Raw genomic sequence first — 41,691 nt, 5'->3', positions numbered from 1 at the left:
GCTGGGCCTTGTCCTGCGCTGGGAAGGTCGCGGCGTGGACGAGATCGGCATCGTGGTCAGCGATCGCGGCGGCCGGCTCGCGCCGGGGCAGGTGGTGGTGCGGGTGGACCCGCGCTATTTCCGTCCGACCGAGGTCGAGACCCTGCTCGGCGATCCGTCCAAGGCGCACGCCAAGCTCGGCTGGAAACCGGCGACGCCGTTTGCGCAGCTGGTGGCCGAGATGGTGCGTCACGACTACGACCTCGCACGCCGCGACAGCCTGATCAAGGAACATGGCTTCAAGGCCATGGATTACAACGAGTAAGCAGGAACGAGAACAAGGGGCCGCAGCAGTGGCCCCTTGTCAGGATCAGTCGTAACAGTCCGCCTCTGCAAACGAAACCCCAGCCGCATCTTTGGGCGAAACGAGCGGCTCTCCCTGCAAAGGCCAGGTGATCTCAAGACTCGGATCATCCCACCGGATGCAGCGCTCATGCTCGGGTAGCCAGACGTCATTGGTTTTGTACACGAACTCTGCAACATCGCTCAGAACAAGAAACCCGTGGGCAAAACCGGGCGGGATCCATAGCTGACGCTTGTTCTCGGCACTAAGAAGAGCGGAAACCCATTGCCCGAAATGGGGAGAATGCCGACGCAGATCCACCGCGACATCGAACACCTCCCCCACTACCGCCCGCACCAGCTTTCCCTGCGCATGCTCGATCTGATAGTGCAAACCTCGCAGCACGCCACCGGAAGAACGCGAGTGATTGTCCTGAACAAAATCAGTGTGTCCACCGATGGCCGCATCAAACAAATCCTGGCGGAAACTTTCGAAAAAGAACCCGCGCTCATCGCCAAACACCAGCGGCTCGATCAACTTGACGTCGGGAATGCGTGTATCGGTAATCTTCATTGCGCGATCATTCCTTCAACAGGTCAAGCAGGTAGCGACCATAGGCATTCTTGCGCATGGGAGCAGCCAGCCTTTCCAGTTGCGCCGCACCGATCCATCCCTGACGGAAACAGACCTCCTCCGGGCAACTCACTTTGACCCCCTGGCGCGCTTCGAGTGTATGAATGAACTGGCTGGCATCCAGCATCGATTCATGCGTCCCTGTATCCAGCCAGGCATATCCTCGACCCATGGTCTGTACATCCAGTCCGCCGGCCTCCAGATACAGGCGGTTGATATCGGTGATTTCCAGCTCGCCACGAGCAGACGGTTTGAGCGAACGGGCAAAATCGACAACCTGGGAATCGTAGAAATACAAACCGGTCACGGCATAATTTGACTTGGGATGTTCGGGTTTCTCTTCCAGGCTGAGAGCCTGGCCCTCGGAATCGAATTCAACCACGCCATAACGTTCCGGGTCTGTCACCCTATAAGCAAAGACTGTTGCCCCGTGTTCTCGGGCCGCAGCCAGTTGCAACAGACGCGAGAATTCATGCCCGAAGAAAATATTGTCCCCCAGAACCAGTGCCGACGGTCCCCCTTGCAGAAACTGCTCGCCCAAAATAAATGCTTGAGCCAAGCCATCCGGACTGGGCTGCACCTCATACTGCAACGATATTCCCCACTGGCTGCCATCGCCAAGCAATTGCTCGAAACGAGGAGTATCCTGCGGGGTCGAAATGATCAGAATATCCCGGATCCCCGCCAGCAATAAAGTACACAAGGGATAGTAAATCATCGGCTTGTCGTAGATCGGTAGCAGTTGCTTGGACACGGCCAAGGTTGCCGGGTACAGTCGGGTGCCTGCACCGCCGGCCAGAATGATGCCCCTGCGTTGTGTCATACGGTTCTCCTGAGTGCATCCATCGAAATCAACATCTGGCGTACGCCGTCTTGCCATGGCGGCAGTGTCAATCCGAAATCATAGCGAACTCGCGAGGTGTCGAGCCGGGAGTTGGCAGGCCGTGCCGCCGGCAGCGGATAGCCGGATGCGGGAATAGGAAGGATGGCATCAGGACTCAGGGACAGCGGCCAACCCAGTTCAAGCGCGGTCTGGACGACGAAACGGGCAAGGCCATGCCAACTGGTCTCGCCTGCAGCGGTCAAATGATACGTTCCACCAGCGAAGCGGCCCGGTTCTCGCAAATAATGCGCCACCATATGCGCTGTCGCATCGGCAATCAAGGCCGATGATGTCGGCGCACCAATCTGATCCGCCACCATGGAGAGCGACTCGCGCTCGGCCGCCAGACGCAACACCGTCTTGACGAAGTTGGCCCCATGAGTGCCATATACCCAGCTCGTTCGCAGGATAAGGTGGCGTGCCTCACTGGCGCGCACAGCCTCTTCGCCCTTGCACTTGCTTAGCCCATACACCGATAGCGGGTGCGTAGGGTCATCCTCGCGGTAGGGTCGATCAAGAGATCCGTCGAAGACATAATCCGTAGAATAATGCACGAGCAGGACACCACGGCGGCTAGCCTCCTCAGCCAGCCGCGCCGGCAGCTCCGCATTGACCATGAATGTCGTCGCGGGATCGGATTCAGCCCTGTCCACCGCGGTCCAGGCCGCGGGATTGACGATGACATCCGGCCTGACCTCGTCGAGACAGCGCCGCAGAGCCACTTCATCTGTCAATTCGCAGTCGCGCCGGGTCAAGGAAACCACATCCCCCAGCGGAGCCAGCGCCCTCGCTAGTTCGAATCCTACCTGTCCATTGGCCCCGGTAACCATCAAGCGCGGCATGGTTCAGCTCCCATAGTGGCGTTGAACCCATTGACGATACGCCCCGCTCGTGACGTTCTCCACCCATTGAGAATGGTCGAGATACCAACGAACCGTTTTCTCCAATCCACTATCGAACGTTTCGACCGGTCGCCATCCCAGCTCACGGTACAACTTGCCGGCATCGATGGCATAGCGCCGGTCATGGCCAGGCCGGTCAGTGACATAACGAATCTGGGCCTCGTACAGCTTTCCGTCTGTACGCGGACGGAAACGGTCGAGGTGATGGCACAGTGTTCGAACCACTTCGATATTGGGCTTCTCGTTCCACCCCCCGATATTATAGGCCTCCCCAGGCGTTCCAGCTTCCAGCACTCGCCGTATCGCCGCGCAGTGATCTTTGACGTATAGCCAGTCGCGTACTTGGAGCCCGTCCCCGTAAATCGGCAGGCCCTTTCCGGCCAAGGCATTGAGAATGACCAACGGAATCAGCTTCTCGGGGAAATGGTATGGTCCGTAATTATTCGAACAATGCGTTATTAGCGTCGGCACGCCATAGCTGAAATGCCAGGCTCGCACAAGATGGTCGCTGGCCGCCTTGGACGCCGAATAGGGACTGTTCGGTTCGTAGGTGCTAGTCTCGGTAAAAGGCGCAGCGCCAGGCGCCAGACTTCCGAATACTTCATCGGTTGAGACATGCAGGAAACGGAACAGGCTACGCTCGCCATCAGACAAACCCCCGAAATAGCGGCGCACACTTTCCAGCAGCCGGAAAGTCCCCGTCACATTGGTGTGAATGAAATCCTCTGGACCATGCAGGGATCGGTCGACGTGGGACTCGGCAGCGAAATGGACTATCGCACGCGGTCGGTGAGTGGCGAGAAGGGCATCGACCAGCGGGCCGTCTCCGATGTCGCCATGCACGAATATATGGCGCGAATCACCATCTAGGCTCTGCAAAGTCTCAAGGTTTCCTGCATAGGTCAGCCTATCCAGGTTTACGATTGGCTCATCATACTGAGCGAGCCAATCGAGAACGAAGTTTCCACCGATAAAACCAGCACCTCCGGTAACTAAAATCATGGAACATCCGTCGCTATAAGAATGGTATGGATAGAATCTGGACAGCATTCGTCATGGTTGAGAATGGTACCCGATATGGCTTCATCTGTGGAACTTCAACGCTTCCCACCGTTTATTGAGCGGCATCCGGATGACCTTGCCTCAGCACCCTGCTCCTGTCTCGAATATCGCTCGAGACAGGAGCATCGAAATTGACAGCTGCGACAGACTGCAGGCTGTTACTATACTAACAACTATTGAAACCGAAAGTTTCGGCCAGATGGGCTCTCATTCTATACTGGCGGGTGCCCCCGGGAGTCGTTCGCACCCGCGGTCACGCCCGCGGACTCCCATGCATTTCCAGCTTCGCAACAGTCGGATCGCGGTCGCGGAGCAGAGCCAGGCCCTGCGGCCCAAAATCGCAGAGCAGCCCGCTTGCATGAGAAGTCGGCTGGAGCGGATTGAGGGGTATCTGGCGCCAGGTAGGCGAGGGCGGTATCGTTCGCATGGAAAGCCGATACGAACACAGCTGAATTCTGCGACTGACAGTAAAGCATGGACTCACGATGACTGATCAAAAAACCTATATTCCAACTCAATTCGAGAGTGAAGATCCGATTCTGCTTCTGGATCTGATTCTCGCTATTGCCCGGCATAAACGACTTATCATTGCCCTGCCTCTGCTTTGCCTTGCCCTATCCCTCGCCTACACGATGACCGTAGCAAAGCACTACGAAGCCAGCTCCATCCTGCTCTCCCCACCGACCAGCGACACAGATAGGAGCCGATTGCTTCCGTTCACCCAGAGCGTTGAACGAGTCACCGCATCGCTGCCAGGCTGCGCCGGCAACCGGTGCCATTTCGAAATATTCCCGGACCCGAAAAACGGACAGACTGTAATCCTGTTTCGCGCAGGCTCACCGGAACTTGCACTACAAGGGGCCAACGCGTCGGCTCGGGCCATTCTGGCCGATAGCCTGAGTCAGGGAACAACCCCGAGCGCGGTCCAGCAGAAATTGATGGCGACTCTGGCAGAAAGGACCCACAAGCAAATTGCCGCCCTCGCCCAGACGCTCCCGCGAAAACTGACTCTGAATGCAGCGATCATGCAGTGGCCGCAAGCATGGCGGCTTGCCGAAATCCGGGCTGATCTGTCCTTGATCATGTTCTACAAAACCTTAGGCTTGACTGATGCCAGCAACTATTCGACCAGCCTGGATAAATTCATCACTCAGCAATCTCTTTATCCGGATCGCGATTCTATACCCGGCCCAGTTCAGGAATGGCTTGAGCTCAACGCGCAGGAAAAGAAGATGCAGGCCATCAGGGCCAACCTGCAGGACATCGCCAAAACCGAGCTGGTCGTCATTCCGGGGATTCTCCCGACAGCTCCGGCTCCGCAGCCACATCGTATGAACCCGGCGATGGCAACCCTGGGCGGGCTGGTACTGGCCATTGTGCTCGCCATCCTGCAAGAGGGATGGAAGCGTATGATGCTGAGCGAGCAAAACCGCAGCAAAATTGATCAGATAAAAACGGCGCTCCGATCTTGACCAATTCGTAACCGGATCGCCCCAGGAAAGACGGCACTGATGGCGATCCTGGCACTCTCATTTCGCAGCCCCGTAAGGCGGGCTTGTCTTGGTCAACAAGGCATAGCCCTGCCCCAGATCCTTGACCGTGAAATCAATGTGTTTGCGCCGCAGTGCATTCTCGATATCCTGCCTTGCACTGCCCTTGCAGAAAGCGGACGCGTAAATATAGTATTTTATCTTGTATTGAAGCACGGCTCCGACATCGCAGCCGCAAGGGGTAAAGCGCCGCTCGAAGGTCGGAAGGTTAAGCGGCATTTGCCAATCGGAGCCCATCATCCAGTGCGACTCGTTTTTCATTGTGTCGTACAACAACTGATTGAAGCCCATATTATTGCTTTGAATACGCAGCCGGGTATTCAAATCCAGCAAACGTCCGTCAGGCACCAGCAATGGCGCGAGCAGTAAAACCAGGACGCCGGCAAGCGCACCTCTGCGCCCTAAGCGCAGAGGTGCGCGTCGGGACAACATCCGCCAGCCAACGAGTACCAAAGCAGTTAACAATAACGTCTTGCCCTTATGCTTGGTCACATCCACATAACGCAGAGCAAATACAGCCAGATAAATCAGAAGTCCCCAAACCGGCAGCCTGAACAACCAGTGCCGCCGCGAAGCATCCAGCAGCACAACCAGCCCGCTCGCCGCACCCATGGCCACCCACGGCAGGAAGGTATAGCCGGATCTCAGGTCATAAGAGACTAGTACGGCCCAGAACAGATATTGCGGAAGCAGGAAAAAAACGAACAGGCGGCGTATATCCGACCGCCCGGCCAACGCGACTCCCAATAACAGCGCCCAGAGGGCGCTGAGCCGGATATCGGAAAACTCCCGCAAGGCCGTCAGTGGCCTGAGCCAGTACGGCGAAGGAATCAGCATATTTCCTGCGTACAGGAAACTATCCAGATGATGCAGACTCCGCTCCCAGGTAAACGCGTACCAGTGCAAACCGATCAGGGCCAGAACGCTGGACAGGCCAAGGCACAACCAGATGCGCTGCCGAAACAGCGGCCAATGCGAACACAGCAAGGCCAGGCAGAACAATCCTGTCGCGACCAACCCTGGCTGCTTGATCACAGAAGCGGCAGACACCGACAACACAATGGTGATCAAGGTTGCCCAATGAACCGGTTCGCGCGCCTGAGTACGGGCAGGAACGGCGATTTCACCTATAAGGAGAAAGGCGTATATCGCGAAAACACCCATGGAGGCAGAAAATGGATCCGCATAACCGGAGAAGATGAAGGCAATACTGTAATACCACTGCATCTGGAACAGCGCAAAGAGCACACCCGAAATACAGGCGATACGCCGATAGTCCGGTCGGATCTGCCCGATGCGCCACAGACACAGCAGACCGAAATAGGGCATGACCTGAGTTACGACCTTGCTAACCAACTGCAAGTTCGTCGAACCGGCCAGCACATAGATGCTGGCATAGGCCGCCGGAACCGCCTGCGGATAGCCCCAATAGGAAATGACCCGCTGCTCGGCCCAAGCCATCGCCCAACGGTTCCATGAGGCAACAGTATCCCAGGCCTCAAACACATGTCCCACATCCTGGGCCAGAGCACAGTTCAGGAAAATAAGGGCAAGAACCAGTGCGGCACTGGCAAGCCTGTCGTTCTGAACGGGCTTGCTGACCGACGACGTAAAGTCACTTCCTCGGAAGGCGAACAGGCACACGAACTCGGACATGACGATGCAGAGCATCACTGATTGCGTATACCAGCCAGCGTTTACCAGCACAAACATCGTCAAGTAGTTGAGCAGCAGGCTCAGTGGTACCGAGATCAGCACCTTGTCAGCACATTCAAGACGAGTGAACTGCCTGGCACAGAGATAGCCGGGTAAGAACAGGACCTGCAGAAGCCCCAGTATCGCAAATGAAATCATATCCAACCGCAATGCCCGTTTTAGTTTGTCAGTTTAATCGTGACACAGTTTACGCACACCACCGTGATCGAGCAAAGCGGCGCAATACCGGCATACCGCGTAAAAATTTAAAATGGGATTTATAGCGCAGAAAGAAAGCGGGCAATTCTGCCCGCCGCACCAACGGGAAGTACGTCGAGTTCGGAATACTCCCGCCAGGAATGGGAAGCGGAGGAGCCGGACAAGAGGTCCCCCAGTTGTTCGCGAGTCTGCGCAACCGGCGTCAGACCGGATTTCAGGGTCGCCAGCCACTCGCGCTCACATTCGCGGGGCAGGACGGACAACGCAGGACATCCGAGCAAGTATGCCTCAAGCAGTAGCATGGTCGTCATACCGATCACCCTGTCCGAGGCGCAAAGCAAAGGCAAAGGATCACCTCCGGTGCGAAACTCGTCGATCCCTGCCGCGCAGACGTCAAAATCCGACAAATCGCTCTTCGGGTGGGGCCGCAGCACGATCCACGGCCTCGGAGTCATGCCGGCCGCCACATCGATCACTTCTTCCAGAACGATGGCAGCCCGGAAATCCGTGTCCCCCCGACCATGCAGGGTGTAAGCTTCGGACCGGTAAGAACAGGCAGGATCCAGCCGGTCGACGCCTTCCGCAAGGAACATCCAGATCTGCCGCCCCGACGGGGCGTCTGGAAAATGCTCCCTGCGCAGAGCCGCACGCCCCTGTTCGTCGAACCCCCTTTTTCGGGCACGGATATGATCATAATGGGGGTGCCCGTAAACCAGCATCCTGTCAGATGGAAAACCCAGCTTGAAAAAGGCGTCACGACAGTAAACATCGGGAAGAACCAGCCAATCGGGAACATGCTTCAAGGCGTCACGACTCCCGCCACGAAAGCGGTTTTCAGCGTTGACACACATGTCGACAACCCCCAATGTCGGAATCTGCCGTCTCCTCGCCAGTGACGTCAACCTGTGACCAAAGCAATCCGCATCCTCCGAACTGCCAAGTACGGCGGCCATTTTTCCGACAAGCATGTCTTCTGCCGATTCGTTGCTGCCACGTATCCGGGCCACAATTCCCCTGTCGGCACAATACGAACCGAGAGCGGGATCAATCCAAAACTCTGACTGCAGCCCCTGCGCTTGCAATGCTGCAGGAAGAGGCGACAGATAATTGGCCGCACCGGGATCGTCCGCATAGAGGAGAATCATGCGCACCGTTCTCTCACAGAATTCCGGCCCGAGCCCGAATCGACTCGACGACCGCCATGGTCACCAGCGCCTCAGCCCCGCTGCATGCGAGCGCAATGCCAGCGTTCAGCGTGGCGGCCAGATTATCGTACGCGTGGTACAAGGCGTCAGAGAGCCCCATCACTTCGCGCACCGTTTGCTCGTGGGCGATTTCGCTCGCCCCGCTCAATTGACGGTTGCCGGCCACTGGAGCGGCCTGACAGAACAACGTCTCGTTCAGCAATTGCACCCGGCCGCGTTCCGCCCAGATATCCAGACTCACTTCGCGATAGTTAGCGAACACCACTGGCTGCACCATCACATTCAAACCGCTGGCCATGCTCAAAGCAAAAGGAATATTGCAATCGCCACTGATCGGCCCCTCAACGAACCGTCTCCCGCCACCGGCCATGTCGACATCGGCAACCTCTCCAAAAAGCATCCGTATCAAGTCGATCAGATGGGTGCCATTGTTCAGCAAGCCGTTTCCGTACACTCCGAATACCGCCGTCGCGGCGCCCCACTCCTTTTCCAGCCCTCCCGCCGCCAATGCCTGCAATTTCTGGTCATAACGTCGTGGCAAATTTACAGCGACATGAATACCACGCCGCCCGCAGGCATCCAGAAAGCGCCTGGCGGCAAGCAAGTCGGTGCCGAGCGGTTTTTCGACCAGAACGGCACGCAGCGAAGGCATACGTTCAATCATTCCGAGGCGAGACTCGGGCGGTGTCGCGATCACGGCCACTTCAATCTCATCGGCGCATTCCAGCTCCTCGATCGAAGGAGCCGTAGCGCAAACGGACCAACGCTCGCGGGCATGCTCTCGTGCGGCAGCGGAAGGATCGACAACAGCCTTCCAGTCGAAGCAAGGGTGCTCTGCCAACACCTGGGCATGTGTACCATAACGAAACCAGGCCCCCTGGCGCGGGTCTTCCGCATACCCCGAGGCAATTTTTCCGAAGCCAAGCAAGGCCGTACGCCAACGGTGTGTCACCGTGCAGCCCTTTCCTCGCAATGGCGGTTGATCTCGACAATGTGCGGCTCGGCACGCAGCAAAGCCATCACCGGCTCGATACCGAAACAGGAGCCATGCACCGGCTCCAGCCGACGCACGACCTCGTTCTGAAAAACGAGGTCCTCCGGGTAATCAAGCTGCATGCGCCAGGCTGGTTCGCGCCATCGCTCAGGGGCGAGTATCTCGATCAAACGATAGCGCTCGGGGTGTTCGTAAAAATAGAGCGACACATGTTCGTGTACGGCGGCATCGCTGACCGTATCGCATACTTCTTCGAGCAGGGCTAGCGGAAAGACCTGGACATATTGCCCCATAGGCCAGGTCAACGTATTACCACAGTTGCTGACCACATCGACACGGTCGCGATGAGACAGGAACGTCAGCACACCCAGATCGACAATTTCGGGATCCGTCAACGGGCAGTCTCCCGTGATCTCGACAACCACATCGGAGTGCATGGAGCGTTGCGCCGCCACAACCCTCTCCAGCACATCGTCTTCGCTACCGCGAAAGCAGGCCACCCCATTCTGCCCGCACCACTCGGCAAGTACGTCATCGCTGGCTGAAGTCGACGTCGCGACAACAATGTCGTCAAGTTCACGACACTGCCGCAGCCTCTCCACCAAACGCCACAGCACCGGCTTGCCGTTGACATCGGCAAGCACCTTGCCCGGAAGACGGGAGGAGCCCATGCGCGCTTCAATACTTGCTACTACCCTTGGGCGGTTCATGCGTTTGACTTCCTTCTTTCGCTATGACTTGCGCAGAGAATCGAGGTTGGCGAAGACTTTCTGAAATCCATCGACATAGGCCTGCTGCTCTTGCTCGGTGAACAGGTGGGAGCAGACGTGCACTTCGATCAACTCCTTCTCATGCAGGCGTTCGACCACGGGGCACAGGCCGCGTTCGTAGGCGCGATCTGTCAGGGTAAACGGCCACCCATCACGCCCGATCGCCTTGCGCTGCTGGAACACGGGCAACCAGTACAGGGGTTCCACATAACCTTGAGAAACCGGGAGGCCTTCCGCCGCCAGCGCCGCCACGACCTTCTCGCGTGCAACGCCAGTCTGTTCCTCGTCGTAACTTGCACTCCATACGTAGTACACATGGCGACAATCAGGACGCACACGCGGCGGCGTCAGCCCTGGCAGCCCTCGGGTCGCTTCGGTGAGACGGTTTGCAATCGCTTCGCGGGCATCGACAAGGCGATCCACTTTTTTCAGTTGTTCAATACCGATAGCCGCACTCAGTTCGGTCATCCGTAAATTGAACCCAATAATGTTGGTAATGTCTGCTATCTTCAGCGGCTCGACGATGTTCTCGCCATGATTACGGATCGCCCGCAGTCGCAATGCCAGCTCGTCGTCATCGGTACAGCACATACCCCCTTCACCGGTATGGATATGCTTGTGATAATTCAGGCTGAAAACACCGATATGCCCGACAGTGCCGGCATAACGGCCAAATTCGGTGGCCAGCGGCGCCTGTGCCGCATCTTCGATCAGATAGATCCCTTTTTCATCGGCCAACTGCCGCAATTCGCGCAATGCTCCCGGGTGGCCAAACAGATCGACAACGACGATGGCTCGGGTCTTCGATGTGATGGCCGCTCTGACCTTGGCCGGGTCGAGACAAAAAGTCTGAGGCTCGAGATCGACAAATACCGGGATGCCACCATAGAACAAGGGGGCAACGACCGTCGCCGACATGGAATACGGAGGAACAATGACCTCATCGCCGGGGCCGACGCCTACGGCTCCCAATGCGGCGATCAAACCCGATGTATTGGAGTTGACGGAAATGGCGTGACGACAACCAAAGCGAGCCGCCCAACTCGCTTCGAAGCCTTTGACCTCCGATCCGCCATCGAAGTCGTCACACCAGGCACCGATGAATGCCGACAGCTTACCTGAACGGGCGACACGCGTAACGGCTGCAACTTCCTCTTCCCCCATCGAGTTATAGGGCGTGAAGGGGCGATCATATACAGGTTGCCCGCCCAACAGAGCCAGAGTATTCACGGTAGATCCTTATAAAATAGTTGCCAATGATGCATCAGTCTTCAGCATCGAGATCGGAACCCAGCATGCTCCAGTTGACCGGAGTTCCGATCTTGAGGTCGCAAGCCACGCGGCGGCCCAGCAAACCATCGTAGTGCTTGGGGGCCAGTCCGAGTCCTGGACGGACGCAACGCAGATTTTCCGGAGTCAAGACCTCGCCCGCTTTCATATCGCGTGCGATATAGAGGGAGCGACGAAACACCAGCGACTTTTTCTCCGCGGCACTCGCTCCATAGCTGACTCCCCCCAGCGAGAGCCAGGCCCTCTCCGTTTCCGTAACAAGACTCTTCATTTCCTGCGGTTCCAGCGAGAACGCACTGTCTACCCCTCCGTCTGCACGGCTGAGAGTAAAGTGTTTCTCGATGACGGAAGCGCCATGCGCCACAGCGGCAATGGATACGCCAACACCCATCGTATGATCTGACAAGCCGATTTCACACCCAAACAAGGCGCGCATATGAGGAATCGTCAGCACATTGCTGTTCTGTGGCGTGGCAGGGTAAGTGCTTGTGCATTTAAGCAGGACCAACTGCCTGCAGCCAGACTCCCTTACCGTCGTGACGAGTTCGTCCAGTTCGGACAGGGAAGCCATGCCCGTGGAAACGATCAACGGTTTCCCTGTTGCCGCGGCCTTGCGAATGAGAGGCAGATCGGTATTCTCGAACGAGGCAATCTTGTAGCAAGGGACGTCCAGCGCCTCAAGGAAATCCACTGCGCTTTCGTCGAATGGGGTACTGAACGGAATCATGCCATGTTGGCGCGCACGTTCAAAAATAGGGGCATGCCACTCCCATGGCGTATGCGCCTCTTCGTACAGCTCGTACAGCGACTTGCCCTTCCACAGCGACTGCTGATCTGTGATCAAGAACTCGCCATCGCGAGTGTTCAGTGTCATCGTGTCGGCGGTATAGGTCTGAATTTTCAGCCCCTGAGCGCCAGCGGCGGCGGCGGCATCGACAATCGCCAGGGCTCTATCCAGCGACTGGTTGTGGTTACCCGACATCTCGGCAATGACGAAGGGGGGGGCGGACGGGCCGATCTCCCTCCCTGCTATGGCAAATTGCCGATCAAAAAACGTAGCGCTGCTCATGAGGCGTCCAAGTCGAGTACGAAAGTAAATTTGCAACCGCGGTAACCGGCTGCACTGAAGGCGGCAAGCGAGGCGGAGTTGGCCGGTAGTATCTCGGCCACGATCCGTCGAACATCGGGGCGGCATCGACGCAACCAGGCCGAAGCCTGACTGACCAATCCACAACGGACAGTCTGCGTGCCAGGAACACGGTAGACCGAAACAAGCGCATCGGGAAGCGCGAGATCAAAGCGGACCACCCCCACCGGGCGCCCTCCCAGCCTGGCGATCAGCAGAATCCGGTTCGGATCCTCGAGCGTTCTCGCGAGCCAGGACTCGTGCAGCTCCGATCCTATTTCATGTGAATCGAGCGACGCGCGACGGATGTCGGCGTGATTTCGCCAGCACAGCAAATCTGCGCTATCGGCAGATGTAGCCGGTTGGAATGTCAGAACAACCGGCATCAGATGGTCGGCAACCCGCAAAACCCCCTGACCATCCACCAGACCCAAGCCGCGTTTCGATATGCCGTGCAATAAGGCTGGGCTCGACAGGGCAGAGGCAAGCCAAGCCCCCATGATTCCGACGTCCGGCTCCTGCAAACGAGAACACCCCAGTACATAACCCCCTTCGAGTAACGCATCGAGAACAGGAGCCTGGTTATCCGCAATACCGAACGCCAGCGTCGGCAGTCCGAGGCAGGCACGCTCCCAGTTCATGGTTCCCCCGGCACCGATGGCCAGATCGGCCTCTGCCATCAACTCAGCAAGGGTATCTGTCGGAGGATGTAACACAGTGTTCGGAAGTTGCCGACACAGAGTTTCCAGCGTGGCACGATGCGGGTTCGCCGCCCCCGCGACAACATCGATCCGCTCAAGCCCGCCAGCATATTCAGCCAGCGCCTGCAAAGTCGCAGCGGTAAAGTTGGCGGAATCGGCACCGCCAAAACAGACAATGACGCGCCTTACCGCACCCAGCCTCGCCGTGGCCAGGGTGCGTTGAATCCGAAATTGGGGAGCCAGCAGGGCGAAGCTTGGGCCGAGCAATACCGTCGCCTCCGCCGGTACATGCTTCCGATAGCGTTCGGCGCCTTCGACGGAATAATTTTGATCCAGCAACAAGTCGCAGTCATGCTCACGGTTGTCCAAATCATCGATGACGGCCACCTTTGCAACGCCGGCGACGCGCAGCGCCCTCTCCCAGCGGGCATCGAGCGCATAATGATCCACGACCAGCCAGTCGACCTTCCCCAGCGTATCGACTATCTCACGCGTACCGAGGGCGTCGATACGCCAGTCGGCGTCACCGCCGGACAGACGATGAACATCAAATTTTTGCTCAGCGAGCCAGGCGCAAAAATTCCCCGTTGTTTCGCGGCATATGAACACGACGCGGGCCCCACGTGCACTTAACTCGTGCGCAAGAGTGGCACAACGGACAATGTGGCCGGCGCCAACGGTCGTCGATGCATCGGCACGAAAAACAATGGTTGGCATCGATCAGTGCCCCGCAGGCGGGCAGTAGTTCTGCCGGACGGGGACCCCTGCTGCGGCAAGCGCTTTCTTTGCGCCGGCCGGGGTTTGCTCGGTAAAGTGGAAGATGCTGGCAGCGGCAACGGCGGATGCGCCCGCCGACTGTATCGCCTGGCGCATATGCTCGTAGTTTCCGGCCCCCCCCGAAGCGATGACCGGGACATTCACGACATTCACGACCTTCTCGATCAATTCAAGATCATAGCCCTGCATCGTACCGTCACGTTCGATCGAGGTCACCAGAATCTCGCCCGCCCCCTGGTCCTGCATCCGGCGCGCCCAGTCCTCAACCGTGCAAGCCTGTTCGCGCGTCCCACTATGACTGAAACACAGGTAACGCCCATCCGCCATGCGCCTGACATCAATGCTGACCATCACACACTGAGAGCCGAAGCGCTTCGCAGCCGATTCGATGAGGCCGGGATCGGCATACGCCGCTGAGTTGATGCAGATCTTGTCCGCACCTGAACGCAAAAGGCGCTGGATCTGAACGATATTTGTGATCCCCCCCCCCACGGTGAGCGGCACAAAGCATTCTTCGGCAAAGTCGAGTACTGAACCGCAATCGGGTTCGTTGCTTTCCTGGCTCGCCATAATGTCGACCAGAACCAGTTCATCGACGTCCCGCGTGTTATAAACCTTGACCGCAGGCAAAACCGGGCCGACGCGGCGCCAGCTGTCGAAACCGACCCCCTTGACCAGGCCAAAATCCTTCCAGAGCAGGGTCGGGATGACACGAACCTTTAGCATGAGGTTAATTCGAGGAAATTTTTAAGAAGCCGGAAGCCCGCCCTAGAGCTTTTTTCCGGATGAAATTGTGCGCCAAAAACCAAACCCGAGCCGACGGCAGCGGCCACCGGGATGCCATAATCGGTCGACGCAAGCAGATGCAAAGACTGTTGCGTCCGGAAGGCATAGCTATGGACAAAGTAGAAATCCGTACCATCAGGAATACCGGCCAAAAGCGGGGACGGCTGCAATTGCGATGCTGATGTAATGGCATTCCACCCCACATGAGGAACCCGTAATGTGCACCCCAGTTCGGAAAGATGGATCACTTCTCCCGGAATCAACCCCAGGCCCGGCGTATCCCCCCCTCCTTCATTCCCGGATTGTGCAAGCAACTGCATACCGAGACAGATACCCAGTAGCGGTTTGCCATGCTGAAGAACCTGGTCGTGTATTGCATCAACCCATCCCCGGCCCTGCAGCAAGTCCATTGCATCGCCGAAGCTGCCGACCCCGGGCAGGATAATCCTGTCGCTCTCCCGCAACTGCTCAGGGGCATCAATCACCACCGGCGTCGCACCCAGTTCGAGCAAGGCGCGCTGCACCGAAGCCAGGTTACCCATCCCGTAATCTACGATGGAAACAATCATACGTTGTCGTAATTGATTTTGGTCAGGTTGCCGTGCCCATCCTTGAGTAGGCGACCCTTGTCATCGAGGACAAACACCCTCTTGTTGGTAAATTTATCGCAGATCGCGACAAATTCATCCACGGTCATTCCCAACGGTTCAAGAGTCTCATGAAGCGGCTTTCCCAGGTACTCCCAGGGAAACAGGCCATCCAGGCGTTTGACAATGTCCATACCCATCTTACGATTCAACCGCCCACGGCGGATATGCAAGCTAGCGTGGTCCGACGCCCGACCGAAGCCGAACTTCAAATACTTAAAATATTCGTGAATTGCAACCTGGTGGTTGTCGAGGTTCTCATAATTGACCATGGAGCCCAACGTCACGTTCGGGGGCGTCGAGAAACCATACGCCTGCGCGATTACGGCATTGGCCAGACCATCCCAAGGCAAGTAGTAGCCGAGGAACAACCCCGTCACACCAACTCGCGCCAATTCTTCATCGTTGGGATAGACATAAGGAATCAGGTGGCGCGCTTCCAAGCCGTCGATTCCGATCAGATCGGAAACACGCAGGCCGAGCAGGCCGCCGAACTCTTCTAGCCAGCGGCGGTTGAGGCAATTGCTTTCTGCGGCCGCGGCGGGACCACCATATTCGTTCTGGGAATTCTCGCCCCAGATAATCAAGGGAACATTGTACTGGACGGCGGCCCGTACCGGAATTGTGAAGATGCCCACATGCTCGGGCCAGGAAATATCACCGACCTGCGTCAGGCCGATGCGGTTGAGCTTGGCCCGGACATTTGGGTTGGGCGACATCTCGACATGGTCGACGCCCAGCTTTTTGATGTTCTCGATATTCTTGCGCCCGATCGGGGTCAAATCGCAGGTGGTCGCGGTCACACACAAGGGATTCATCCCCAGGCTGAGGACTTGCAACACCTGAAAAGTGCTGTCTTTGCCCCCAGAGACGGGAACGATACAATCCCAATGGCTACCGTCCTCGCAACGATACCGGTCCAGTATCGCGGAGAGAGCCTTAGAGCGCGCATCCCAGTCGACAGTCGCACGGTTCTCGTAACTGCGGCAGGCGTTGCAGACACCGTCCTCGTCCAGATGGAGATCAGGCTTCGTATGGGGCATGACGCAGCGGGTGCAATATTTAATCATTTCTAGTATCCATTGGATGAATCTTCGCAGCAACGCCACCGGCATGGGGCAACAGATAGCTCGCCATAGCCTCAGCCTGAGCCCAGTCCTCCGCCGTATCGATGTCCTGAACGCGCCAGCGAGGAATCGTCACCACGGTGGAGTGATCGCCAAAAATACGGACCTTCTCTAGCCAGGCCTCGGCCCGGCCCCAGTAGAATTGCCCGGCATCATGCAAGACCTCCGGCAGATCCTGCGAACGACTAGTGTAATGCTCGGGAAACACCATGCTCAAGCCCCCGTCAGCCGTTTGTGAAAAGGAACGGAAGACCGGGTAGGCATAGGTAGTCGCGGCAAATACATAGGCCCAGCCCCCCGTTTCGAGCAACGTTCCCGCCCGGCAAATGTCATCGGCGCCAACAAATGGCGCCGTAGCATAGATGCAGCACACCTGCTCTGGAATCTCGCCTTGCCGCCGCAACCAGTCCACCGCATGCGCAACCACTTCGACAGTACCCGTATAATCGTCGGACAGTTCAGGCGGCCTGATGAACGGGACTTCGGCACCGAAGCGCTTTGCCACGCCGGAAATCTCAGCGTCATCGGTCGACACAATGATGCGGTCGAATACTCCCGTTTTCTTGGCGCAGAGAATCGAATGCGCAATCATCGGGATACCCGCAAAAGGGAGGATGTTTTTGCGTGGAATCCGTTTGCTGCCCCCCCGGGCTGGGATGATCGCTACTCTCATAAGACGTCTCGCAGCGCACGGACCACCTCATCCTGTTCCACATTCGTCAGAGCAGGATATAGCGGCAGGGTAATTGCGCTGGAACCATGCCACTCGCCCTCGGGACAATAGCCGGAGCCAAATCCCAGCGCACGGTAGTAGGGCTGCAAATGCACAGGGGCATAATGGACATTGACCCCGATGCCACGCTCGCGCAACGCATCATATAAACGCCGCTGTGCTCCCGGGGGGCTTCCGGCCAGTATCCTGACCACATACAAGTGGTAGGCGGACACATTGCCTTCCATAACCCGCTGCCGCTGCAACGGCAGTTCCTCCAGCAAGACATCGTAACGCCTGGCAAGAGCGTTGCGAGCGGCGACAAACGGCTCCAGATGGGTCAACTGGCTCAAACCCAGCGCGGCATGGATATCCGTCATCCGGTAATTGAAACCCAGGCCCTGTTGCTCGTAGTACCACGGTCCTGGCGATGGCTGGCTGAAGGTGGAATCATCCCGTGTGATTCCGTGGCTGCGCAGACGCCTCATGCTTTCAGCCAGAGCGGCATCGTTGGTCAGTGCCATACCCCCTTCACCAGAAGTAATGATCTTCACGGGATGAAAACTGAACACGGTGATATGGGACCAACGGCAACTGCCTACAGCCTCGCCCAAGAACGAGGCACCGATTGCATGCGATGCGTCCTCGATGACCTTGAAGCCATATTCCTGCGCAAGATTCCAGATCGCAGCCTGCTCAGTGGGCAGCCCGGAAAAATGGACTGGAACAACGACACTGGGCAGGGTGCCAGCCAAGCGAGCCTGCTCGAGTTTCTTGCTCAATGCAGAAACGCTCATATTCCAGGTCAGGGGGTCGATATCGACGAAATCGACATCCGCTCCGCAGTAGCGTGCGCAATTCGCAGAAGCCACGAAGGTATTAGGAACTGTCCACAAGCTCTGTCCGGGGCCAAGTCCCAATGCCAGGCAAGCAATGTGCAGGGCGCCAGTCGCCGAATTAACAGCCACAGCGTGCGCAGCCCCCACCCGATGCGCCACCGCCTCCTCGAAAGCAGGGACGACCGGCCCCTGCGTCAGAAAATCCGACCGCAGCACTGAGGATACCGCATCGATATCCTCTTGCCCGATGCTTTGGCGTCCGTAGGGAATCATGTCATATCTTCCCGATTTTACTGCTGTTCTGAGCAATCCAGGCACGCAGCGCATCTACATCCATCCATGACGCATTGTTATCTGATGTGTAAGAAAATCCCTCCGGAACTTTTTTTCCATTCCCGATCCGGGCCGGGTCAAGTCCCCACTCATGGATTACTGGCAATATCTTAAAAAATTCGTCGTATTCGTAAGTCGTGTAAGAATCTTCAGGACTGATCATCTGCTCATGCAGCTTTTCGCCGGGACGAATGCCGATCATATCGTACGTTGCATTGGGTGCAACTGATCGGGCGATATCCAGAATATTCATAGATGGTATTTTTTTTACATAAATCTCACCACCCTGCATATCACTAAAGGCATGCCACACCAACTCCACACCTTGCTCCAGTGTAATCATGAAGCGCGTCATGCGAGCATCGGTAATCGGAAGTTCGCCCTTTTCAACCAGGCTGAGGAAAAAGGGTATCACAGAGCCGCGCGAACCCATGACGTTTCCGTAACGTACAACGGAAAACCGGGTATCCTTGACGCCGGAGTACGAATTGCCAGCGATGAATAACTTATCGGAGGCCAGTTTGGTCGCGCCATAGAGATTGGCCGGGCTGCTGGCCTTGTCCGTGGACAATGCAACCACCCGCTTGACTCCTTGATCGATGCAAGCGTCGATCAGGTTCATCGCCCCGAAAATATTCGTCTTTACGCATTCAAACGGGTTGTACTCGGCCGTAGGAACGATTTTCGTCGCCGCCGCGTGCACGACATAATCGATACCATCCAGCGCACGATGCAGACGGTCCTTGTCCCGAACATCACCGATAAAGAACCTGACGCGTTCGTCGTTACCGTAGAGTTTGGACATTTCCCACTGTTTCATCTCATCGCGAGAAAAAATAACGAGACGCCGGGGATTGAATTTGGCAAGTGTCATTGGAACGAAAGTTTGTCCGAATGACCCCGTACCACCGGTAATCAATATATTTTTGCCAGATAGCATAAATTAATTCAATTCGTTATAGAGTTAACTCGTGACGGACCATCATCTTGATCACATCCCCCATCAAATTTTCAGCCTTCCAGCCAAGCAATTTCTCGGCTTTGATCGGGTTTGCAGATCCGACCATTATTTCTGATGGTCGGATCAAATCCTTGTCGTATTCGACGTGATCTTGCCAATTCAGCCCCAACTCGGTGAAGGTTGCAGAAATAAATGTCTTCAAGCTACTGGTCTGGCCTGTCGCCACAACAAAATCTTCGGGCTCGGAGTGATTCAACATCCGCCACATGGCATCGACGTATTCCGGAGCCCAGCCCCAGTCCCGACTGATCTCGATATTGCCCAGCCTTAATTTTTCCCCGCTCCCTCTGGCAATACGACATGCCGTCGATACGATCTTGCGCGTGACATAGCGTTCTGGTCGCAGAGGAGACTCGTGATTAAATAGTATCCCAGAGCACGCAAATAACCCGTAGGAATCTCTGTATACAGAGACCTGCCATGTCGCTGCCGCTTTTGCAACAGCATAGGGACTGCGCGGTCGAAATGGCGTGTCCTCGTCGGCTGGAACGCCAGCAGTATCGCCAAAAACCTCGCTGGAACCCGCATTATAAAACCGTATGGATGGATTTACAAAGCGGATAGCCTCGAGAATATTTAGAACGCCGAGGCTGATGCTTTCCATCGTCTCGACTGGTTGTTCAAATGAAAGACCGACAGAGGACTGTGCCGCAAGATTATAAATTTCGTCGGGTTTGACCTTTATCAGCGCCTGCAAGACACTCCGAAAATCTACAGTTGATATAGACAAAACACGGATATGCTCAAAGATTCCCATTCCGCGCAAGCCAGAAAATGTACTCAACTGAGCATCACGCGACGACCCCCAAACTTCATAGCCTTTATCAAGAAGGTGCTTAGCCAGATATGCACCATCTTGTCCGGTTACACCACAAATCAATGCAGTCTTTTTCGACATGTCTCCGTTTATCCGTGTTATATCAATTTTGGAGCTGGTACAGTATTTTCACTTTGGAGATGTATTGAAAAGATCGACTCAGCAAGTAGGGGCATGCCGCCCCGGAGAGACATGCCGCCATTTTTCAGCGAGTACAGTGCCGACCTGAGCATTCCGGCACGGGCAGCCGGGAATAACGGCGCGAGACCAGCGCGCGCGCCGTGCGCCGCGAAAAATGCGACACATGCCTCTCCCTTTACCCCCTCGGATGATGCTTTGCAGCTTCAAACGGGCAAACCGCATTGAACCCACCCGGCATCCTCAGGCAAGGGCGCGGCGTCAAGCAGCCGACAGCTGTTCCTTCATTCGGACACGCAGGCCTCGCCACCAGAAAATCGGTCAGGACAGACATCTTCTGTCCTTGGCATTTTACAGCATCATCGCAGATGTCAACAGCAATGTAAAACAATGATGCCAAAGGTAAAGGAGGGTATCCCGAATCAGGCTTTAACGCATTGCTCCGCCCTGACCGCCTTGCCTCGTAATAGCAGACAAACACATAAAATAACAGGAAAAGAGAAATAGGATGTATTTCTCACATACATGAAAACCAGTAGAGCAAGCCCGCCAGTTGCACGAAGAACAGCCTCTGACACTATCGATTCGGCAGGTACTGCCAAGCAGCGTGAAATTTTAATCAACCGTAGAATGCTTGCTGCTGCCTTGGCTGTGAAATAGAAACAAGCCAGCAGTCCAAGCACACCAAATTCAGAAATGACTTTTGAAACAAGGAATGATCCATCGTTGTAATTAAGATAGGCGCCGACATTAACCCACATCCAGGAAGCCATCATGCCCGCCGACTCAAGCGCGCCGCACCCCATTTGATTCAAGCCGACTCCAGCCCCCGACGAGTGCTCCCAATGCGCGTAAGCTTGAGACCATCCATTAAGCCAGACTACCGAACTCAGGTTCGTGATAGCATCAGGATCATAATGGAGAACACCGGAGATCCTATCCAGAATGGGGTTGACCCCAACATGTGTAGAAGCCACAGCGAGCAGAACGATCACCAGCAGGGGCGCCCCCAGCCTCAGAAATAGGCTGCGCGTCTTCATATAGAACAAAAGCCCTGCGATGGCTCCAACCCCCACGGCTAGCGTTGCAGAAGGAACCACTAAGAATGCCAGCAACACTGCAGCAATGGCAGGCTTGTCCCAAGCATTCGTCAGCAGTCGATAACAGATCAGGGGCAAGATATGCAAAGCCAGATGGGATGGTTCCAGATAAAACCCGGATTTGATTCTGGTTCCTGTTCCGCTCAGGGTCATGATGTCCACCCCGGCCCAGGCTAGCAACAACGCGCTGGACATAAAGTGGAGCAAGACCCTGGAGCCACGCTCGCTTGCAATGGCCCGCTCGGGGTGCACCCACCCCAGCGCCCAGCCCGTACCCAGTGCAATGATCAGCGAAGTGAAAAATTTTGCGCCCGCACTGCAATCCGGGGGAGCCAGCAAGGCCGAGACCATCTGATAGGCCATTAGCAGGATGAATACCAGCACATAGCCTGGCTTTCCAAGCGGTAGCCCACGAGAAAAAAAAGGTCGGCAACTCAATACGCCCAGCATGATGATTACTAATGGTGCAGTCAGCCCCACCCCAAGCTTGCTATTTCCGAGTTCCTCCAGCAGATAAGCAGCGATGAAGGTAAAAAAATATCTCGGGGAGTCGTTTGAAGTTGGCATCAGCTTATCCGGGCAACACCGAAGCTCCGTCAATGGCCGACTGGTAGAGTGACGTCAGCCTTTCAGCCATCACCGTGCCGGTGAACTCACTCCCGAAGCGGTTGATGGCATTTTTCGAATAGCAGCCATAGCGTTCCTGATCATCGACGAGCGCCCGCAGCGCCTCAGCCAGCGCAGCACAGTCCCCGACCGGGACGGTCAAGCCGGTGTAACCGTCGCCGGCCACCCATTCGACTCCGTTACCCAAGCGCGTAGCAACAACAGGCTTGCCAAAAGACATAGCCTCGATCATCACGACACCGAAGGCCTCTGCCGTGGTCACCGAAGGTAGACAGAATACGTGGCAGGCATTGTAATAAGCTCCCAGCTCCTGATCCGAGATACGGCCAGGAAGCTTGACCTTATCATTCAAGCCCAGCTTGTCAATCAGCTGCTGGCATTCACCCCATAGCGGTCCGTTCCCCCCGATGACGACAACGTATTCATCAGGCAGCGAGGCTGCAGCGCGAATCAGTTTGTCGAACCCCTTGTAAGGAACAAAACGCCCAAGTGAAAAAATAATTTTTCGGCCGGAAAGGCTTTCTATCAGCTCATTCCGGCTGAAAGCTCCTGCGTGCAAGCCCGTCACGCTGATTCCATAGGGTATTGTGACAATTTTATCCCGGAAGTCGGATAGCACTGGAGAGGTCTCAAAGTGGGCATCCGTTGCCACTACAACCGAATGGCAACGTTTGAGCAGAGATCGTTCCAGAAGAGAATAGGCCCGATATGCCAAGCCATATGTCGAGACATCGGCGTGCCAATGCAGAATCAATGGAGGGAGATCGCGCACTCCGAGCACTGACAGCATGGGGAGTGGGTTGGGCAGATGCACACTGATGACATCGTAATTCCGGCATAGCCGCCGCAACTGTGCGACATACCTTGGAGACATACTGCTGCGAAGAAAGGTACCAAAACTTCGGCAGCGGTAGATGAGGGCTCCGGGAACTCCTGAATCGCCGGCGAGAGACGGAGAATCCGTGGCACAAATAACATCGACATCGTGCCCCAAGGTTTTCAAGCCTTCTACACATTCGTAGGTAACCGACTCGATGCCGCCGTTTTCTGGCGGGTAAAACTTCCCAACGTGAAGAACTTTCATGAAATTAAGCAAAACAAGTTAAGTTGGGAAAGGCTTGTGCGACACAGAAACATACCGCATAAAAATAACACGCACCCGCGCCAAAATTCTATGATCATGGAATTCTTCATGCCACACCGGCACCCGTCATGAAACGGAGAATCGCAGCAAAACATCCGCATAACATCTTAACAGAGAGCCTACATGTTTATCCAGTGACCTGGGGTTATCCCAATAATGCTTATAAGCAGCCTTTCCCAATGCAGATGCATAAGTGTCATCCCGATCAAGGCGTTCCAGCTTTAACTTCAAATCATCAGGATCACCTTGGCGAAACAAGAGTCCTGTTACACCATCGATGATGGAATCCCGCCCGGCGCAACCATCGGAGACCAAGGCGGGTATGCCAAGCGCGGCGGCTTCCTGGATAACCAGCCCCTGGGTTTCATACCAGACGGAAGGGAAGACGAGACAGCGAGAACGGGAAACGATATCCGCTACCCCAGATCGACCCTGCCATCCCCATAGGGTTGCGCCCGGATTGCAATGCCGGATTTTCCCCTCTTCACCTCCCGCTCCGACAAAGCTTGCCGCTACGCAAGCGCGACGCGCGGCCTCGGCAAACAAGAGCCCTCCTTTTTCCGGGCTCAAGCGTCCAACGAATACAAAGGAACGAGAGAGAGCGCATGCTGCCGGCGGCCCCTTATCGATAGCGATAGGATTGTCGACTGAATAGAACCGGGCTGCACGGGGTAAATACGGGCGGAGAAGCTCCTCGCTGAATTTAGAGACTGAAATATAGTTACCAATGCCGGTAGGCACATGCCCGAAGCGGGACTGGACCACGTTGCGCCCGAAGCGCCAGATTTTTTGCGGGTAGGACCGGGAATCGCAATGCTCACGCAAACATGGCCGACTCATGGGTTTGAGAGTACAGATGCTCTGAGTCTGATAGTTATAGAAGCCACCATTCGGACACGCACTAAAATAGTCGTGCAGCGTACAAACAAGGGGAAAACTTCTGCGCTCGCACTCTCGCACGACGCTGGCGGTGAGCGCCTGCACCCAGGAGTGCAGGTGCACTACCGTGCTCCCCGGATCCAGCTCAGACAAGAGTTGCCCAAACTTGCGCGCCGCCCCCGGCTTCCATATCCCAGCAAATGCGGCATGCAGGCGCGAAGGATCCCCCAGCAAGTCATGCAGGCCAAGATCGCAAACCTGCAAGCCGGGGGCATTCCGATTCAGGCTTGCATCGAGCGGCCCGACGCCGTAACAGAGCACGACCCGCACTCCTGCCGCCACAAGCCCCGTTACTGAAGACAAAGCCACCTGTCCCGCACCGCCATTGATAAACCCGTAATCGGTCAGAATCACTACAGTTTTCAGCGCCATGGCAGTTCAGTCGGCAAAAATGCGGGAGTAGCGGTTCTCATCTGGCGTCCTGGCGCAGAGTGTTCCCGCCGGGAGCGACCCCCTCTGCAACAAGGTATTTGCCCCGAGAACGCAATACTCCCCGATTGTAACCCCTCGCAACACCGTCGACCCGGCTCCGAGCCAGCTATTGCGGCCAATACTGATACCACCTGTTTTCTTGGGGGCCGTAAAATAGTCCTCTCCAGCCCTGAAATCATAATTATTATCAACGATTGAACAGAAGTGCGATATGCGAGTATTTCTACCTATATGGATATGTTCGGCACAATATATGATGTTATATGGCCCGATCCAGACACCATCCTCCAGAACCAACTCGGCGCCTTTCTGTACCGTCACCAGACTGCCACGGATGATCCGTACACCACGCCCTACTTTCAGCACGCCCCCGGGTTCGATCTCCAGCGTAGCGCCCAGAGAAATCCATGCGCCGTTGCGTAAGGCTTTCCAACGCTGAATGAACGCTTGCATAAAGCGCCCGCCTTTCGAGCATATGATACGCACCATGCTTCGGCTCATCTTCGTTCTCCCACGCAGCTCATCAAACGCCGCGGCCAATTCAACAGATTTATCGCCTTGAAGTGAACATTGGCGGCATGGCGGAGGAGCAAATTCTTCACTCTCTCATTCGGCTCAAGATACCGGCGATGGATCTCGCAGACCTCCTTCTCGCTGACCTCGATTTGGCGGGTTGTCATCGACCCACCGTGAATCCGGAAAGCAGCCAGCACTCTGGATACGTGCACGACCTTTCCCGCGCGACCTGCGCGGATGAAAAAATCGAAATCAGATGCCATCCTGAGAGAGGTATCGAACAGACCAACCTTATCCTGCAAACGTCGGCGCCAGAACGCGGCAGGCTGCCCTATCGAGGCAAAGTTCAAAGCCTGAAAGCGAGCAAGATCGAAAGCCGGGTAGGACTGGCGAAATTTGATACGATCAAGTGCATCAACAAAATTTAAATCACCATATACGAGATCCACATCGGGGTGATCTTCAAAGTACCGAGTGACAAAATTCAGGGTACCTGGGTAGTAAAAATCATCACTATTCAGATAAGCGATAATCTCGCCATGTGCATTTGCAATTCCTTTATTTATGGCGTCATACATACCGGTATCCGGCTCGCTCAATGAAAAAGCGACACACTCTTCAAATTTTTTTACCACATCCATACTGCCATCAGTTGAGGCGCCATCGATTACGATCAACTCAAATTCGCACTCCTTTTGATTTACAACACTTGATAAGGTGCGCTCGATGAATGTGGCGCAATTTCGATTTGGAGTAACGATGGAAATGAGCATGATGGGAAGAAATGAAGTTAATTTGCAGCAATTGATTTATAAAGTGCCGCAGTCTCTTCGGCGCACTTTATCCAAGAGAAAGTACGGGACTGTATCAGCCCCTTTCCTCTCAATTGTGCCAGCTTGGATTCGTCAAAAACGAGAGCGGCTAACTGCTCGGTAAAATCAGGGCCGATATATTCGGCAGCTGCCCCGGCGACTTCAGGTAGACTACTGATACGATGACACATGACAGGGCAGCCGAGTTGCATCGCCTCCAGCACCGGCAGACCAAATCCTTCGTACAGGGACGGGTAAACCAAGAGCCGCGCATTCTTATAAAAAAGGTTGAGCTGCCTATCATCGCCACCGGCAAAGTGCACACTGGACGATAGCCCAAGATCGTTAACCTTTTGCTTCTCAGTCGATGTCGCCGCCCCTCCACCGAAGCATACAAGGTCGACTTCGGAGCGCAGGCGCTCACTGGCGGAGAACGCAGCCAGTAGAGAATCGAAATTTTTATACCCTCCTCGTGCTCCGACGAACAGGATGAAAGGGCGCCCATTCACAGTCGATGCCGAAGGCAGCGATGGGCGACCTTCAGATTCGGTTGCCGCAAGATAAATGACTTCGATTTTCGTTTCAGGAATCCCGAAGTATTCGATCAGATCCTGCTTGGTCGACTCGGAAATGGCAATGATGTGATCCGCAGATTTGCAATTGGCCAATTTTCGGGCAGTCAGGGCTCCACTATCGTTGTACTGCTCAGGAAACCTCTCATGGATCATGTCATAGACGGTCAAAACGACTGGACACCGCCCCCCCGACGATTCTGGCCCATAGTACGTACGATGGATGAGATCGGGCCGGGTCAGGCGAGAATACACCGCCTGCGATGTACGGGAAATCCTGTCGCGCATCCCACCTGCCCCCGGAAAATCGCGAAGTTTCAGACCGCTTACCGCTTTTCCAGACGCATAGGCATTGATGTGCAGGCCGGCGAACACACGAGGGTCTATTGATGAAGGCGCATGCTTGACCAGTTCCATGATGTAACGGGAAATACCGCCATATGCCTGCTTGGTAAAAATGTCGTAAGTATATAGAACTCGCACGGCATTATTCCTTTGCAAGGGCATTTAGCAGATAAGAGCGGGAGAACTCTACATCCTCCTTTAACCTCACGCCTACGGCGTCATAATCGATACGACGGCCAAGTACAGATGCCAACCCAACATTGTCTGTCACCCGGTTTTGCAGCAGAAATCGCGTCAAAATATACTCGAGCTTGTTGGTTCGATAGGGATCGACAAATAATGCAAAATTTTTCTTGAACTTTATGGAAAATATGGTCCCATGGAACATGCTGGTGACAACATGCGTTGCCGCCGCGTAGTAACCAAGAAACTCAAACGGCCCGACGCCAATGACATTCTTATCGCAAAATTTATTCAAATACCCAATTGATATCAACTTCAATTTATTTGTATCAGCATACTCGCGAATTGATTTTTCTTCTGCTTTAGAAAACCCCGTTGTATAAACAAGGATAAAATCCTTATCCTTGCATGGTCGAGTATCGGCATCGAAGTCGTAAAGAAAAGTCGGATCCAGTACGATTCCGGGTTCGGTCGAACGATACTTTGAAAGTATTGCCTGACTGTTGATATCACGCACGGCAACTTCATCAAAACTCTTCCACCCTTTTGCAACGGCATCAGGAACGACAGCATCCCGGCTCAGATTTCCGCAACTGGGTGCATAGGCTATCTTTCGCGTCTTTTCAAATCCTGTCCCAAAGTAAAATGGGTCGAATCCAAGTAGCGGGTTTGAATAATTCCAGATCTCGTCACTTCCATACACTACGCTTCGGTACGCCGAAGAATCGAAATCACTCGCCTTTTTGGAAAATCTTGACATGCACAATTTTTTATGCGCAGCCTTGAAAGCGAAGAGTTTAAGGATATTTTTGGCAAGAAGAATGGGTCTTTTTGTCCACAAAAGGCTACGATACTCATTCCACCAGTGAACGCTCCCTTTGTAATTTATAATTTCAGATGCAAAGCCATTTCGAGCCATTACCTGTTGCAATGCATAAACTTGTAGATACGCTCCGAAATTGAAACCATCATGATAGGTAACAATTCCAAACTTCTCATCATCATTTTTCATGTCATTCAATTCTGTCAATGATTTCAATTTCAAGAGGAACACAATTCTGCAATTTTCCTTGCAAATTCCGGACAAAGCCAACGATCTCATCGGCTTCAGCGCCCCCTTTGTTGATAACACAGTTTATTGTTTTACCCGACAGCCCGACTTTATCTGTGTCTCTGATATCGAAATACCACCGAGTCATCGACGTTGCCAATCGGGCGAAGTTGGCATGACGGTCTCCAGGCATGAGATGCAGTACGATACGGATGCATAGCAGCAAGGCTCGATACACGGGGAAATGGGATGCAATCTCGCCGTATATATTGCGGGTAGCAAATAGACTACCAAGATTTGGGAATGCACTTTCCTGATATAGGCTTCGGTTCACATGAGCATCTGTCAATTTCAACTTATCGACCGCCATCTCATTTTTAATCAGTGAAAATCGAGCCTCCACGATGATGCAACGGCGGAAACGGTCATGAAATGCGGATTTTCTCCATGAAAATGACAACTCATCGCGCTTTAAAACACGAATATCTCCATCTTCGGTGAGAAAAGTCACGTCGATCAGATAATCAGAAACAGCATTCCCATAGCAACTTGCATTCATGAAAATACCACCGCCAATACTCCCAGGAACACCGTAAAGTCCCGAAAAACCGGCATACCCTTTGGTCTCCATCTCTCGAGCCAGTACGGGTAGCAATACCCCGGCCCCGACACACACATATCCGTCCATAAAATCGATATCCCTGAACTCCTTCAAGGAAATAACAATTGTGTTCAATTCACCGCTTCGAATCAATAGATTCGACAAATTTCCGATCACGATCCAGCCAATGGAGTGCTGCTTGAGATACGCAAGGAATCTGCAAAGCAGTGACATATTCTGGGGCTGAACAAATAGGCGGGGAGTTCCACCGGCCTTGATCTGACTGATTCTCGCGAGTGAAAAATTCTCTCGGAATGGAATACCGGCATCAGAAAGCCACTGCGCGACCCCGGTGGCATGTGTGTCATTCAACATGGCTAAAGACATCGTCCTTCGACAGATAATCATCGACTTTTCCAACGACCCGGGCGGGATTCCCCACCACAACGGCCCCCGCAGGAACGTCACGCGTCACTACCGAGCACGCTCCGACAACAGCTCGAGCTCCTATGGTCACTCCCTTTAGCAGGGTGGCACCGGCACCGATCCAAGCGCCATCTTCGATGGTAACCGACCGGCACCGTACACAATCCCAGTTCTTGGGGCGGCCATTCAGCAAGTCAGCCAGATCCTGGCTGCGATACTTGGGGTCCAGCGAATGGCCATCGTGGTCCATGATCAAGCAGTTGTACGAAATCAGTACATCATTGCCGACTTTCAATCCCTGGCTAAGGACGACCTGGGTCCCAACGCCAATTGCGGTATTTGCACCGACACTAAAGCGGGCGCCACTACGATCAAAATGTATCGCCCCCCTGATCAGCGAATCGGCCCCGACATCAACGGCACATGATGCCAAGTCCACTTGCGGGCCAGCAGCGATCGCCGCCCGGAACAGGTCCGGTCGTGCAATGGACAAGCGTCCTAGCTTCCCTAGCATCTTTCTGCGTTCAAACAAGCGAAGTTTGTTGAGCACGAATGACAACAGCTTTCTCATTTTTCACTTCCGGGCGTTTGGCACTGACCTTTTATAGCAGATCGCATGCTCTCCCCTGCAGAATCGTGCGGGCAAACCGCTGCATGACCGGGTCTGCCGCCGGATCCAGACCTTCGCTGGTCCCCAAGGCAGAAAGGCTGTCCACGTTTCTCAACAAGGGTGAAACCGGGCCTTTGTTCATCAGATAGACAAAGATAGCAATGCGAGCGAGGCGGACCTGCTCGGGAGACAAGGACAGGTCATGTTCGTGCAGGTGCAAGAGAAAGTCCTCATAGCCGGCACTCGTCTCGAATTCGCGATTAAAGCCTTGTCCCGTGTACGGTCCACTGCCGGCATTTATCACGCTATGGCCGCGGCACGCTGACTCGTACCCGATCGTCCCGCGGACAGTCACCACTGCATCCACAGCTTCTATGATCGAATAAGTATTGAATGGAGTATCTGCATCAAGAAAAACGACATGATCAGGCAGCGCAGAGCCAAATAGGGTCTTCACGATATCGGCGACACGGTCACGCGTTCCCATGTGCAGTTCAGAAGGATGCGCCTTGACGATCCACAATACCTTATCGTTTTGCTTCGCGGCTTCCAGTGTTTTTTCCAGCCATTCAAAATAATCGACATACAGATTGCGATAAGATGAGGTCGCATCGTCCCATAACAAATGAGCAGCGATCAATACTGAGCACGTAAAGGTTCGTTTTATGCCAAGTTCCTGCCAAAGCCTATCTTTCTGCAGGCGGCGGGTCGATTTATGGTAGTCACCATTAAACGAATTGTCGTCTCCGGCAAAACGCTTCTTCAAATAATCCGACACCAACGCATCATCAGCCTCGCTATAGCCCACTACAGCCTCATTCCAAGTGCGTTCGGTGCATGAAAATACATAGTTCCGGGCATCGTCTTCGAAATCGGCAAGATTGGCGTATAATCTTCCGCCGACCCGTCCTTCGCCATACAAAGGTGCAATCACGGAAGGGATGCCCGCTTGCAGGAATTTCTTGAAAAATGCACCGAAGGAATGGTAATCGGAGTGTGACAGTAATAGCAGATCTGGCTTGTACTGTGCTATAACCGCATCTGCCAACTCGATATTCGAGCACGCTTCGACCAGAAATTCATCCACAGCCATACTGGAGGGATGCATACGCCCCACAAAATGCTTTCGCAAATAACCTGCATAAATATTAGGACCGAAGTGAAGACCTTTAACCTTTATATCCAAGATGGACTTCTGATCAGTCAATCCGCTTGCTAGCAGTCTTGCACTCTGCTTTGCCGATTTATCGTACTTTCGCGTATTGAATGCAACATAATTGGTCTCGTAGATCTGCGAAAAAATACGGTTGCAGCTCCAGAGCCGGTGAATGGATTTTTGCAGGAGCAGAACAACGCGAATAGGCCGCTTCAATTCATATTGCAAAGCAAAAAGCAAATAAAAATAATATAAACTTAGCGGCTCATACCCCAGCAGTCCGTCAACAACGACTACATAGGGTTTATCATGTCGCAGTGCTGACAAGGATTTTCTTGCCGCAACCGAACCAATAATATGTTTGACATTCCCTGATAGGGGAGCAAATTTCGACAACCTCTGTTTAATTCCAAACATAAATACGCTTTATCAGTGTTTTTCTACGGTGGAAAGGAAAGTAAACCAGGGTAACGTGTCTGTACGACAAGCAATTACGAACATGATAATGAAATTAGCAGTCGCCGAGCCGACAAATGCCAGCGCGGCCCCCAGGATACCAAGCTTTGGAATCAAAGCCAGGTTCATCAGAACCGAAATGGAGAAAGGACCAATGCTGACCATGGAAACCAAATGGTTTTTTTCACGGTGCAGAATAAATGTCGCCATCAAGCTGGCCCCATTGTTCAAGGCATACCCGAGAGAGAGAGCAGCCAGCACCGAGGCGGCCTGGTGGTAACGGGCATTGAGCATCGCATGTATGAGGAAACTCCCCACGATACCCCAGCTGATAGCCATGCCGAGATAGCATCCAATAACGCCGTAGCTCCAGCCTACCAGCTTGCGTCGCTGCTCTTCAGTCCCGTTGAGACGAGAGTAAATGATGGGCATGAAGGATTGCCCAACCGCTGATGCCAACACCTCTATGACTTGGGCAAACATTACCCCAACCGCATAAATTCCGACCGACTGCATGCTGGCCAACGAATTCAAATAGAAGCGGTCGGTCATTGTCATCCCCCACACGACCAGACCTCCAGGCAGTAGAGGCAATCCGAGCCTGACAAGCGTAGATGTCGCCGACCGCAGCTCGTCCCAACCCACGCCGATTCTCGTCAGATCGCCGGCTCGCCACTGCAATGCCAGCAGAGCCATCGATGTCAGAAGCAGAGATGCGGCAATGCCATCAAGACGACCTTGCCAGCCAAGATGAAACTTGACGACAAGCAAAATGCTCAGGACAAGGTTGGATAAGGTTCCTAACAGTTGCATCAGACCGAAATTGACGACCTGCTGCCGCATCTGCATCAACGCCAATCCGATCGCCTGTGCCATAGACATCACGGCACACGCGTTAGCCATGATGAGCCACCCCGAAGACAAGCCGGACAGGGGCTCGAGTACCCCCTTTCCCAACCACAGCAGGATCGAGACAACACAACCGATCACGATCATCAGGCCATAAGCGGCGAGCAGAAAAGTGCGTAACTGCCTCTGGCTCATCTTGAAATAGCGCTGCATCAGCACCGAGTTCAGGCACAGCCCCGACACCAGCATAGCCAGCACCTGCACAGCCAGGAACATGGAGATACGCCCAAACGCATCTGGGCTCAGGTAGCGGGTAAGCAATGGCAACAGCATGAAGGGGATGGCGCGATTCAGGATGGCGAATCCGGTATACGCCATGCTATTGCTAAAAAAACGACTACGAAGGAAATGGGTCACGTCTTCGGCATCAAAAAATTAAGATTGTTATTAAACATCGCGATTTACACAGTCCCCCTTCTGGGCGCCCTGTGCCAGACCCGATCGACCATGTTCGTTTCGTTGCCATATCCGGAAAAATACCGCAGATGAGGATTCCTGAAAGGACAGTATAAGCGGGGGATATTATCCCGTCCAATCACCCCAGGGACATGGCACGGCCCAGTCCGAATCTCACAAGCGTGCCGATCAAAACAGCAGTTACGGTATCATTGAGACTGCCCTGTCCATGTTGGATGGCCGCTGTTTTTTGTTCGAGGTCATATGCCGTTTACAGTTTCGATCATCATCGCTCACTACAATGCAAAACCATTCATCGACGAAGCGATCGCTTCGGTCCAGGCACAAACGTATCGCGATTGGGAATTGATCATTGTGGATGACTGTTCGAATGACGGCTCTTACGAATACTTGCAGGAGCGCGCGGTTGGCGACGCCGGGCTGCGCTTGCTGCGCACCGGCCACAATAGCGGAGGCCCCGAATTGCCGCGTTTCATCGGCGTCGCCCATGCGCGAGGAAGGTATGTTGCCTTTTTGGATGCCGATGACTACTGGGAGCCCGGAAAGCTGATGGCTCAGATGGAATGCATCAAACGCGATGGATACAATTTCGTCTGCACCGGTCGTTACGATGTCGATACTTGCGGAGCGAAATCGCCTGGACCGGTCCAGCGAGGACCGCTAAGTTTGCGTACCCTGCTACGCAGAAACATCATCACGACGTCCTCCGTCCTGCTCGACAGAACCTTGCTCGAGGGGCTCTCCCCAGCCAACGATACCATGCTGCGCTACGAGGATTACTATTTGTGGCTGTGTGTGTTCAGCAAGCCCGATTGCAGGGGACGGCTCCTGCCTGGAAACTGGGTGGATTACCGGGTACTTCCTGATTCACGCAGCCGGGGCAACTACGTGGCCAACTTGTTCTCCGAAGCCTACGTGGTATGCAAATTCATTGAATCAAGCGGGCGACTTGATTTGATCCCGACGCTGATATTTCGCTTGCTATGGCTGAAGCTCAAAGCATGGTCCCGCCGCTTCCTCTGACGAGATCACCGGCAAGCATCTAGCGGCGCGCGGCTGACCCGGCGTAAATACCTTCCACCTCTTCGATCATGGCCGACACGGGCGAATACAAGCGTTCGAAATCGATGCGCCCATTCCGGGCCAATTCTTCCCGCAAGACATCGGACCTCATCAGCCGGACTATGGCGGCAACCAGCGCCTCGGTGTCGTCGGGGGGGATCACCAGGGCATTGCGACCATCCTCGAACAAATCGCCATATCCCGGATAGGCGGTACTGATCACGGCCTTCCCCATGGAAAATGCTTCCAGAGCGACCATCGGAAAAGTCTCGATATGCGAGGTAATCACCAGCACATCGAAACGCAGCAGCCAAGCCATGGCCTCTTCATGAAGGACCTGTCCAGCGAATATCACGTGTGGAAAATCCCGCTGGCTCGGGGGCAGCAACTCCCCGCCACCCACCCATACCATTTCGGCAGTGCAAGCCATCGCGGCCATCCGTGCTGCCGCACGACCGAACAGCGCAGGGTTCTTGATCGGCAGCAGGGAACCGAGCGCCCCGACCCGAAATGGATGCGCGTCCACCTGCATCGGGATTGCAGGTGCGTCGGTCCGTGTTCTGACCAGACGCAGCCGCTCAGGTCCTAGCCACTTGCGATATCGCTCCAAGTCAGATGGACGGATGGCGATGGTGCAATCTGCCATCCGGGTAACAAAACGCTCCATTGCCCCGAATACGGCACGTGCCAACAGGCCCTTTTTTTGCGTATAGCGTATCCCGTGCCCGCAATAGACGAGCCGAACCGGACTGAAAACCCTCGCCAGCGCCGCCAGCATGCCGGCACGCAGGGTATGCGCATGAATAACGTCGATCCGTAACATGCGAACGATACGCAACAGATTCCGCACGGCGGACGGGATTTGCCAGACGCGGTAATGCTCCGGAAAGCATACGGGTGTCGCACGGCCGTAAGCCGCATCGAAACGGGCGATCATCCGTGCCGACAGTTCGTTGTCCAGCGTAACGAACATCTCGTGGCTGGCTTGCCCGCGCGTCAAGGCCGAGATATAGGTCGCAACTCCTCCGCCGAATCCATTATTGACTTGAAAATGTAATACTCGCACGAAGCGGCACTCCTGTTTTTTGCTGTTACGCGGCGTGAGGTTGACCACGGCGGAAGTAGTAGGCCTCGGCAGCCATGACCAGCAAGGCATTCAGGCAATATACCGCAGCATAGGCAACCACGATGCCATCGAGGGCATGATACCTGTCCAGGAGATAGCTGGCAGGCAAGGAGGCGGCTCCTGGCAGTATGTTGGCAAGCAGCAAGCGGGAAGGTTTTTCTGCGATGTAGAACCGGAAGGTCGACAACATGGAGAAATGGTAGATCGCCATCACGGTACTCATATACGCGAGTAGGTGTGCATACGGAAGGTAAGCCGGGTGGCCGATCAGCGCAATCAGCGGATGAGCAAATATCGTCACGAACAGGGTGTAGCACCCAAGCATGATGAACGCAAATATCTTAAGCCAGAACAGCTCACGGTCGGTCTGTCTTGAAATTCCATTGTGAAAGAATCGGGGCGTGGCATAGGTTGTAATCAGCCCGATAAATATGGATGGAAAGACAAACGACAAGTTGTGCATCATGGAAAAGATACCGAGTTCGACGCGCTCGCCGTGCCGTTCCATCACCCAGTAATAGATATTGTTTTGCAGGTAGCCGAACACGGCCCATGTAATCAGTGGTTTGGCATAGACAATGGTCCGCCTGTAGATCGCCTGTACCTGGCGAAGCCTGATCCGCCGCTTGAAAACGATCCCAAACCGGGCATGCCTCACGATATAGAGGATCAGCAGGATACAGATGACTGTCTGGGTCAGCGTTGCGACACTGCCGCCATTGTCAAAGCGGTGAATAAGAGGAATCAGCGGGAGAATCAAGGCAATTTTCAGTGTGTTTTCCACAGCCTTGAGTGCGAAGGAGTGCGTCTTGAAATGCCGGTAGTTGATAAGGCCGATCAGGGAATTCTTCAGCGTCGACAAAATGGCGAACGGAACTGCAATAGCACAGACTTCCGCCAGCGAGAATGAAGAATTCAGCTTCAGCAAAATGATAAAGAGCGGGGTTTCCGCCAGAGTGACGAAGGCGACCAGGCTGTAGTAGCAGCGAATCAGCCGCTCCAGCTTGACACGCGCGTATGGCTTGGCCGCTTCACGATAAATTGCTTGATCCAGTGCCGTGATCGGTAGCATGCCGAACAATGACGCAGCGGTTAGATAGAGCGTATACGCGCCGTATTGCGCCGGTGGCAAGTTCGATGCCAGCAATTTTATGTATATCAGCCCGGCCGCCATCTGAATGAGTTGCAAACCGGCTATGACCAGAATCTTGCGGGATGAAAATAGGCGCATGCTCATCCAGGGTTATTTTGCTGTGCCAATACCTTGACTTCGCATTCTGCCGCTTCGTCCTCTCTCCGGGCCGAGTAGAAAAATACAAAGAACGATAACGACAGGATGATGGGATTAAAGAACGAAAGGAAAATGAGGAACACTCGCACGACAGAATCGCTCTTGTGCAGCAAATAGCCAATAAATGGAATCGCCAATACCCCGTACATGCCAATCAGTTGACAATAGCTGGACTCGAACGTATCCGTAAGATTGTTCTGATACAACAGAAGGTTGCGGATCAAATCGCGTTGAAGGCCAAAAGGATGCTGAACCAGGGTATCGAAAAAGAGTCCCAGAATCAGCCAGCGATCATGGTCGCTACCAACTTTGAGACCGAATGTCGTGTTCATGCTGTTGAAAAAGGCCATTTTCAGATAGACGAGGGCCAGAATCGCGACAAGTATCCACTTGTGACGTGCGAACAGCAGCACGACCAGATTCCAGCGCGCAAGAAAAGGAAGCACCAGCAAGGCCACCAGCGGGCCAGGCGCCTCCAGCAGCAGCAAGGTTCCGGAGTAGAGATAGGAAAAGTGATTGCGCGCCGCACTGATGTACATGTGTTCCCCCGGCGGAATCGAACGCTGGAAATACAGGCAGGCGGCCAGCGTCGCGGGAACAAAAGCCAGAGCCACGAGCTTGAAATTGAAACCGGTCCGCGCGGCGACCCGCTCGGCGACAAAGATGCTCAAAGCAAGCTTGCAGGTAAAGTCGGTGTTGCCGGAAAGCGGACCGCCAACCAACATCGGGCTCAGGCACGACATGGCCCACAACAGCTCGCGGCTGATAACGCGCCGCTTTGCCATATCGAAGGCATGATATGCGGCGAGCGGTAACAGAATTAAATAAATCCCCGAAATCAAATATTCAAAACACAAATAGAAAGGCAACAGCACACTGAGTATGGAGCAGGTATCGGGCCGCACCTGCCATAAGCGCAGCGCAGAGGCCTTGATTTCGTCGACGCTGACCATTTATATCAGCATCCAGCCATCAGGGGTTTGATCGCACGATGGTTTGCTGGCGTCGACAAACCATGCGCGAGGCGCCACGACCAGCTTGCCGGATTTGCCATTCAACCAGGCCCCCCACCAACTGTACGAACTATTCGCAATGACATGATGACGGCATGCGCTCATCAGTTGCATATCGTCATGATCGGTCTTGCCCCATCCGTCGACGAAATGGAGCGGAAGCCCCTCGACCTGCAGATGCTCGCGCGCCCATTCCAGATCGTCCGAGAAAACAAAGCACTGGAGCTGTTCCTCGCGCTGGCGAATCCGGGTAATGGCAGAGTGATAAAACGATAGCGGCAGGACCCCATGCGTGGCATTCGCCTGTGGATTGCTGACATAATCCCCCCGACGAATATGAATCGATACAGCAGGACACTGCCGGATCCGCTCAAGCCAACCTTGCATGATGGCGCTGACGGGCTCCGGAAACCTGAGCGCCTGCCTGACCTCGTCGACGGCATCAACAAAATAGCGTTCGCTCTGAAAATATCCGTCCAAAATATTTAGCGGCCGTTTCCTTATCTGAAAAAAACCGGCATTCACCGCATGCCCGGCCTCGGTAAACAGGACATGCCTAAGCGCGATGGGCGAGCCGAGACGCTGCAGCTTGCGGTTGACGATGGCCGCCGCTTCAAGCGCGCAACTGCGGAGTTTTCCCATTTCGGCATGCGGGGCAGAGAATACGCCTAACGCATAACTGCGCTGCGCATCGACAAACATGCGGCCGCTATCGACTCGCAACGACGTTCCCAATCGCTTTGCCAGGGCAATCCCTGCCGCGTATTGAAATATCTGATTCCCCAACCCACCCTTGAGTCTGACAATGACCGTCACTTTCAACCTTTTCTTGAGCTCTGCACACCGACACATGCGCGTTCCGATCAACGCCCGTATATTACCACCACCCCGCACAACGGTTTGCATGGGCACGTAATACGAATATGCTTACGACTATATCATTTGTCCCCCGCCGCGATCGCAAGGATGCAGATTTGACCACGAACCCGATAGCCGTCCCCCCCGATATTTCTTTCCGGGAGCTTGCAGATGGGCTGATTCGCCATCGCATGCTGCTGCTTGGCTGCGCCTTGGCGGGAGCAGTGCTGGCGGCCGGGCTGGCATGGCACACGCCTCCCCTCTTCCGTGCCAGCACTCCGCTCTTCACACCCACGCGGATGTGGCCGAGGTGGCTGGCCCCGACGATCACCCCCAGGATCATGGATCTCGCCGGAAGCGATACTCTCTACGACTCGCTTGCGCATTCACCCGAACTGGCTAGCCTGTTCCCCACCCCCGATATCGCGACCCGACGTCAGTGGCTGCGGCAGAAACTCGTCACCGGGGTAGACAGTGATCGCGAACTTCAGTTCACCGCCACCGACACGCGCCCCGACGTTGCCGTACGGTTATCCTTTGCCATGGCCACGGCAATGCGTCAGCGACTACTGCTCGCGCACCTTACCGAGCACAGCGCAAAAAAAGACTCGCTCTCGGTACAACTCGCGGCATTGAAACCCTTGCTGCTCAAGGCTGGACAGAATGTACAACGTTCCCTCGCCCCGGGTAAACCAGCCCTCACGCCGACCGAACTGGCATTACTGCGCGACATGGCAGGCCTGCAGGTCGGCCAGTTGCCCAATCCGGGCGATCCCGCACTCTTACGCACAGTCCCAGACTTTCCCTCCAGTGCCAGGCCTGCGGACGTCAGCAATCTCATCGGCCGCTATCAGTACTACCAAGCCCTGAGCAAGGCATTACAGGAGCAAATCGCGAAGGAGGACAGCCTGGCCAGGAACGAAGTCACAGTGGGACCGGTGCCTTTGCCCTCGCCCCCCGTATCGCCCAAGACCACGGTGCTGCTTGCCACAGGGACAAGCTGTGGCTTGCTCATCGGACTCGCACTGATCGCCCTGCGCAGAAGATAAGAATACCGTCATGCCCGCTTGGCGCCGGTGTGGAGGTCAATGCGGGTTGGCCTCGTCCCGCCTGAACGAGGAAAAATAAAACACGAAGTAAGATAAAGAGAACAGAGTCGGGTTGAAAAACGAGATAAAGACAAGAAATGTCCGTACCGGAGAGTTGGCCCTGCGCAGCAGAAACCAGATAAACGGGACGGCCAGTGGCCCATACATGGCCAGCAGCTGCAGGTAGTTTGACTCGAAGCTGTCTGCCAGATGCACACGGTACAGCAAATAGTTTTGAATCTGCAGCCTGCCTAGGCCCCACGGGTGTTGCCGTATCGTGGCGAAAAATTGAACCAGCAACTGCCAGCGCACCATGTCGCTCGAAGGACGGAGGCCCAACGTAGTATTGACATTGTTAAAAAATGTCAGCTTGAGGTAGGCCAACGCGACGAGCAGCACCAATACCCATCTGAACCGAGATAACATCAGCACGATGAAATTCCAGCGGGCAAGGGTAAAGGCCAGCAGCAGGGCCACGACCGGTCCGGACACCCCGGTCAGCAGTAAGGTGCTCGCAAGCAGGTAATCGAAATGGTTGCGAGCTATCCACGCGAAAGGACGCGTACTATCGTAGACGGGAAGCTGTTGAAAGTAGTAGAGCACGCTCGAAGCAAAAATTGCTGGAATAAAACTCCATGCCATAATTTTGAAGCGGAGCTGCCACCGCGACGTAAGGTATGCGGCGACCACAATGTGCAACAACAGCTTTGCTGCAAAATCGGTATTCCCGGAAAGTCCTCCTCCAAGCAGCATCGGACTCAAGCAGAGAACGGCCAGCTTGAGTTCACGATTGAGATCCCGGCGCCGCACCAGATCGAGAACGAAGAACGCCGCAATCGGAAATAGGACAAGGTAGAGATCAGGAACGAGATACTCGAAGCTGAAATAAAACGGCAAGACCACGCTCGCCAGACAGCCCGGGTTAACGGCTCTCGCTAGAGTCAAGCGAGAAAAAAACCATGAGAAATGATTCATTATTCAATACTAGTGCGCAATCAGGATTGTGGGGCAATGGAAACGTCGAAACGCAGGCCCAGGAAAGGGCTAAGCCCGAGGAAGCGCCTTTTGTCGGAGCAGCGTAGCGTACAGCTGGCTGCGCAATCCGTTCGGGATCAGACGGACCAGGCTGCGAATCACCAGAGACTTCACAAAGCAGGATGTCGGCTGGAACCCCATACTGTGGATCGTCGCTAGAAAATGCCATTCGTGCCGGAGATACGACCACCCGCCCCGGCGTGCGCTCATGGCCCGGTCAGCGCGGGCCAGCACCAGGGTGTCCGGTAAGTTGCACGTCAGTTGCCCGGCCTGAAGCATTCTGACCCACAGCCAGTAGTCTTCGAAATACATCATATGCTGATATCCCCCGACGGCGAGCACGCTGGAGCGGCGATACATCACAGCCATATGATTGAACGGGTTTCGAGTCCTGGCATAGGCAAGGATTTCAGGATGCTCGCAAGGAAGGCGCCGGCTCGCGTGCGGGCTGCGCGGGTCCTGCGAGAACTCGTCGATCTGACCGCCGATCACGCATAGCGCGGGCCGGGCGGCGAACGCCGCCATCTGCAACTCGAAGCGCCGCTCCAGTGCGATATCGTCGCTATCCATACGCGCTACCAACTCGTGCGTCGTATGCTCCAATCCCTGCTGCAGCGCCTTGCCCAGTCCCACATTGCACTCGAGTCTCACGCGTCGCATCGGCAAATACGTCTCGTAGCGCGCCAGAACCGCCAGCAGGGCTTCGGTCAGCGGGCCGTCCTCGACCACGACGACTTCATCGGCAGGAAGAGTTTGCGCACGCAAGCTCTCCAGGCACTGCTCGAGATAAGCCGCCTGCTCCCGGACATACACCGACATCAACACAGAGAATGGAGGCCTGCCTCCTTGCGCTTCATGCGGGTTTATCATGCAATCAACCGATCAGATGGCAAAAATCGGCATAAGCGCGCGCCAGTCCGTCCTCGAACGCCACCTGCGCCCGCCAGCCCTGCGCCGCGAGCAGGCTTACGTCGAGCAGCTTCTTCGGCGTGCCGTCCGGCTTGCTCGCGTCGAAGACCAGCTCGCCGTCGAAGCCCACCACCCGGCACACCGTCTCCGCCAGCTCGCGGATGCTCATGTCGTGACCGACGCCGATATTCACCAGCGGCGGCGTGCGATCGTTCAGCAGAGCCCCGTACTCGGGCTCGGGCAGCAGCGCCAGATGCACGCACGCCGCCGCCATGTCCTCGCTGTACAGAAACTCGCGCAGCGGCCGTCCGCTGCCCCACACCACCATCTGCGCGTCGCCGCGGACCTTGGCCTCGTGCGCCTTGCGGATCAGCGCCGGGATCACATGGCTGTTCTCCGGGTGGTAGTTGTCGCCCGGACCGTACAGATTGGTCGGCATCACCGCCAGGTAGCGCGTGCCGTAC

40 protein-coding genes are annotated in these 41,691 nt (G+C 55.0%); 4 read left to right on the top strand and 36 right to left on the bottom strand.

Annotated features, from left to right (window positions below; all coding sequences use genetic code 11):
* Positions 1–304, top strand: a 304-nt coding sequence (locus G520_RS0112295) for a GDP-mannose 4,6-dehydratase (RefSeq protein WP_028535931.1), incomplete at its 5' end; no start/stop codon positions are given.
* A 45-nt stretch (positions 305–349) separates the two neighbouring features.
* Here the strand turns inward: G520_RS0112295 and rfbC are convergent.
* The 4 genes from rfbC to rfbB are packed head-to-tail and all read right to left on the bottom strand — an operon-like array spanning position 350 to position 3,742.
* On the bottom strand, positions 350–895 hold the full coding sequence (gene rfbC / locus G520_RS0112290; protein ID WP_028535930.1) for a dTDP-4-dehydrorhamnose 3,5-epimerase: 546 nt from the start codon (positions 893–895) through the stop codon (positions 350–352).
* Between the two features lie 7 nt (positions 896–902).
* Positions 903–1,778: a glucose-1-phosphate thymidylyltransferase RfbA gene (gene rfbA, locus G520_RS0112285; RefSeq protein WP_028535929.1), complete on the bottom strand. Its 876-nt coding sequence runs from the start codon at positions 1,776–1,778 to the stop codon at positions 903–905.
* Complete coding sequence (gene rfbD, locus G520_RS0112280) at positions 1,775–2,680, bottom strand: dTDP-4-dehydrorhamnose reductase (protein WP_028535928.1); 906 nt, start codon at positions 2,678–2,680, stop codon at positions 1,775–1,777. The genes rfbA and rfbD overlap by 4 nt, the downstream gene beginning before the upstream one ends.
* Positions 2,681–2,683: 3 nt before the next feature.
* Positions 2,684–3,742, bottom strand: a complete 1,059-nt coding sequence (rfbB, locus tag G520_RS0112275) for a dTDP-glucose 4,6-dehydratase (protein WP_028535927.1) — start codon at positions 3,740–3,742, stop codon at positions 2,684–2,686.
* 545 nt (positions 3,743–4,287) lie between these two features.
* Here rfbB and G520_RS0112270 point away from each other — a divergent pair.
* Positions 4,288–5,274: a Wzz/FepE/Etk N-terminal domain-containing protein gene (locus tag G520_RS0112270; RefSeq protein WP_028535926.1), complete on the top strand. Its 987-nt coding sequence runs from the start codon at positions 4,288–4,290 to the stop codon at positions 5,272–5,274.
* A gap of 57 nt (positions 5,275–5,331) precedes the next feature.
* On the opposite strand, the gene G520_RS0112265 is transcribed toward G520_RS0112270, so the two are convergent.
* From G520_RS0112265 to G520_RS0112145, 25 genes are all read right to left on the bottom strand, one after another.
* A complete protein-coding gene (locus G520_RS0112265) occupies positions 5,332–7,206 on the bottom strand; it encodes a hypothetical protein (protein WP_028535925.1) in 1,875 nt (624 codons plus the stop codon).
* Positions 7,207–7,325: 119 nt separating this feature from the next.
* Positions 7,326–8,411: a glycosyltransferase family protein gene (locus G520_RS0112260; protein WP_028535924.1), complete on the bottom strand. Its 1,086-nt coding sequence runs from the start codon at positions 8,409–8,411 to the stop codon at positions 7,326–7,328.
* Positions 8,412–8,424: 13 nt separating this feature from the next.
* Entirely contained in the window at positions 8,425–9,423 is a 999-nt protein-coding gene (locus G520_RS24465) for a Gfo/Idh/MocA family protein (RefSeq protein ID WP_169449838.1), read from the bottom strand.
* On the bottom strand, positions 9,420–10,136 hold the full coding sequence (locus G520_RS0112250; protein WP_051229366.1) for a cytidylyltransferase domain-containing protein: 717 nt from the start codon (positions 10,134–10,136) through the stop codon (positions 9,420–9,422). The genes G520_RS24465 and G520_RS0112250 overlap by 4 nt, the downstream gene beginning before the upstream one ends.
* Positions 10,137–10,196: 60 nt before the next feature.
* Complete coding sequence (locus tag G520_RS0112245) at positions 10,197–11,465, bottom strand: DegT/DnrJ/EryC1/StrS family aminotransferase (protein ID WP_028535921.1); 1,269 nt, start codon at positions 11,463–11,465, stop codon at positions 10,197–10,199.
* 34 nt (positions 11,466–11,499) lie between these two features.
* A complete protein-coding gene (gene pseI, locus G520_RS0112240) occupies positions 11,500–12,594 on the bottom strand; it encodes a pseudaminic acid synthase (protein WP_036666212.1) in 1,095 nt (364 codons plus the stop codon).
* On the bottom strand, positions 12,591–14,069 hold the full coding sequence (pseG, locus tag G520_RS22645) for a UDP-2,4-diacetamido-2,4,6-trideoxy-beta-L-altropyranose hydrolase (protein ID WP_084637607.1): 1,479 nt from the start codon (positions 14,067–14,069) through the stop codon (positions 12,591–12,593). Before pseG ends, pseI begins: the two co-directional genes overlap by 4 nt.
* A 3-nt stretch (positions 14,070–14,072) precedes the next feature.
* Positions 14,073–14,855 carry an imidazole glycerol phosphate synthase subunit HisF gene (gene hisF, locus G520_RS0112230; protein ID WP_028535919.1) on the bottom strand — a complete coding sequence of 261 codons (783 nt, stop codon included), beginning with the start codon at positions 14,853–14,855 and terminating at the stop codon, positions 14,073–14,075.
* Entirely contained in the window at positions 14,849–15,484 is a 636-nt protein-coding gene (hisH, locus tag G520_RS0112225; RefSeq protein WP_028535918.1) for an imidazole glycerol phosphate synthase subunit HisH, read from the bottom strand. The genes hisF and hisH overlap by 7 nt, the downstream gene beginning before the upstream one ends.
* Entirely contained in the window at positions 15,481–16,632 is a 1,152-nt protein-coding gene (locus tag G520_RS0112220; protein WP_028535917.1) for an N-acetyl sugar amidotransferase, read from the bottom strand. Before G520_RS0112220 ends, hisH begins: the two co-directional genes overlap by 4 nt.
* Complete coding sequence (gene pseF / locus G520_RS22640) at positions 16,625–17,362, bottom strand: pseudaminic acid cytidylyltransferase (protein WP_051229364.1); 738 nt, start codon at positions 17,360–17,362, stop codon at positions 16,625–16,627. Before pseF ends, G520_RS0112220 begins: the two co-directional genes overlap by 8 nt.
* Positions 17,359–18,513: a UDP-4-amino-4,6-dideoxy-N-acetyl-beta-L-altrosamine transaminase gene (gene pseC, locus G520_RS0112210; RefSeq protein ID WP_028535916.1), complete on the bottom strand. Its 1,155-nt coding sequence runs from the start codon at positions 18,511–18,513 to the stop codon at positions 17,359–17,361. Before pseC ends, pseF begins: the two co-directional genes overlap by 4 nt.
* Before the next feature lies 1 nt (position 18,514).
* Positions 18,515–19,513: a UDP-N-acetylglucosamine 4,6-dehydratase (inverting) gene (gene pseB / locus G520_RS0112205; protein ID WP_028535915.1), complete on the bottom strand. Its 999-nt coding sequence runs from the start codon at positions 19,511–19,513 to the stop codon at positions 18,515–18,517.
* A 16-nt stretch (positions 19,514–19,529) separates the two neighbouring features.
* Positions 19,530–20,492, bottom strand: a complete 963-nt coding sequence (locus tag G520_RS0112200) for a GDP-mannose 4,6-dehydratase (protein WP_036666208.1) — start codon at positions 20,490–20,492, stop codon at positions 19,530–19,532.
* A 479-nt stretch (positions 20,493–20,971) separates the two neighbouring features.
* Entirely contained in the window at positions 20,972–22,216 is a 1,245-nt protein-coding gene (locus G520_RS0112195) for a hypothetical protein (protein WP_028535913.1), read from the bottom strand.
* 4 nt (positions 22,217–22,220) lie between these two features.
* Complete coding sequence (locus G520_RS24460; protein WP_084637606.1) at positions 22,221–23,360, bottom strand: glycosyltransferase; 1,140 nt, start codon at positions 23,358–23,360, stop codon at positions 22,221–22,223.
* 126 nt (positions 23,361–23,486) lie between these two features.
* Positions 23,487–24,731, bottom strand: a complete 1,245-nt coding sequence (locus tag G520_RS24455) for a glycosyltransferase (protein WP_084637605.1) — start codon at positions 24,729–24,731, stop codon at positions 23,487–23,489.
* 6 nt (positions 24,732–24,737) lie between these two features.
* Positions 24,738–25,244, bottom strand: a complete 507-nt coding sequence (locus tag G520_RS0112180; RefSeq protein ID WP_211222822.1) for an acyltransferase — start codon at positions 25,242–25,244, stop codon at positions 24,738–24,740.
* Positions 25,245–25,288: 44 nt separating this feature from the next.
* Positions 25,289–26,080: a glycosyltransferase family 2 protein gene (locus tag G520_RS22630; RefSeq protein WP_084637604.1), complete on the bottom strand. Its 792-nt coding sequence runs from the start codon at positions 26,078–26,080 to the stop codon at positions 25,289–25,291.
* Positions 26,081–26,097: 17 nt separating this feature from the next.
* Entirely contained in the window at positions 26,098–27,174 is a 1,077-nt protein-coding gene (locus tag G520_RS0112170) for a glycosyltransferase family 4 protein (RefSeq protein WP_028535910.1), read from the bottom strand.
* A 4-nt stretch (positions 27,175–27,178) separates the two neighbouring features.
* Positions 27,179–28,231, bottom strand: a complete 1,053-nt coding sequence (locus tag G520_RS0112165) for a polysaccharide pyruvyl transferase family protein (RefSeq protein ID WP_036666206.1) — start codon at positions 28,229–28,231, stop codon at positions 27,179–27,181.
* Between the two features lies 1 nt (position 28,232).
* On the bottom strand, positions 28,233–29,258 hold the full coding sequence (locus tag G520_RS0112160; RefSeq protein ID WP_169449837.1) for an FAD-binding protein: 1,026 nt from the start codon (positions 29,256–29,258) through the stop codon (positions 28,233–28,235).
* Positions 29,236–29,868 (bottom strand): acyltransferase, encoded by a 633-nt coding sequence (locus G520_RS25705; protein WP_051229361.1) that lies wholly within the window; start codon positions 29,866–29,868, stop codon positions 29,236–29,238. The genes G520_RS0112160 and G520_RS25705 overlap by 23 nt, the downstream gene beginning before the upstream one ends.
* A 31-nt stretch (positions 29,869–29,899) precedes the next feature.
* A complete protein-coding gene (locus G520_RS0112150; RefSeq protein ID WP_156876932.1) occupies positions 29,900–31,480 on the bottom strand; it encodes a capsular polysaccharide export protein, LipB/KpsS family in 1,581 nt (526 codons plus the stop codon).
* 12 nt (positions 31,481–31,492) lie between these two features.
* Positions 31,493–32,746: an oligosaccharide flippase family protein gene (locus G520_RS0112145; protein ID WP_028535906.1), complete on the bottom strand. Its 1,254-nt coding sequence runs from the start codon at positions 32,744–32,746 to the stop codon at positions 31,493–31,495.
* A 342-nt stretch (positions 32,747–33,088) separates the two neighbouring features.
* Between G520_RS0112145 and G520_RS24005 the strand changes: the two genes are divergently transcribed.
* The gene (locus G520_RS24005) at positions 33,089–33,868 is read left to right on the top strand and encodes a glycosyltransferase family 2 protein (protein WP_051229360.1); all 780 of its coding nucleotides are present in this window, start codon (positions 33,089–33,091) and stop codon (positions 33,866–33,868) included.
* Between the two features lie 19 nt (positions 33,869–33,887).
* Here G520_RS24005 and G520_RS0112135 read toward each other — a convergent pair whose 3' ends face one another.
* The 4 genes from G520_RS0112135 to G520_RS22615 are packed head-to-tail and all read right to left on the bottom strand — an operon-like array spanning position 33,888 to position 38,153.
* Positions 33,888–34,973: a glycosyltransferase gene (locus G520_RS0112135; RefSeq protein WP_169449836.1), complete on the bottom strand. Its 1,086-nt coding sequence runs from the start codon at positions 34,971–34,973 to the stop codon at positions 33,888–33,890.
* Between the two features lie 25 nt (positions 34,974–34,998).
* Positions 34,999–36,264: a lipopolysaccharide biosynthesis protein gene (locus G520_RS0112130; RefSeq protein ID WP_028535904.1), complete on the bottom strand. Its 1,266-nt coding sequence runs from the start codon at positions 36,262–36,264 to the stop codon at positions 34,999–35,001.
* 2 nt (positions 36,265–36,266) lie between these two features.
* Positions 36,267–37,277 carry a hypothetical protein gene (locus G520_RS0112125; protein WP_028535903.1) on the bottom strand — a complete coding sequence of 337 codons (1,011 nt, stop codon included), beginning with the start codon at positions 37,275–37,277 and terminating at the stop codon, positions 36,267–36,269.
* Complete coding sequence (locus tag G520_RS22615) at positions 37,278–38,153, bottom strand: alpha-1,2-fucosyltransferase (RefSeq protein WP_169449835.1); 876 nt, start codon at positions 38,151–38,153, stop codon at positions 37,278–37,280.
* Positions 38,154–38,311: 158 nt separating this feature from the next.
* Between G520_RS22615 and G520_RS0112115 the strand changes: the two genes are divergently transcribed.
* Positions 38,312–39,244: a hypothetical protein gene (locus G520_RS0112115; RefSeq protein ID WP_028535902.1), complete on the top strand. Its 933-nt coding sequence runs from the start codon at positions 38,312–38,314 to the stop codon at positions 39,242–39,244.
* A 36-nt stretch (positions 39,245–39,280) separates the two neighbouring features.
* Here the strand turns inward: G520_RS0112115 and G520_RS0112110 are convergent, their stop codons facing one another.
* The 3 genes from G520_RS0112110 to G520_RS0112100 form a co-directional block, all read right to left on the bottom strand.
* Positions 39,281–40,258 (bottom strand): hypothetical protein, encoded by a 978-nt coding sequence (locus tag G520_RS0112110; RefSeq protein ID WP_156876930.1) that lies wholly within the window; start codon positions 40,256–40,258, stop codon positions 39,281–39,283.
* 69 nt (positions 40,259–40,327) lie between these two features.
* Positions 40,328–41,188, bottom strand: a complete 861-nt coding sequence (locus G520_RS0112105; RefSeq protein WP_051229358.1) for a glycosyltransferase family 2 protein — start codon at positions 41,186–41,188, stop codon at positions 40,328–40,330.
* A gap of 4 nt (positions 41,189–41,192) precedes the next feature.
* The coding region (locus tag G520_RS0112100; protein WP_028535899.1) for an NAD-dependent epimerase/dehydratase family protein at positions 41,193–41,691 on the bottom strand (499 nt) is incomplete at its 5' end.

Origin of the sequence: Paludibacterium yongneupense DSM 18731 (genome assembly GCF_000422925.1) — a bacterium.
Taxonomy (GTDB): Bacteria; Pseudomonadota; Gammaproteobacteria; order Burkholderiales; family Chromobacteriaceae; genus Paludibacterium; species Paludibacterium yongneupense.
The sequence above is the reverse complement of the archived record's forward strand: the minus strand, read 5'-3'. Positions and strand labels throughout refer to the sequence as shown.

Coding starts and splice junctions, on each gene's coding strand:
- rfbC (WP_028535930.1), bottom strand. CDS start 895: ATGAAGATTACCGATACACGCATTCCCGACGTCAAGTTGATCGAGCCG.
- rfbA (WP_028535929.1), bottom strand. CDS start 1,778: ATGACACAACGCAGGGGCATCATTCTGGCCGGCGGTGCAGGCACCCGA.
- rfbD (WP_028535928.1), bottom strand. CDS start 2,680: ATGCCGCGCTTGATGGTTACCGGGGCCAATGGACAGGTAGGATTCGAA.
- rfbB (WP_028535927.1), bottom strand. CDS start 3,742: ATGATTTTAGTTACCGGAGGTGCTGGTTTTATCGGTGGAAACTTCGTT.
- G520_RS0112270 (WP_028535926.1), top strand. CDS start 4,288: ATGACTGATCAAAAAACCTATATTCCAACTCAATTCGAGAGTGAAGAT.
- G520_RS0112265 (WP_028535925.1), bottom strand. CDS start 7,206: ATGATTTCATTTGCGATACTGGGGCTTCTGCAGGTCCTGTTCTTACCC.
- G520_RS0112260 (WP_028535924.1), bottom strand. CDS start 8,411: ATGATTCTCCTCTATGCGGACGATCCCGGTGCGGCCAATTATCTGTCG.
- G520_RS0112250 (WP_051229366.1), bottom strand. CDS start 10,136: ATGGGCTCCTCCCGTCTTCCGGGCAAGGTGCTTGCCGATGTCAACGGC.
- pseI (WP_036666212.1), bottom strand. CDS start 12,594: ATGAGCAGCGCTACGTTTTTTGATCGGCAATTTGCCATAGCAGGGAGG.
- pseG (WP_084637607.1), bottom strand. CDS start 14,069: ATGCCAACCATTGTTTTTCGTGCCGATGCATCGACGACCGTTGGCGCC.
- hisF (WP_028535919.1), bottom strand. CDS start 14,855: ATGCTAAAGGTTCGTGTCATCCCGACCCTGCTCTGGAAGGATTTTGGC.
- hisH (WP_028535918.1), bottom strand. CDS start 15,484: ATGATTGTTTCCATCGTAGATTACGGGATGGGTAACCTGGCTTCGGTG.
- G520_RS0112220 (WP_028535917.1), bottom strand. CDS start 16,632: ATGATTAAATATTGCACCCGCTGCGTCATGCCCCATACGAAGCCTGAT.
- pseF (WP_051229364.1), bottom strand. CDS start 17,362: ATGAGAGTAGCGATCATCCCAGCCCGGGGGGGCAGCAAACGGATTCCA.
- pseC (WP_028535916.1), bottom strand. CDS start 18,513: ATGATTCCCTACGGACGCCAAAGCATCGGGCAAGAGGATATCGATGCG.
- pseB (WP_028535915.1), bottom strand. CDS start 19,513: ATGCTATCTGGCAAAAATATATTGATTACCGGTGGTACGGGGTCATTC.
- G520_RS0112200 (WP_036666208.1), bottom strand. CDS start 20,492: ATGTCGAAAAAGACTGCATTGATTTGTGGTGTAACCGGACAAGATGGT.
- G520_RS0112195 (WP_028535913.1), bottom strand. CDS start 22,216: ATGCCAACTTCAAACGACTCCCCGAGATATTTTTTTACCTTCATCGCT.
- G520_RS24460 (WP_084637606.1), bottom strand. CDS start 23,360: ATGAAAGTTCTTCACGTTGGGAAGTTTTACCCGCCAGAAAACGGCGGC.
- G520_RS24455 (WP_084637605.1), bottom strand. CDS start 24,731: ATGGCGCTGAAAACTGTAGTGATTCTGACCGATTACGGGTTTATCAAT.
- G520_RS0112180 (WP_211222822.1), bottom strand. CDS start 25,244: ATGCAAGCGTTCATTCAGCGTTGGAAAGCCTTACGCAACGGCGCATGG.
- G520_RS22630 (WP_084637604.1), bottom strand. CDS start 26,080: ATGCTCATTTCCATCGTTACTCCAAATCGAAATTGCGCCACATTCATC.
- G520_RS0112165 (WP_036666206.1), bottom strand. CDS start 28,231: ATGAAAAATGATGATGAGAAGTTTGGAATTGTTACCTATCATGATGGT.
- G520_RS0112160 (WP_169449837.1), bottom strand. CDS start 29,258: ATGTCTTTAGCCATGTTGAATGACACACATGCCACCGGGGTCGCGCAG.
- G520_RS25705 (WP_051229361.1), bottom strand. CDS start 29,868: ATGAGAAAGCTGTTGTCATTCGTGCTCAACAAACTTCGCTTGTTTGAA.
- G520_RS0112150 (WP_156876932.1), bottom strand. CDS start 31,480: ATGTTTGGAATTAAACAGAGGTTGTCGAAATTTGCTCCCCTATCAGGG.
- G520_RS0112145 (WP_028535906.1), bottom strand. CDS start 32,746: ATGGCGTATACCGGATTCGCCATCCTGAATCGCGCCATCCCCTTCATG.
- G520_RS24005 (WP_051229360.1), top strand. CDS start 33,089: ATGCCGTTTACAGTTTCGATCATCATCGCTCACTACAATGCAAAACCA.
- G520_RS0112130 (WP_028535904.1), bottom strand. CDS start 36,264: ATGCGCCTATTTTCATCCCGCAAGATTCTGGTCATAGCCGGTTTGCAA.
- G520_RS0112125 (WP_028535903.1), bottom strand. CDS start 37,277: ATGGTCAGCGTCGACGAAATCAAGGCCTCTGCGCTGCGCTTATGGCAG.
- G520_RS0112110 (WP_156876930.1), bottom strand. CDS start 40,258: ATGAATCATTTCTCATGGTTTTTTTCTCGCTTGACTCTAGCGAGAGCC.
- G520_RS0112105 (WP_051229358.1), bottom strand. CDS start 41,188: ATGATAAACCCGCATGAAGCGCAAGGAGGCAGGCCTCCATTCTCTGTG.